We start from the raw sequence: 57,671 nt of genomic DNA, 5'->3' as shown, positions 1-57,671 counted from the left end.
GTTCTTCCTGTCGCCGAAAAGCGCCTACATCTCCGGCCAGGTTGTGCGACTGAGGCCCTGCTCGACCCACGTCCAGGACTGGAGTCGTCCGCTGTCCGGGCGCAGGGCGCTGGTCACCGGGGCTGCGCGCGGGATTGGGGCCGCGATTGCTGAAACCCTGGCCCGCGACGGTGCTGAAGTGGTGTTGGTGGATGTGCCGCAAGCCAAGGCCGATATCGAAGCACTCGCTGCGCGTCTGGGCGGGCAAAGTCTGGCGCTGGATATTTGCGCAACCGATGCCGCTGCCCAGCTCATTCAAGGCCTCAGCGGGCACAACGGCAACGGCATCGACATTGTCGTGCACAACGCCGGCATCACCCGCGACAAAACCCTGGCGAACATGACGCCGGAACTGTGGGAGGCGGTGCTGAGTGTCAACCTCATCGCCCCCCAAGTGCTGACCAAAGCCCTGTTCGACAGTGGCACCCTGCACGACAACGGACGGGTCATTCTGCTGGCGTCCATCAGTGGCATTGCAGGCAACCGTGGGCAAACCAACTACGCCGCCAGCAAGGCTGGGTTGATCGGATTGGCCAAGGCCTGGGCGCCGTCGTTGCATGAGCGCGGCATCAGCATCAACGCCGTGGCGCCGGGCTTCATCGAAACCAAAATGACCGCCGACCTGCCCTTCGCCCTGCGTGAAGCAGGCCGGCGCATGAGTTCGCTGGGCCAGGGTGGTTTACCGCAAGACGTCGCGGAAGCCGTGGCCTGGCTGAGTCAGCCGGGAACGGGTGCGTTCAGTGGTCAGGTCCTGCGGGTATGTGGTCAGAGCCTTATCGGCGCCTGATCTTCGTTGTATGCTTTTTAGTGCTAGAGCAGGGGGATCATCAATGGATCATGAGTGGAGCTATCTGACCACACCGCCGGCATTGCCAGGCCTGTTCATGCAGGCCGCTTTACGGCGCAAAATCACAAGCACGCAGTTGCCTGATCAAGGTCTGCGCTGCTGGGTATCGGTTAATCCCCAGCAGGTGGAAGCCTATCGCAAGGTCTGTGGATTCACTCACTCCAGCCTGCTGCCGCCAACCTACCCCCATGTGCTGGCTTTCTCGCTGCAGATGCAACTGATGACGTCCAGGGACTTCCCTTTCCCGCTGATGGGCTTGATCCACCTGGGCAATCGCATCAGCATTTTGCGCCCGTTGGGGGGTGTCAGTCAGGTCAGGGTCAGCGTACACGTCGTGAACCTGCAGCCCCATGCCAAAGGCGCGACCTTCAACCTGATCACCCAGATTGAAGACGCCCTCGGCCCTCTGTGGGAGGAGGACAGCACCATGCTCTGCCGTAGCGTGCAACTGCCTGGCGAACCGGCGGGCGACTACGAACCTGCACCGTTGCCGCTGTTGGAAGTGGAACGCTGGCAGGCACCGGCCGATATCGGACGGCAGTACGCCAAAGTCTCTGGCGACTACAACCCGATCCACCTGAGTGCCGCCAGCGCCAAAATATTCGGCTTCCCCCGAGCCATCGCCCATGGCCTGTGGCTCGAGGCCCGGACCCTCGCTGCCCTGGATCATCTGCCCGCGTCGAATATCGAGATCGATGTGCAATTTCAGAAACCTGTACGTCTACCGAGCGAAGTGGTGCTATCAGCCAGTGCGCCAGGTTCCAGCGGGCAACTGCGGCTGACAGGGGCGAATAACCTGGTGCACATGCTTGGGAGTTGGCAGCCGGTGGCCTAAGCCACACACAGAGGCTCCAGCCGTTCGAAGCACTTGCTTCCGGCCGTCATCCCCTTGAAGCTACACGCCTTCAGGAGAGCCCCATGAACCTCGACGAACTCACCCAACGCCTGCACCAGATCCGCGACCAGAATGACTGGCGTCCATTCCACAGCCCAAAAAACCTGGCCATGGCTGCCAGTGTGGAAATGGCCGAGCTGGTCGAAATTTTCCAATGGCTCAGCGAAGACCAGTCGCGACAACTGCCGGCTGAGCAACTGGCGCATGCAGGGCAGGAAGTGGGCGACATCGTTTTGTATCTGCTGCTGATGTGCAGCGAGTTGGGGCTGGATATGGATCAAGTGGTGCGCAATAAACTGGCCGACAGCGAACGGCGTTTCAGCAAATGAGCGACCGTCATTTCGATCTGCTGGCGACCCGTTTTGCCGAAAAAATCTATGGCGGCGCCAAAGGTGCCATCCGTCTCGCCGTTCTGCAGGCTGACCTTATCGAGGTGCTGCCTGACCGGCCTCTGCGGGTCCTGGACATCGGCGCCGGGTTGGGCCATATGTCGTTGTGGCTGGCCGAACGCGGGCATCAGGTGACGCTGGCCGAACCGGCCGAACCCATGCTCGACAGCGCACGCCAACGCTTTGCCGATGCAGGGCAAAGCGCGACTTTCATTCAGGCCTCCTGGCAACAATTGCTCGGCCAACTGACCGAACCTTATGATCTGGTGATCTGTCACGCCGTGCTGGAATGGCTCGCAGAACCCCACGCGATCCTGCCAGTCCTGCACCAACTGACCCAGAAAGACGGCTGGCTCTCGCTGGCGTTTTATAACCGCGACGCCTTGATTTATCGCAATCTGCTCAAAGGTCATTTCCGCAAAATGCGCAAAAATGACATGGCGGGAGAAAAGCAAAGCCTGACCCCGCAACAACCCCTTGATCCGCGCGAATTAGCGGCGCAACTTGAACCTCTGTGGCGGGTCGAAACCCAAAGTGGCGTACGGGTTTTCCACGACTATATGCCGCCTGAATTTCAGGCCAGGGTCCAACTCGCGGATTTGCTGGAAATGGAACTGGCCCACCGTCGCCACCCTGCCTTTGCAGGCTTGGGGCGCTATCTGCACTGGATGTGCAAGCCACAGTAAGTTGTTCATCGCCAAGAGGCTCATAGCGGAGACCATCATGACGTGCCGCCTCGCTTTAATCCTGCTCTGCCTGGGCCTCAGCGCCTGTCAGAGCAGCAATCCCTATGTCGCCAGCGCCAACCCTATACCACCGGCACCGGCGCAAGCGGCCAATACGCTGGACCTGAGCGCCTACCCGGCACCGACCCGCGATTATGGGCGTTATCGCAACTGGGCCTGGGTCAACGGCCAGCTTCCGACAGGTTCGGCATGGGCGGATTCGGCGCAACTGGCTGAAGCTATCGGCAATGGCCTGGATCAGCGCGGCTTACGCCCGGCGATGAACAATCAACCGGCAGACGTGCGCGTGAGCGCCGATGTGCGCCTGGAAACACGCCTGCGACAATACCGTGAGGACGCCTACAATCCTTACTACGGGGGTGGAATGGGTTATAGCCATTACGACGGCTATCACGGCGGCGGTTATGGCGCGTATGCAACGGTCCCCATCGTGCGTACGTATCAAGAGCAAGTGATCGTGGTGCGCATCAGCCTGTTCGACGGCCAAAGTGGTCAACCTGTGTGGAGTGCGAGCGCCGAAACGGCCAGTGGCGGCGACCAGTCCGCCCGTGGCAAGGCCTTGCGTCAGGCGGTGCAGCAAGCCCTGAAGGCGTACCCTCCCTCGTAATCGTTACCGGAGAACCATCATGTTTCGCCCCTTGGCTGTACTGTCTCTCGCGTTGCTGCTCGGTGCCTGTGCAACCCCGGTCAACCGCGACTTCGATGCCTCAAGGGACTTTGGCGCCTATCGAACCTGGGGCTGGAAAGAGCCAGGGGTTCAATACCGCCCCGATGATCCTCGGATAAAAAGCGACCTGACTGAACAACGCATTCGCCAGGCAGTGGCTGAGCAACTCGATCAACGCGGGCTGCGCATGGCACAGACAGGGGGCAAAGCTGATGTCCAGGTGCAAACCTACCTGATTGTCGAGAACCGTCAGCAGATGATTAGTACCAACTATGGCGCCGGTCCATGGGGTAATGGCTGGGGCGGATGGGGAGGCATGAGCGAAACCCGTAGCGTCGACTACAAGGTCAGCACCCTGCAAATCGATTTGCTCGACGGCAAAGACGGCAAGCTGGTGTGGCGCGGCAGTACCGAACAGATTGTGGACACCGGCACGAACAACCCGGCCGCCCGCGATACAGCGATCCGGCAGACCGTGGCCAAGGTGCTCATGCTCTATCCGCCACGCTGAGCAGATCCTTCAGACCGGCCCTGTGAGGTCGCCACGACGATGCGGATCAAGCACAGGGGATCGATTCAATCCACCACGCTGAATTCAACCCGCGCGGTGTGCCCGCCTTCATCGAGGACGCTGAGTTGATAGCGTCCCAACCGGCTCAGGGTCGGGTTGAAGCTGCCCTGGTCAGCCGTGTCGGCCATGGGCACACCATCGATAAACCACCAGCGCCGACCACTGCCGCCCAACGCCGAGAGCGTGAGTCGCAGCAGGTCCTTACTGCCGGTCGGCAGGCGCAACTGATCACCCTCGCGCACACCGACCACCGACAAAGGTGCTGCCAGGCTTGAGGCTTGGGGTGGGCACTCGGGATCGCTCGGCGGCAGACGGGCGTCACGGCGCTCCAGGCGGGGCAGCCAGGGCTCCAGCGGCGCAGGCCACAATGCTATGTCCCGAGGCTGTGCGTCGGGGCAATTGGCAGCAACCCGCAGGCCTTTGCCGTTGACCCAGACTTTCTCCAACAACCCCAGGCCGAGCGGTTGATCGGCGGCCTGCAAGGTCGGCGGCGTGGTGGTGTCCAGCGTCCAGGCGAAACGCTGACGTCGGCAGTTCGGATCGCTTTTACTCATGGGCTGGCCCAATGGCCAGCAGATCGCCGCGACACCCACGTTCATCGGCACCGGTTGCACGGGGGCGGCAATGCCGCGTTGGCTGTCGCGGTTGATCAGCATGTCATGCACCTGGAGCATCAAGGGTGCCGCCGACGCCAGGCCGAATTGCCCCGGTACCGGCGTGCCATCCGGGCGACCGATCCAGATGCCGATCAGGAACCTTGGCCCCACGCCAATTGCCCACGCATCGCGAAAGCCGTAACTGGTGCCGGTCTTCCAGGCCAGCACCGGGCGCTGGACCAGGTCGGCGTGGGGGTCGATATCCGGCCGCGCCTGACCGCTGAGAATACGCCGCACGATCCACGCGGAACCGGGCGACAGCATCCGTCGTTCGCGCAATGTGTCTTGCGGTTGCAGGCGCAGGTTGGCGCTTTTCCCGCCGCGAGCAAAGGCACTGTAACCGCTGACCAGATCTTCCAGGCGACTGCCCGCGCCCCCCAGAATCAAGGACAGATTCGGCTCGGCCAACGGTGGCAGGGTCAGCGGCACACCGCCGTTGCGCAACTCGGCGGCAAAGCGTTTCGGGCCGTACGCTTCGAGCAATTGCACCGCTGGCAGGTTCAGCGACATCGCCAACGCACTACTGGCCGAGACCGCGCCACTGAAGCCAGAGGAAAAATTGCCCGGACGATAATCGCCATAGCGACGCGGCACATCCTGCAGCAGTGATTCGGAGTGAATCAGCCCGGCGTCCAGCGCCATGCCATACAGAAAGGGCTTGAGGGTCGAGCCCGGGGAACGCAGCGCGCTAATCATGTCGACGTGGCCGAAGCGCCGGGCATCGTTGATATCAACCGAACCGAGGTAGGCGCGCACCGCCATGGTCTCTTCCTCGACCACCAGAATCGCCGCCGACGTGTGCTCCGGTAAGCGCGCGCGCCAACCGAGCAGCAAATCCTCCAGACGCCGCTGTAAGGTAGCGTCGATAGTGGTACGAATCAGCGGCGGGCTGTCGGCGCGGTTCAAGCGCCGGGCGAGCAGCGGCGCAAGGCTCGGTTCCTGACGCGGCGCCAGGAGCAGCGGTTCTTCCAGTGCCTCATCGACCGCTGATGGTGGCCAGACCTCAAACTCGGCCAGCCGCGTGAGCACTTTGTCCCGCGCTGCCTGCGCTCGCTTGGGGTGGCGGTCAGGGCGCAAACGACTCGGCGCCTGAGGCAAGACCGCAAGCAACGCCGCATCGGCGCGGGTCAGCTGCAAGGGCGATTTGCCCAAATATGCCCAGCTGGCGGCCGCCACGCCCTGCAACGTCCCACCGAAGGGCGCCCGGTTAAGGTACAAGCCGAGGATCTGATCCTTGGACAAGTGCCATTCCAGCTGTGCCGTGCGCCACAACTGGCGCAACTTGCCAGGCAGGGTTCGCGAATGCGGGTCAAGCAACCGCGCCACTTGCATCGACAACGTGCTGCCGCCCGACACCACCCGTGCGCCGCTGAGGTTCTGCCAGGTCGCCCGGACCAACGCCAGCGGGTTCACCCCCGGATGTTGATAGAACCAGCGGTCCTCGTACGTCAGCAAAGCATCAAGGTAATACGGCGACACCTGATCAGTCGTCACCGGGTAGCGCCACACGCCATTGGCATCGGCAAACCGCCACAGCGGCGTACCGTCCTCGGCCAGGACCACTCGTGCCAGATCGTCCTTGGGCAGCGGCAACGGCCAGAGATGGTCGGCCAGCCACAGCAAGGCGATCAGCAGCAACAGGCTGCCAATCGTCCAGCGCGCAAGTTTTCGGGGATTCAAACGCAAGAGCCTCTATTATCTCGGGAACTCGCCGAGACGACCGATAGCCCAAGCGAACACAGGTGTTCTTTTATCAGCCTCATCAGGAATCAGACATGCAGGTAGAAAGCTTTTTCGAATGGCTCGGCCAGGCGCTGGGCGCCGTGATTCGATTTATCGTGAATGGATTGGATGGGCTATTCAATCTGCTGGCTCATGCAGGTGGCAATTTTGTCGAAGGCCTGTCCAGAACGCTGGGGATGGACACGTCGCTGATCAGCATCCTGGCGCTGATCATCGGCCTGATGCTGTTGTACTCCGCCATCCGCGCCTTCATGCGCGCCTCGATCGTGTTCGGCATCTTCTATCTGATTCTGGGCCTGTGGTTATTGAGCTGGATAATTCACTAGCAAACGCCGCCCACCTATAGGCGCTGCCGAAAGCTGCCTTCGGCAGCGCCTACAAAGTGAACGATTACAAGCTACTTCCCCTTCACTACCATCTGCGCTGGCGCGTCACCCAATGCCTGCCAGTTCGGCCGGTACATGGATTCAACCTGCGGCGGTGGCACGCGGTAGGTGCCCGGTGTCACCGCTCGCGCCAGGTACAGCAGGTGCGTCGTGTTAAACGCGTCCAGGTTCAGCGCAGCCACATAACGGTCATCGCGGAACTCCTGATGTTTGAGGCCGGCGTTCTGCATCGACTCACGCCACTCTTTGACCTCACTGCTGGCGTCCGCCAGGCTCGCCGCACTTTGCGCCAGGTTCTGGTTCTCCAGTTCCAGACCGGCTGGTAGCAAGTCCACCACCAGCGCATCGGGCACCCGCTGTTTGGCCTTGACCTCGAGATGGACCAGCACCAGCTCACCACTTTTCAGCGCATTAAGGTTCAGCCCCTGGCCCTTCATGCCCAGGTACTCGCGGCGAATGCTCAGGTTCTCACCCCCAGGCAGCGGCGGCTGCTGTGGATAGCCGGAAATAGTCAGCTGTTGATACAGGGTCGTGCTGCCTGTGTTCTGCAACGATAGCGGCGATGCCAGGGTTGCGCCTTCAAGCTTGAGGCCCGGCTGATGGTTGCTCAACTCAAGCGTTTGCGTGCCGCTGCTCAATTGCGCAGCCCAGTTGGCTTCCGGCTTGCCGAGCACACCACGCCCGGCAAGGAACAGCGAGTTGCGTTCCTGAGTCGACAACCATTGCGTGGCCGCCAGTTGATCCGAGAGCTCAAACAGCCGCTCTTCGCGCTTGTCTGCCGCCAGATTGTTCTCTTCGAGCAATGCGAAAATCAGCGCCTGATCGCGCAGCGGACTGCCATAGTCGGCGAGCCAGTCATTGGCTTTTCGGGTAGCCGCAAGACCGCCGATCAGCGCCTGTTCGGCACGCGGTTTATCACCCATTTTTTCCAGCGCTATCGACAGCTGCACCAGCGGCAAACCCGAGCGCGCATCGGTGCGCCGATCAAACAAACTGCGCAAAGCGCCCAACGGTGCCTGTTGGCTACGCGCCAGCACCAAGCCGGCGTAAGCCTGCACGGCAAAGCGGGTGTGTTCGGCATCCTCGCTGTAATTGACTTCGATCAGATTGCGTTCCTGCACGTAACGCAGCAGCCGTTCATTGGCTTTTTTCAAGGCCTCAGGTGGCACGGAAAATCCCTGTTCGCGGGCCCGCAGGAGGAAATCGGTGACGTACGCGGTCAGCCAGTATTCCTCTTCGCCATCAGCGCCCCATAAACCGAAGCTGCCGTTGTAACGTTGCATACCCAGCAGTCGCTCGATCCCCAGCTCGATCTTGCGCTTGCGATCGGCATCAGGCTCGCCTTCCAGGCCCAGGCGTTTCAGGCTCGCGGCATCGGCATACAGCGATGGGTACAGGCCGCTGGCGGTCTGCTCCAGACAGCCATAAGGGTAGGCTTTCAGCGCCCGAATCTGCTCGCCAAGGTTCAGCGGCGGCCGACTCGACACCGACAGCAACGCTTCGCGCCCAGCCGGTTCGAAGGCTTCAAGCGCGCCCTCGGGCAGGCTCCAGGCTTGATCCTTGAGCACCGCACGGTAGTGTTTGAGCAGCGCCGGGTAGGCCGGCCGCACACCCAAGGTCCACTCGCGACTAAACGCTGGCAAGCTTTCCCCCGGCAAGTCCAGCCCTTGCACGACCACCTTGATTTTCCCTTGGCCAAAACCACCGTCGGCGCGTACCGGAATCTGCAACGTGATGCGCTGGCCCTGGGCCAATTCAACACTCTGACCGGCGCTGGCGGCATTGATCACGCTCAGTTGCCCTTCAGCACTGAGTTGTACCTTCAGCGTTTGTGCTTTGCCGGACAAGTTCGACAGGTCCAGTGCCAGTTGAGTCTGATCGCCTCCCGCGAGAAACCGTGGGGCTGACAGCTCGGCAATCAGCGGCGCGGCGACCACGGTTTTCGCTTCGGCCATGCCATAACGCTCGCCCGTCCAGGCCTGCGCCATGATCCGTAGCTCACCGTTGAAGTCGGGGATATCGACACTGATTTCACCTTCGCCCTGCGCATTCAGGGTCACCGGCGCGCTTTGCAGCGCCACGATGTTCACGCTGGTTTCAGGACGTTTACCGCCCTTGGCCAACGCTGCATCGCCACCGAACGCCAGACTCGCCAAACGGCCCCGCCCTGCTTCGATCAGTTGCCCGTAGATGTCCAGTTGATCAGCGCCATACGCCTTGCGCCCGAACAGGTTGGCGAACGGGTCCGGCGTCGGGTACTCGGTGATATTAAGGATGCCCACGTCCACGGCAGACACCAGCACATGCACCTCTTTGGGCACGCTGCCGTCAGCGTTTTTTGCTTGCAGCTTGACGGTCAATGGCTGCTTTGGCCGCATTTTCTCGGGTGTCGTGACCGTCAGCGCCAGCTTGCGTTGTGATCGGTCCAGCGGCAGATGAAGCACGCCCACCGCACGTTTCGGGGTGATATTGGCTTTGCGTTCGCCCGGTCGAATCACCAGCGCGCTGATGTACAGATCATGCCGCGTCCATTGTTTATCCAGCGCAATATCGAAGCGTTTGCCTTCGGCCGGCACGTCGATTTCCTGCCACCACAACGGTCCGTCGCTGGACTCGACCAACAAGTAACCCTTGCCTGCCGCCGGAGGTGTGACGGTGACGTTGACCGTATCGCCATCGGCGTAAGCCGGTTTGTCCAGCGCCAATTTGACCTGATCCGGACGCACCGCGCCGCCTTCGGCGTTGTCCTGCCAGCGGTAGCCGGCCCAGAAGCGCAGGCTGCTGATCATCCCGGTGGCCGGGTCTTCGACTTCGACGCGGTAAGGACCCCACTCTACCGGGAAGCTGATTTTGACGGTGTCGCCTTGTTTGATGCTCAGGGTTTCTTCGTCGAGGTTCAGGAACTTCTCGTTATAGCGAGAGCTCCAGCCATCGCTCTCCGAGTAGTTCCAGTAGTAGTCGCGGCGCTCACGCACCAGCCGCACCTTGAGGTTATCGGCGGCCAGTTTGTGGCCTTCGCTGTCAGCCACCAGCAGCTCGAATTCGGCCGGACCGTTGCCATCGGTCTGATCACCGTCGAACAGGGCTCGCAGCCCCGGCAGACGGTCTGCTGGCCATACCGGTTGCACCAAACGCCGGGTAATCGGACGTCCGCCAGACTCTTGCAGACTGGCTTGGAGTATCAGTTGCAGCGGCGATTTGGCCTGCGCCCATTTGCTCTCCACCTCGAGGGTCAGCTCGCCATTGGCGTCGAGGGTGCTTTCTTCCAGGTCCAGGTCCTGACTCAGTTCCTCTTCGGTGATCGAGCCAAACTGGTAACCGGGCAAGGCGTTTACTGCGTCACGCAACGGCCGGACATACAGCTGACCCGTCAGGCGATTACCCGATGCCGGGGCGCCGTACAGGTAGCGGCCATTGATGTTGAAATCAGCGTTGTCGGCCGGGCTGAGCGCTGTGTCGCTGCCCTTGATTTCCAGCGCCAGACGCTCCGGCAGGAAGTCCTCGACCTGGAACTCATACACCTGCGGTTTGCCGTCTCCCAAATCGAAGACCAGTTGCCAGCGCCCGGTCGGCGCTTCACCCGCGAGTTGCAATTGATATTGATAGAGCGATGTCGCATCAGCTTCCCAGACGAACTTGCGGCTGACCTGTTCATCCGGTCGACGCACTTCGACGCTAATCGGTTGCGGTTTCACGTCCTTGCCGTCGCTGTCACGCAGCAGGCCGTTGAGCAACACGGTTTCGCCGGGGCGATACAGATCACGCGGGCCGAAGACGAAGAATTGCAGGGGGTGGGCTTTAGGCCCCGTGATATCGAATTCGGCCAGGTCCAGCGCCGCGCTGTTCAGGCGCAGCAGGCTGGTCTGTTCACCTTGATGCGCCAGCAGCACTTCAGCCTTGGCGGGCAACGGTAATTGGGCGTGCCCGGCGTTATCGGTTTTGCCCTGGCCGACCACGCGACCATCGGCGTCATACAGTTCAAGCTCGATACCGCTCAGGGCCTTACCGCCCTCCAGCGCTTGGGTGAACACGTCCAGACGATTCTGATAACGATGCACCGACAGGCCGATGTCACTCAGGGTGAACAAGGTCGCAGGCTGGGAATAGTTGTAAGTGCCCGAGGCACGCATGACCGCCAGATAGACGCCTGGCTGTTGCAACGGCTTGAGACCGGCAATCGGCAGCAACAGGGTTTCCCGTGTATTGCGCGCCGGGTTCAGGTCAAAGCGGCCGCCATAGACCAGATCGGCCATCGGCAACAGGTCTTTGGATTCATAACCCTGCAGGGTGCTGCTACGGCCCCATTGGCTGAGAAACGCAGGCAGGGATTCGGGCTTGATGCGGAAGAATTCAACATCGACCTTGGCGACGTTCAACGCGATCACCGGCAGACCTTCGGCCAACCGGGTCGGCAACAAGCTGCCACGGCTGGCGAAACCGACGGTGGCTTGCAGATCGCTGGTTTCCAGGCGACTGATGTATTCCGCGGCGAGCTTGGCCTTGTTCACCCCGAGCAGACCGGCATCCAGGGTCAGGACCAATTTGCGCTGAGGCTCAAGATGGCGCAGACGCAGCTCCATCAAATTGTCGGAGAGCTCCCAGGCGCCGTCGACCTTGCCGGTTTTGGTGTCCACCAGGTGCAGCTTTTCAGCGAACTTCTGCTCCGGGTCCAGCGGCACGGAAAAGCTCACGGACAGGGTGCTCGCGCCGTCGACCTGGATTTCCGAGACATCGACCACCGTCAGTTCACGGCCCGCATAGCGTTGGCTCAGGGCGGGAAGATCCAGTGCGGGTTTGGGCTTGCTCGACTCAACGACCGCTGCGGCCGGATTGGGTGCGGAGGCCGGCGCAGCCTTGTGTGAAGTGGACGAATCGCAGGCGCTTAGCAGCGTCAGCACACAGGCCAGAAACAATCCTTTGTTAAGCATGGGTCACTCATCGGCAGCGGTAGTGAGAGGGTGAACTATAGAGCAACCGCGTCACCGGAGCCCACCTATAGGTGTTACCGCGATGTTGCGCAGCAAAACAAGGTCCAGTTCAGCCTTCTGCCAGAGTCGGGAACGAGTTTGATTCGCATAAACCTCTCGGATTGCTACACTGCCTGCCTTCCAGGGAGCTTTCATGTCGACACTGCTGAACGATTGGCGCGACCGCCCTACCCATCGCCGGGTCTGGGCGCTGGCGGGACCGATGATTCTGTCCAATATTTCCGTGCCATTGGTGGCATTGGTCGACAGTGCGGTGATCGGCCATCTGCCGCATGCCCATCAACTGGGCGCAGTCGCAGTGGGTGCCAGCCTGTACACCTTCCTCGCCTGGGCCATGGGTTTTCTGCGCATGGGCACCACGGGGTTTGCCGCACAGGCTGCCGGGCGCAGCGATGGAGCAGCGCTGCGGCAAATCCTGTTGCAAGGGTTGCTGCTGGCCGTGCTGCTGGCGCTGGTGCTCGGCGTCTTCGCCTTACCGTTCAGCCAACTGGCGCTGAGCCTGATGCAGCCCTCGGCCGACCTCAAGCAACTGACCCTGGATTTTTTCCACACCCGCCTGTTTGGCCTGCCTGCTGCACTGGCCAGTTACGCGCTGGTCGGCTGGTTTCTCGGCACCCAGAACGCCCGTGCCCCGCTGGCGATTCTGTTGACCACCAACCTGGTGAACATCGCCCTCAATCTGTGGTTCGTGATTGGCCTGGAGTGGGGCGTGGTCGGTTCAGCGCGGGCCTCGGTGCTGGCTGAATGGACCGGCGCCCTGCTCGGCCTGGCGCTGACCCAACAAGCACTGCGTGCCTACCCCGGCAAGGTCGCGTGGGCGGTACTCGCCTTGTGGCAGAGCTGGCGGCCACTGTTGGCGGTCAACCGTGACATCTTCATTCGCAGCCTGGCGCTGCAATCGGTATTTTTCCTGATCACAGTACAAGGAGCCCGATTGGGTGACGCCACGGTGGCCGCCAACGCGTTGCTGCTCAATGGCCTGCTGCTCACCGCTCATGCACTGGACGGGCTGGCCCATGCCGTGGAAGCCTTGTGTGGTCACGCCATTGGCGCCCATGACCGAGCCGCGCTGCGCCGTTCGCTGACGGTTGCCGCCAGTTGGTCACTGCTCGCCAGCGTCGCGTTCGCGGTGGTGTTCATGTTCGCCGGGCATCTGTTTATCCAGATGCAGACCGATATCCCGGCCGTGCGTGAGACCGCTTTTATCTACTTGCCCTATCTGGCTGCTCTGCCGCTGGTTGCGGTCTGGAGCTACCTGCTCGATGGCCTGTTCATCGGCGCGACCCGTGCGCGGGAGATGCGCAATGCCATGGTGCTCAGCGTGGTGCTCGTGGCGCCGATGGCCTGGTTCGCCCAAGGCCTGGGCAATCATGGACTGTGGCTGACGTTCATGGTGTTCATGCTGCTGCGCGGCGCGACGCTGGGCATACTCGCCAGGCGCCTGAACCGCAGCAATAGCTGGTTTTCCAGCACCGGACATTGACCCCCACTCCTTGAGCTGACCGCGCCCGTAAAACTACGACCGTCCGCCCTCCCAATAGGTACGCACGTTGTCGAAACGTGCCTGCTGCCCCACGTCTGCCGGGTTCGAGGGCAACGGGGCTGTCGGAAACCTGGCCCTCAACCCGAGCCATTCATCAAGAATCAGCGGATCATTGAAGCCAAGGCGCAGGCCTTCCTGAAGATGGCGCAGGGTCTTGCGGTAACTGTTGTCTGTCGCACCGCTCCAGAAATACGCATGGCGTTCCAGCAGGCACTGTTGCAGCTTTTTCTCTTGCTGGACGCTGAGTTGGGGTTCGGCCGTCAACGGCGGAACCTCCAGCTTCGGATTGTTCAGGTACAGCCGGTCCTTATAGTCATCGGCTTTGTCTGCCCAAGTGCCGCCGACCCAACTGATCGAGTCTATCGGCCCCAACCAGCGACTCAACTCCTGAACGTCCATCGAGTCGAAAAAATAGGAGGCGGTCTGTGCGTTGTAATAGGTGATCAAGCCTTTGTAGTGATCGCTGAACCGGACGGTGAGCATGCAGCGCAGGTGCGCCAACAATTCATCGGTGGGCGCCGAGCAAAAAATGGTCAGGCCGGGCCATTCTGCTGCCTCCTTCTGGCAGACAACGCTAAAGGGTTCATCGGGGCTCAGGTACACCAGCAGCGGGCCCTGTTTGCGGATCAGGTGCATCTCCGTGTCCGCCAACAGCTCGTGGTAGCGGGTGCGGGCGAAGCGTTTTTTGAACTGACTGGCCAGGCCGGGCACGCTTGGCGTATCGAGCAATAGCCATTTATTGTGAGGCCCGTAAAAGCCGTTGAAATCGGATTCTTTCATGGCGCGCCCTCCCCATCGATTAGCGCCATCGCCCGACAGGCGCAGGGCGTCCTTTGGCAGTGGGCAAAACTTCCGCCCGAAGGCAGCTGACACAGGAGGATCAAAGGGTGACTGGCCTGAAACAGCTCCAGCAGTTCGTTGGCGCGCGCGCGCAGCTCGGCTTCATCGCGGAGCTTGTCGGCTGCAGACTGCGGCGCAGGGTCCACGTTGAACATGATCTGCGCACTGCTCAGCTTCAAACCGTCACGCCCCAGATGAACCGAGCTACCCCCCACGCGGAACAACAGGTCGCTGTCTTTTTCGAACGTCAGCGTTATCCCGCCAGACAATTCGATTTTTTGCCCCTCGCTGACAAACGTTCGCTGATCGAGGCGCATCCGCAGAATCTGCTCACCCTCACGCAGCACCCCATTCGCGTCTGACCCGGCAGGTTCAGAAACAGACTCGGAATGGGCACCCGCTGCGCGGTCAAAGCACTCTGCATCCTGACGTTGCAAGTACGCGGTGATCTCCGGCTGATCAGGGTCGCCGTGGATAAAGCTCACCATCACCTCCATGCCGACCCTCGGTTGGGCGCTCTCGTCATCGCCCTCGCCGACCAGCACCGAAGACACCGGCACCCAACAACTGGCGTATTGCGCGCCCTCGCCTTGACGCCCCCAGTCGAACTGCACATTGACCCGACCCAGCGAGTCGCAGTGAACCTGATCGACAACGGGCCCCACCACCCGCGCGCGCTGCACACCCAGCATGGGTGGCCGAACCGCCGCAGGCGAAGGGCGAAAGCCGACCTCCCACGGCGTCGCCTGGAAATGATTGCTGTACGGCGAGTCGGCGCTGATGACAGCGGCCAGCAGCTCATCGAGTTCCTGCGGCTGATAACCCCGGTGCTGAACCTCGGTCAGCAGCCAGAGATGATTCCACTCTTTTTGCGGATGCCCACTCAACGGCAACAGCAGTCCAGCGCCCAGATAAGGCGACGTACTTTCGCCCTCGGCCTGCTCCAGAGCGCGGCGACTGTCCTGCCCGCCGTCAGCGGCGCTGACGGAAAAGTGAGTAACGGCATGCCGTTCGGTCGCGACCCGGCGGGGCTTTATTTGCGCGGGTTCCGTCTGAAAAGGACAGGTCGGCGCACGTCGAAAGCCGCCCTGGCTATCCCCGAACACCAACATATGGCAGCGCTTTGAATGCTGAAAATGGTAATAGATGCCCTCTTCTTCACACAGACGCTGGACGAACTGCAAATCCGACTCGTGGTGCTGCGCGCAATACATGCGTTCACGGTACGTACCGTTGAGTTCAAAACGGTGTGCATCGGCGCGAATGCCATGCTCCTTGAGCACCCTGGCAATGATTTGCGGGGCTGACAGGCCTTGAAAGATGCGCAGGTTAGAACGCCCGGCAAGGCACGCGAGCCGAGGACCAAGGCTTAAACGGTAGTGGCCGAGATGCGGCCCCCGGCGGCTTTGGTCTGCACCCTGGATCTGCCCGTTGATCCCGGTTTTAGTGTCAACGAAGCTCAACCAGGCCGAGCGGTACATCAGGCTTTGCAGGTTCAGGTCGGAGGACTCGCTGACCACCTCCAGCTCAAACGCAAAAGGCTGGTTGATCGCTTCCGTGCCGGTAAACGACAGCACGTTGAGCCTGTGGGACAGGTTCGGGATATCCAGACGAAAAAAAGGCTCGGTGACTGGATCCAACATCGGCGGCTCCTCTACTTGGGTACGACCGGGGATTCTCGCCGAGAGAACCCTCCGAGTAGAGGGCTGGAACGCAGAACAGGAAAGAGCCTACAAAAAAACACGACAAGGCAGACAGATAGCCAGACACACGAACGGGCCACATTCAGGGCCCGTTCGTGTACAGCTCAGCCGCCGCCGATCAGGCAGTTAGATCAGGAAGACAGGTACGACGACCGCGTCAGACCCAGACGCAACGCGTCCAGGTACTGGGTACGTTCGCGCGGACTGATCTTGGCGCTGGCAACCTTGTCGCGGTAATGCGTCATCAGCTCGTCCGGAGACAAGTGCACGTAGCGCAGCATGTCCTCGATGGTGTCGTGAGTCTCGATGCCCCCGTGGTACACGCTGCCGTCCGGTTTCTGATAGATGTTTACCGAGTCGGTGTCACCGAACAGGTTGTGCATGTCACCGAGAATTTCCTGATAGGCGCCCACCAGGAAAATCCCCAGCAGATAATCTTCGCCTTCATTGAGCGCATGCACCGGCAAGCTGGTCTCGATGCTCTGTTCGTCGACGTACTGCTTGATCTTGCCGTCGGAGTCGCAGGTCAAATCCTGCAGGACCGCACGGCGATTCGGCTCTTCGTCGAGACGGTGCAGCGGCAGAATCGGCAATACCTGGCCAATCGCCCAGGTGTCCGGCAGGCTCTGGAACACCGAGAAGTTGCAGATGTACTTGTCCGCGAGCTTGTCATTGAGTTCGTCCAGCACCTGACGGTGCGAACGCTGACGCGCCTTCAACGAGTTGTGCAGACGGCGACAGACCGCGAAGTAGCACTGCTCGGCCAAGGCTTTCTGCGCCAGCGTGATCTTGCCATCGGCGTACTGCGTGGCGATGTCACTCATGTAGTGCGTGGCGCGCCAGTAGGTTTCGGTGACCATCTCGATGTCGGTCGGCCCGAGCAGGTCTACCAGCCATTGCACGGTTTCCGGCAGGCTTTCCTTGTCAGCGATCTTCGGAATTTCGTCGTTGTGCCTTTCGACGTCAGTCACCTGCACCACCAACATCGCGTGATGCGCCGTCAGCGAGCGGCCGCTTTCGGAGAAGATGTTCGGATGTGGTAGCTCCTGCTCGTCGCAGAACTCCTTGAGCATGCCGACCACAACACCGGCGTAATCGTCCATGTCGTAGTTGATCGAGCTGGCATTGCGCGAGTGAGTACCGTCGTAGTCCACACCCAGGCCGCCGCCCACGTCGATATGGTCGACCGGCAAGCCCAGATTGCGCAGTTCGCCGTAGTAGCGGATCGCCTCTTTGAACCCGTGTTGATAGTCAGCCAGGTTGGCGATCTGCGAACCCATGTGGAAGTGCAACAGGCGCACGCCCTGATCCAGGCCGGCCGCGCGGAAACGCTCGACCACGGACAACAGCTGCGCTGCAGACAAACCGAACTTGGATTTCTCACCGCCGGTATCAGCCCATTTGCTTGATGCCAGCGACGACAGACGCACACGCAGGCCAATCTGTGGCGCGACCTTGAGATCCGCAGCCTCGTCGATGACCAGCGCCACTTCGGATTCTTTCTCGATCACGATGAAGACGTTGTGACCCAGCTTTTGCCCCATCAATGCCAGACGGATGAACTCGCGGTCCTTGTAGCCGTTGCAAACGATGGTCCCGCCTTTGGGCGCCAAGGCCAGCACGGCCATCAGTTCCGGCTTGGAACCGGCTTCCAGACCAATGGAGACGTCCTGCGTGGCGATGATGCTTTCCACCACAGCTTCTTGTTGGTTGACCTTGATCGGGTACAGCGCGGTGTATTTGCTCTGGTAGCCCAGGCGTTCGATGTTGGCGTCGAACGCGCCGGTCAACTGACGAACGCGGTCTTGCAGGATGTCGGGAAAGCGCACCAGCAACGGCAGAGAGAGACCACTTTTGCGCAGCTCGTCGACCTGTTCATACAGATCGATAGGCGCACTGCTCGGACCGTTGGGGCGAACTTCAACGCGGCCGGCGTCGTTGATTGCAAAATAACCGGCTCCCCAATGACGAATCCCATAAACACTGCGGCTGTCCGCAACTGTCCATTGGCTGCCATCGTCTTTGCGTGTGCGTCGTACGGACATCGAAGTCCCCTATAAAGAAGTCAAATAGCGTCAGCCGCAACAGGGCTGGCGCAGTGTAAAGAATGGAAGTGACGATTTGGCACTGTGTCGACAGGCGCCCGTCTGCGTTGAGGAGTAGACCCGTGTCACGGCACAGAGTTTAGAAGTGGAGGCTTAACCGCCGGACTTCTTCGCTTTGATCCCGAGCTTCACCAGCTCCGCCAACAGCAGTTCGACGTGATCGCCCTGAATCTCGATCACCCCGTCCTTGAGCGCACCACCGGTTCCGCAACGCCGTTTGAGCGCAGTCGCCAGCTCTTTGAGCGGGTCTTCGGCCAACGGCACCCCCGTGACAGTCGTCACCGTTTTACCGCCACGACCTTTGCTTTCGCGACGCACACGAGCGATGCCATCTCCATCGGGGATAACGGTTTGTTTGCAGATACAGGCATCCACGGGCTGACGACAGTCGGGGCAATGCCGTCCTGCGTCGGTGGAAAATACCAGACCGCCCAAGGCGGCGAAGGATGCGGCTTTTTTGGCCACCAGCAATCCTCTTGTTTGAGGACAAAGATGGGTCGGTTCCGGCGTAGCGGGTAACCGACCGCGAAGCCCCACTCAGGCAGGGGCAGCGCTACTGAGCCAATAATGGCCCAGTTTGAAAAGGTCGCGCAGTGTAACGGCAAAAAGTGCAGATGCTAAGGGCAAATATGCGCCAATTTCTTGATCTTTTGCGCCTAAGACCCTGTCCGCCCCAAATAACGCTTCAGTGCCGCCAGGGAGTCCGGGCAGTAAGGCTTGTGCAGCGTTTCACTCAAGGCCTCGGCAACCGGAATGAAGCGCGCTTCCAGCACCTCTTCAGGCTGCAACGTCAGCGGCCCGTCCCAGATGGCACTGAACACCGCGCACCACAGGCGATTGCCCGGTTGATCGAAGAAGAAATGCTCATGCACGCTCAGCGATACGCCACTGACGCCCAACTCTTCCTCCAGTTCGCGGGCTGCCGATTCGGCGTAGGTTTCGTCAGCCAGCACCATGCCGCCAGCTGCCACGTCCCAATACCCCGGATAAATAGCCTTGCTCAAGGTGCGCCGATGCACGCACAAATCCCCGGCAGAGTTGAACAGCAATATATAGGTGCCACGTCCAATCAGGCCGCGCTCGCGTAATTGAGCCCGCTCAATAGAACCCAGCTGTGTGTCCTGCTCATCGACCCAGGCGATCTGTTCGGCGTCGGAGGCGGCGCGGTGCGCGGCCTCCTGAGAGGAAAACGACATCGATCAACCCTGCGAAAGCAGTTGGCGCAGGTCGATCACAGCAGCGTTGGCCCGGGAAATATAGTTGGCCATGACCAGCGAGTGGTTAGCCAACACCCCGAAGCCGCTGCCATTGAGAATCATTGGGCTCCAGACAGCTGCCTGAGAAGCTTCCAGCTCACGAATGATCTGACGCACACTGACCGTGGCGTTCTTTTTCGCCAACACGTCGGCAAAGTCTACTTCGATAGCGCGCAGCAGGTGCGACAACGCCCACGCCTGACCCCGGGCTTCGTAGAACACATTGTCGATCTGCATCCACGGCGTCTCGACGATTTCTTCATCGACCTGTGGCACCTGGCCCGGCATGACCGTTTCGGTCTTCAGGCTGCTGTTGAGCTTGACCCGGCCCACACTGGCAGACAGTCGTTGCGACAGCGAACCCAGTCGGGTGGCGACGTCGCCCAACCAGTTGTTCAGGTTATCGGCGCGCGAATAGAACAGCGCACTTTTCTGACTGGGGTCGGACAGGCGATCCTGATAGCGAGTCAGCGATTTGATCCCCTCCCGGTATTCGGATTCACTCGACGGCAACACCCAGCTTCTGTTGTCGAAGTTGAAGCGCGGTTCAGCGCGGGCCAAATCGCCGTCTTCCGCCGACTGGGATTGGGAACGGGCAAAGTCCTTACGCAGGGCGCGGCTCATGTCCCGCACCTGGACCAAAACGCCATATTCCCAGCTCGGCATGTTGTCCAGCCACAGCCCCGGCGGGAAGCGGTCGTTTGAAATATAGCCACCGCTCTTATCGAGCAGCGTCGATGCCACCGTCTTCAGGGTTTCGACGGTGGTGAAGCCGATCACCATCTGCTTGCCCTGACTCTCAGCGGCCAACTGCGCGTTTTGCTGAACCGGAAACAGCGCCGGTTCCTGGCTCCAGTACCAGCCGATCACTAGCGTGACCAGCAAATACAGGCCGACCAGAACACCTAGAGCACGGCTAAAAAAAACACCACCCCAGTAGCCTCGGGGGCGGGTTCCAACCGCTGAGTCATCGACACGGTCCTGTGCGCGGCCCGCGCGGTTCTTCCAGTCCAGCATGGCTATATCCTTTCAATCACGAAATTCAATGGTTCGACCACAACCTTACAGCAAGGTGCCTTGGGTGTGGGAGGGAGGTTGCGTGGAAATGGGTTGAGGGGGTGTAGCCGGGGCATTCGCTTCGTAGCCTAAAGGCTCGACAAGCTATCGTTCACGATCCGATGCGGCTCCAGCACCGATGCCCTCACCCTGAAAATTCAACGCCCTAAGATTTCGCACTTTAAATACTTCAATCAGAACCAATAAGACAATCACCGCAGAACCTAATACCTGTTCCATCCATGACTGAATTAAAAACACCGACGCACCCAAAACCAATAAACCTGTTAGCCGAAAAGGTAACTGGGCATACACAACAAATCGAACCCACTTGCAATTCAAAAAGAAAAGAACACACGATACCCACACGGACAGATTAAATATCATAAAAGCCTCGAGCAGGCGGACCGCCCAATACAGCCAATGACTTACTGGATAGCTGCCCCTCCACATCAATTGCAGAGCCTCAAAATCATAGACATAGGGCATACGATTCAAGCCCAGACAATAGATACAATAAAAAACTATAAAAGCGACATCAACCAGCCCCCACATCATGAAACACTGTTTCTGCGACAAACGAAAAAACCAGACCAAACTCATTCAATAGACCCACGCAAGCTAACAACAGACAATCGCTCATTGATGCGCGCTACCACTTTACAACTTACTACAACGCCTCGCATCATCTGGATGATCGAGATTGGTTTTGATCCCAAGCCGATACTTACAGTAATCAATAAGCTGTTGTTGCTGCTCGTCATCCAACACATCATACCCCCCCAATTCGCGTACGGATTAACGAATTTCACTTGGAGCGTGAGTGATTTTTTCCAAAAAAAAGTGGTTGAATCGGGACCATATTCCTCGACATAATTGTAATAACCCATATTTAGAACAGCCACCAACATTAAAAATCCCGCAACCATTATTTTTTTCATGATCCATCCAAAAACAAAACGGGGCGATTGCAGAAACTGAGTACAACCGCCCTGACTTACAGCAAGGTGCCTTTGGGCTTATTCCCTAAGGTCTTGCACGGATTCCGTGGCTAGGTTTACCTACACACGCGCGCCTTCCCTTTTTTTCGAAACACGCAAGCAATGCACAACGATGATCCAGAACGGTAACCACCAGACCAAATCATTGAAGAGCAACATGATCCCGCTGTGCCATGGCAGGGCTCCACTCAGCGCGGCCTGCAAAAAGCCGATGGGTCCAAGGGTTTTTCCAACAATACCCACTGCCACCAGAGGCCAGTAACGCAAGACATCCTGCGCCGCAATCCAATAACCCAGCGCGTAGATACCGACCATCATGCCGATGCAGCGAATCATTACCTCTGGCGTAACGGGCATCTGCAGCCATTCAAATGTTTGTGTAGGCCATATCGTTAACAGCACGGCATACAACAGGTTGTACAGTGCAGCGATGCGCAACACCCACGTCATCCATGCAGGTATGTCGTTATTCGAATATAGATTTTTCATTTATTAATCCTTGATCGCCATTTCGGAGCGTTGCCGAAGACACAGCACGCCCTCGTATGAAAGCAACGTACCGAAACGGCCGAGACTGACATTTACGTGGCAGCGGAATCGCTGCTTATCAATTGCTTCTTCACTCGCCGTAATAACCAGTCCGGGCAAAGGCCAGCCTAGCCAGCGCAGATATATCCGGTCACTGCGCTGCTGCAACCGCCCCTCCGCATCCACCGACGTAGTCAAATGCGCAGTAATCAGGCCCACTTGCTCGATGATCCTGGAGCGTTCATCGGGCTGCATCAGGCTTGTCAGTGACCTTGCCCCGATACTTCGCACCCAGCGTTCCGAGCACTGGGGCAGCGGTGAAATTTGCACGTGACACTTTGATGACAAGGACTGTCGCGGCATCTTGGTAAGACGCAACAGCAGACGTTGCCACATGGGGCGCGCCCATTTGACCGTTAAATCTCCCTGTACCAAAGCGCCCTGCCCGTCGTGCAACGCTCTGAGGACTGGCGCCATTCGCTGGAAGTCGTCACCCAAAATCAGCTGATAAAGCCCTTTCATGCGGGTGTCTTGCCACATACGTCAGCCAATGCCGATGACAAGGTTGCAAAACGGAACGCGTAACCCTCCTCCCGCAGTCGCCGTGGGCTGACGCGTTGTCCGTCGAGCAGCAGACAGGACTGCTCGCCCAACAACCTGCGCAATGGACCTTCGGGCGTCTTGAAAAAAGCTGGTCGCCTGAGCAAGCGAGCCGCTACAGCAACGAACTCGCGCTGCGAAGGATTTTCCGGGGCGACCACGTTATAGGCCTTGGCACCGTTGCCTGAGGAGGCACCACCACGACACAGCCAAGCCATTACCCCGAGAACGTCATGCAGGTGAACCCAGCTCATGATTTGCCGACCACTGCCCAGCGACCCTCCCAGCCCAAGACGGATGGGCAGAAGCATGGGAGGCAACGCACCGCCACCACCGCCAAATACCAGCCCGAGTCGCAGTAACTTCAAAGGAACGCCCAACTCGACCACTTTGCGAGCCGAGTTTTCCCACGACTGGCAGAGCTCAGTGGTAAAGCCCTCTTTGCCGGGACTCGCTTCGTCCAGGACACTCGCGTCATCCACGTGCTGTTCGCCATAGAAACCCACTGCCGAAGCTGACAACATCACGCGCGGTTTTTTCCTGGCTTTACCCATCCATTCAACCAACGCCTCTGTCGTCCTCACGCGGCTCTCAATCAAACTGGCTTTACGTGCAGCGCTCCAGGGACGACCAAGAATTTTCTCACCTGCCAGATTAACGACGACATCGACACAGCTATCAGGGTCGAGCTGATCCATAGACGTAATGCAACGCACTCGACCCTGGAAGAGCATCGAAGCCTTCAAGGGGTCACGCGCCAACAGAATAGGCGCATGCCCTTGCTCCAGCAGTGCTCTGACCAAGGCCTGTCCGATAAAACCGGTTCCACCACTGATCAGAAACGTCTGCGCGGCAGAGCCAAAATCGAAGGGTTCGGGAGCCTTTGAGCGACTGAGCACACGACTTGCAAAACCGTCACGTATCCCTGATGCAGCCACACCAACAGCCATGACGGTCAGTGCAATGCTCAACCCGCCGCTCGGCGTCCAGTACACACCCGTGCCAAGCTCGGCCCAATCCAGCGAGAGCCACCCCAACAGACCAAACAAGACACCGCCATTTATCGCGAGAATCGTATGCGTGACGCGCTCGCTGGGAGGCAGTCGACGCGTCCGGTCCTCCTCGACGAAGTCCATCAGCGTCAGCACCACCTCGATAAGAACAATGCCCCACAGCAAAAAAAGCCAGGCTCCGCCCCAGACGAACCAGGCCAGCCCAGCGAATACCACCCCGTAAAGACACGAGCGGATCGCGTGCAAACGAAGTTCATAGGCCGCAGACAGTTGTTGCGGTAAAGCACAGCGCAACTCATGGTGATAAATCACATCGAAAGCGCCTATCACGCCTTGAAGTGCCAGCAGGCTTAATATTGTGTCATGAAGAGTCATTATATTTCCCGATACATCAATACATACGTCCGTGGGTTAGCTAAATAGCACGTGCAGGGAAATCTTCGCGCCCACTGGCGGTGCGGGTATATGGGCTATTCCAATAACGTCGGTTCGTCTCTTACTCGTCTCACCCTCAACGGTGGCGATGTAACTTTGATTAATAAGCGGCTCTCCTGTTTGGCTATCGGTGACGCGGAATATCCGGCGATGGTGCTTTTCCTGGGGCGGAGGGGCATTCATCAATCCCATTACCCGATGCTCAAACAACTTCGCACCCACCGACTTATCAATTTGCCCGCGATCAAAGTAATACGCCTCGTCCCTCACCAACAACCATTCACCACTCTCGACCTGTTTCATCACCTCGCTGTCAAACGGGAGCATCAGAACGTTACGAAGCGGCTCCATCCCATCGATATCGGCCCTCCTTTCAAGATGCTGCTTGACGATATCCAGCGCTTCGTCAACTGGATAGGTATGTTTCACCTCCGACAATGACGGGTACAACGCGCTGATTAACTTCACGACTGACTCCCTGCTTGCCATTCGTCATAGCCACTGGTTTTGCCGATTTCGTGTCGACAAACAATGGTCTGATAGGCAAAGTGCACCGTTTCCAATTGAGTGAAATGGGCAGTACTCAAGTTCTGACAGTGGGGCATGGTCGCATTGAAGGCGACGATGACAGCGCCTTTCAATTCAATAGTGTAAAAGTGTTCCTGAACACCATTGCTAGAGGGGCGATACAAGTCTAATCGGCACGTTTTGATCGCTTCACCGCTGGTTGCCGCATTAAAAAGCAAAGGTGAGGACTTATCGACCGCCTTGGTGATGATCAGCGGTTTGTGCATACGACGACCGGTTACTCCACCAGGAATAACGATTCCATGGTCGTATGCCTGAACCAGAATCTGATCTTCATGGCCCAGCTGCCATGCGTTACCAACCGAGTCCTTGCTGAGCGCACCGGCAGTGATAAGGCCTTGCTGAGTTCCGTGAATGGTCATGTAGGCGGGATTTGGCATTCGGATGCTCCATTTTTTTTCGAGAAAAAGTATTCGGATGACTGGCGTGGGGCGAGCACTCAGCGTGCAAGCACAGGGAGCTCGGTATGGGTGGGCAGCCATGGTTTGCCGAGATTGAGGGTGATCATGTAGCGCTCTTCGTTGGGACGTTTGTTGTCTTTGAATCGATGCACCCGCAGCAAAACCTGGTATTTGTCGCCAGCCTGCCAATAGGTTGTTCCGCCCTTGTTCACGTCCTGCAATTGGGCGCGCCATTCGGGTGTATCGGCGAAGGGTGGATCGTCTTTCGGCCAGATGACGACCCAGCCGCTGTGACGCCATTGATCCTGTAAGTCCAGCACGACCTTAAGGGCGTCATCGAGCAGCAGCGGTTCGATTTGGGGGGACATGCGAATGCCATCAATTAGGTTGTCATCAAATCCGACGGTGAAGAAACGAGCCAGAGGGGTCACGAACCCATACTGCGGATCAATAAACCGTAGGCGCGCATCAGTCTTGGGTATGCCAAACCACACATGCCCTGGTATCAGCTGACTAAAGTTCGCCGTAGAGCGCTCTCGCAGGTCCTCGTAAGTGCCTCCCATCTCCAAGGCAATTTCCGGTTCGTCCGCTAGCGCCTGAAAACCCCAGCGCAACAGCGCCACAGCCAAAAGGGCGAGCAGGACAACGCCCAGTCGCCGACGCCGGCCACCGACGCGTGATTGCACGCTCATCGCACGCCCTCACCCGCAGCGATATCCTTGATCGACTGTTCCAGCGCACTACGATTGTTGTCATTCAGCATCTCGTCGAAGCGCGCCGCCGCTCTGAGCACGAAGACCATCCGCTGTTCAACGTCAGACAGGTCCGCCAACGGGTTGCTGCCGAAGCCGATAGTGCGGCCATCTTCGACACGCTGACATTGGCTGGCGAGGGTCAACTCGATGGCTTGGGCCACGCCGGAGGGGAGACCGGTGACATAGGACGCGTGGTTACCGCGCAACAGAGCGATCAGTTGCCGGTCTTCGTAGATTGACGGTTGCAGGATGTTCCGCTGTTCGTGCAACGCAAAATGCTCAACGCTCCTGGCAATATCCCCCTCCTCTATTGCCTCAAAGGCTTGCAGGATTTCCAGGTGAGCGGTTCCGAAAGGAAGTATTTCCTGCCCAACCGGCCACAGCACCGGGAATTTGGGATGACCATAAATGCCCGCGCGTGTTTTCAGGCACGTCTTCAATTCCGAGAACCCGCGCTTTTTATAAAACGCATGCAACGGAAAGATATCGAGGAACAATGTGGTGTTGCCCAGCGCCAGCATTTCGTAGACGTGCTGGAACTGCTGCTGCATCAGGGATAACGGCTCTCCCTCACGGCGAATATCCAGGGAGGGGACGGGGTTGCTGTCCTTCGCTTGCTGGTAATCGCGCAGCGTCCGCTTATCCATATCGCTGATGGTGTACACGCCCGGAATGCCAGAACTTGAGACCGAACTACCGGCCAGCAATCTCTGCCCTGCGTCGTACTCCGCCTGGACGCCGTCGACAGAGCCCGCCGCATGCAATAGCCCGCAGCCGACTTGCTTGGAAGCAAAGGCCGCCAGTCCGGCCCACTGGAAGCGCGGCTCGTGCAGCCACAGCCTGGCGTAGGCGGCGTTGATGGCGCGGTTTCGTTCGATGGGATCGGCAATCAGGATGCCGCCGGGGGCCACAACGTCTTCGGCCTCCCGCTGAAAAACGCGCCAGACACCCTCACAGGTCAGAACCGGCACCTCCGTGACCCTGGTTTTGCATCCGTACAGTTCGACGACGTGACTCGCGCACTCAGCGATGGGCTTGGTGTTTTGATTCAAGACCTGTTTGTCGCATTCGTGATCTTTAAAGCACTGAGTCATTGAGGTGGCCCCTGATTGGATGTCGAAACCCTATCAGGCGCAGGCTTGCCAGAAGCCTTGAGCTAAAAATTCAGAATGTTCTTACAGCGATAGCTCACAAATCATTCAGAGCACCGAGCCAAAAAATCAGAACTTTCTTACCTATCTATCCCGGTGTTTTCGCCACCCTGTTGCGTCCAATTCTCAGCTGTCCGCAGGCTTGCCTGCTCATAGCCTGTTTCGGATGCAATATCTGCAAAAAAACGCCAATTTAACCCTTTTATTCTGTACCACCCACGCAAACGGATGGGTCATAAAAGGACTCAATACTTTAGGGGCTAATTGACTTACGGCACGTTGGAAGATGACGAGAGGTGCTAGCATAGCGCCACCAGCCTACCTACGTTTGCACCTTCACTAGTAGCCAGGATATGACCGAGCCAGAAGATCCGAGTCGTGATCGTCTCAAGCATCATTTTGCCCAGCGGGTAATTCATCAGGCACGTCAAATTCTTGAGGTCTGGCAACGCCTGCAGCAAAGTGAATGGTCAACTGCCGACATGGCGGAGCTCACGGATTCCAATCTGCGCCTGTTGCGTTTCGCCGAGCGCTTTGAGCAGGCTGAGCACGCACAACTGGCACGCAGTATCAGTGGGGCACTCGATGCGGTCGAAGCCAACCGTGGACGCCTGAGCAGCAGCCTGATCACCGAACTCAACCGGTTGATGCAACGCTTGTCACGCACAGGCCTGCGCCACGGTGACCACCTGGACCAAACCTCGTTGCCGCCCCTGCGCAAACCGATCTACGTGATGCTCCAGGACCATGAGCGCGCAGAGCGACTGGCCAAACAACTTGAATTCTTCGGTCTGAGCGCCTTGTCGCTGGACAGTATTGCCGCGTTCCACGCCACCATGGCTGAGCGCTACCCGGCAGCGATCGTGATGGACGTCGACTTCTGCGGCCCCGGTGAAGGCCTGATACTGGCGGCAAAGGTGCAGGACGGACTGGAGCAAAAGCTGCCGCTGTTGTTTTTCAGCCAAAACGAAACTGACACCCCGACCCGACTGGCCGCCGTACGCGCTGGCGGTCAGGAGTTTCTCACCGGCACGCTCGACGCCTCGAGCCTTCTGGAAAAAATCGAAGTCCTCACCTTTGTGGCGCAATACGAGCCCTATAAAGTGCTGATCATCGATGACTCCCGCGCGCAGGCCACTCACACCGAACGCTTGCTTAACAGTGCCGGAATCATCACCCGCACGTTGATCGACCCGATCCAGGCCATGGCCGAACTCGCGGAGTTCCAGCCTGACCTGATCATCCTCGACATGTACATGCCGGGCTGCACCGGTACCGAGCTGGCCAAAGTGATCCGCCATAACGACCGTTATGTCAGCGTACCGATCATCTACCTGTCGGCCGAAGACGATCTGGACAAGCAACTCGACGCCATGAGTGAAGGCGGCGATGACTTCCTGACCAAGCCGATCAAGCCACGTCATTTGATCACCACCGTGCGCAACCGCGCGGCACGAGCGCGCAGCCTCAAGGCGCGGATGGTTCGCGACAGTCTGACCGGCCTGTATAACCACACGCATATCCTGCAACTGCTTGAAGACTGTAGCTTCCGCGCCCGCCGCGAAGGCAAGCCGCTGAGCTTTGCCATGCTCGATATCGATCACTTCAAGCGCGTCAACGACAGCCATGGCCATCCCATGGGCGACCGGGTGATCAAAAGCCTGGCGCTGTTCCTCAAGCAACGTCTGCGCAAGACCGACTATATTGGCCGTTACGGTGGCGAAGAGTTTGCCATCGTGATGCCGGACACCGACCTGCACAACGCGCACCGAGTCCTGGACGAGATCCGCCAGCGCTTTGCCGAGATTCATTACCCGGCGCAACCGGTGGATTTGTCGTGCACCTTCAGTGCAGGCGTTATGGAATTGTACGAAGGCGCCGACAGCTTGATGCTGGCGTCACTGGCAGATGATGCGCTGTACCAGGCCAAAGATGCAGGACGTAATCAGGTGCACGCAGGCCGCCAGAGGCAAAGTGCCACTTTAATTCATGAATCGACCGATTCGGTCATAACACTGTAACCAAAACGCAATAACTTCAAGCGCTTACCCATAGTCGTCGGGTCGAGACCTCATGCGCCTGAAGCTGCTTACCAATCTCAATACGCTACTGCTGGTCACCGTTTGTGTCGCGTTAGGAATAACGCTTTGGTGGTCACAGCGGGCACTGGAACGCCCCTATCAACTCATGGAGCGTTACCTGAGCCTGTCTCAAGCGTTTCAGAATCAAGTCGCGCGCAGCATTGAAGATTACCTCTCCAGCGGCGATGCCCTGCGCCAAAGCGATGCCATTCAGGCCATCGACAAGCTCCAGCATGAACTCGATGCACTGCCGCCACAGATGGCCGACAGCCTGCGTCCCAGCCTCTCCCAACTGCGCGAGTTCAGCAGCAACGACCTGCTGGCGGCGGGCAAGCTGGCGGGTGATCCGCAAGGCCTGCTGTTACAGGCCGAACGCGAACTGGGCGCCGCGATCGAACAGCTCACGCACTATGCTTCCAGCAATACCAACCCTGCGGCGCCCAGCTATCAAGGCCCGCTGCTGAGCGCGTCACAGCACTTGGCACGCCTGAGCCTGGCCCGGGACAAACTGGTCAGCAGCGGCCGCAGTGAACTGGCCGCCGATGTCGAACGCGAAGTCGCCGCCATCAGCACCCAGGCGCAGGCGCTGGATGCCTTGCCATTGCTCGGCGTCACAGCCAGTGCCGAGTCGAGCACTGAAGACTTCTCCGCCATGATGGGCCTGGGCAATAGCGAGAAAGCCGTCGCCGAAGACAGCGGCGTGGGCTACAAACGTGAATTGAGCAGCCTGCTTAACCGTTACCCTGCCGAGCTGAACCGGACCCGGGACCAGATTCAGCGCCGCGCGGAACTCAGCGCCAGCGCTCAACTCAAAATCGACACGCTGCAAAAAGCAATCACTGGCCTGGAACCGGAGGTGCGCGGACAGCACGCACTTATCCAGGGCGATGTGCGGATGATGCAAGGCCTGATGATCGGCCTGATCCTGTTGATCGCGCTGTTGATCGACACCCTGCAACGGCGCCTGTCCCGCGTTCTGACCAATCTTGCGCCCGCGTTGTCGACCTGGGCCGAGGGGGATTTCGCCAAGGACATCCAGCTGGGCGCGACCAACCGCGAACTGCGCGACATCGAAGAATCGCTGAATCGCCTGCGGGCCTACCTCGTGGACCTGGTCGGCACTATCCGCTTGAACGCCGAGCAGGTTGAAGGCAGCAGCCATGCCTTGGCCGAACTCTGCACCGGCCTGCATGGCGGCGCAGAACGCCAGGCCAGTGATACCGCGCTGATTCGCGACTCGTTGGGCGAACTGGAGGCCACCATTCAACAGGTGGCCGGAGACGCCAGCCAGGCCGCAGAGGCCAGCCGCGATGCCGGTCGCGCCGTAGAACAGGGTCAACGGGTGATCGGCCTGAGCCTGACCGGGCTGCACGCCCTGGTGGGCGAAGTGCAACACAACGCTCAGGCCATCGAACACCTGGCCGTGGAGTCGGCCACCATTGGCAGCGTGTTGACCGTGATCCGCTCTATCGCTGACCAGACCAATCTGCTGGCCCTCAACGCCGCCATCGAGGCCGCCCGCGCCGGGGAAATGGGCCGGGGTTTTGCGGTGGTCGCCGAGGAGGTACGCTCCCTGGCTCAGCGCACAGCCGGGGCCACGGGCGAGATTCAGGTACTGATTGCCAGCCTGCAAAAAGCGGCGAGCGAGTCGGTAGAAGGCATGCGCGCCCAGGTCGAACACGCCAAAACCACCGCCAATCAGGCACAAGCCGCCGATGGCGCGCTGGATGAAATCGTCGGCGCAATCCAGACCATCGCCAACACCGCAGAACGCATCGCCGACGTTACCGCCCAACAAAGCGGTGCCGTCAGCGAAATTCGCGATCACAGCGAAGGCATCCACCAATTGGGCGGGGATAACCTCCTGCGCATCGGCGAAGGCCGCAGCCAGAGCCAACACCTGCAACAACTTGGCGGGCGATTGAACACCGCCGTCCAGGCGTTCAGGGTGTAGATCCGCCCTTTGTAGGAGCAAGCGCCTACAAGGTCTGTGTCATGCAAGACCGGGAGCAGTCCGCTATCATGCGCGGACTTTCGACATGCGAGACCGCTATGCGCCGCCTGCTCTGCCTGATGTTATTGATCCTCGCCCTGCCCGCCTCCGGTGCCAGCCTCCTGGACAATCGCCCCAGCACCACACTGGGCGCTGCATCGCTGAACAACAGCGCTGACTTCCTGCCGGTCCGCGAAGCTTTTCGCCTGAGCCTGATAGAAACCACGCCGCAATCGATCAAATTGCGTTTCGTCGCCAGCGAAGGCTATTACCTGTACCGCCATCGCTTTCAGTTCCGCACCGAGCCTGCCGATATCGGCCTGGGCGCCGCGCAACTGCCTCAAGGCGAGCAAAAACACGACGAGTACTTTGGCGACGTAGAGGTCTATCACGGCATTCTCGATGTCGACCTGCCACGCACACCCGGCGACAACCGACCGTTCACTCTGGCCGTCACCTATCAAGGCTGTGCCGACAAAGGTCTGTGCTATCCCCCTGAAACCGAGCGCCTGGACATCGGCGACGTTGCGACCGCGAGTACAGGCCTGTCCGCCACACCGCCAACCAAGGGCGCCTGGGGCTGGAAGGAACTGGCGCTGTTTTTCCTTGCGGGTATCGGCCTGACATTCACCCCGTGCGTGCTGCCGATGCTACCGATCCTGTCCGGTGTGGTCCTGCGCGGACAGGTCGGCGGGCTGCGCGGGTTCAGCTTGTCGCTGGCCTATGTACTCCCGATGGCGATCTGTTTTTCCCTGCTCGGGGCGTTGATGGGCATGTTCGGCGCCGAGCTGAATTTACAGGCGCGCCTGCAATCAGCCTGGGTGCTGGTGCCTTTTTCGCTGTTCTTCATGATTTTCGCTGCTGCCATGTTGGGGCTGTTCGAGCTGCGCCTGCCGCACTTCATCAGCTTTCACCTGCACCGGGTTGCGGGGCGTACTGAAGGCGGATCGTTATGGGGCGCCGCGGTCCTCGGCGTGGTCTCCAGCCTGCTGGTTTCGCCGTGTGTCTCGGCGCCCCTGGCAGGCGCGCTGCTCTATATCAGTGCCAGCGGCGATGCCCTGGGTGGGGCCTTGAAGCTGTTTGCGCTGGGACTCGGCATGGGCACGCCCTTGCTGTTGGTCGCCACGGGCGGCGCGGCATGGCTGCCTAAAAGCGGCGAGTGGCTGATCTCGGTAAAAAATATCATCGGTGTCTTGCTGCTGGCCGTGGCCATCGGCTTGCTCAGCAGGGTCATCCCAGGCGAGATCACCCTGCTCCTGCTGGGCTTGCTGGGGGCTGGCGTTGCCCTGTTTCTTGGCGCACTGGAGTTCACCTACAAGTCCGGTCCGCAGCGCCTTAATCAGTTGCTTGGCCTGTTTTTACTGGTCTACGCCGTGGCCTGCTGGTACGGCGCACTGAGCGGCCAGACCGATCCCTTGCGTCCGCTGGGCCGACCACAAGCGGCATTGATGGCCAATGAAGCCGTGGCACCCACCAGCCAGTGGCAGACCATCCGCACCGCTGCCGAACTCGACCGCGCCCTGAGCGACGCTAAAAATGCCGGTCGACCGCTGCTGCTGGATTGGTACGCCGACTGGTGCATCAGCTGCAAAGTCATCGAACATGACGTGCTGCCCGATCCCCGCGTGACGAGCAAGCTCACCGGTTATCGCCTGATTCGTTTTGACATGACCGACAGCAACGCAGAACAACGCGCCTTGCTCGACCGCTACAAGCTGTTCGGCCCGCCTGCGCTGCTGTTCTTCGGCAAAAACGGCGCGGAGCTTGCGGACCTTCGGGTGATCGGCGAAATCAATGCGACAGCCTTCGCGGCGCGCATCGCCAAGGCAAATGACCAAATTCAATAAACGAGTCATAAACTTCGCGCGAACATCGCTCATCGTGCTGGCTATTGCAGTTAACTGGACAGTCCGCAGGGGTTTACGGCATAGTCGCTGCGCATCGATGCTCGCATACACAATAAGGAACAACAGATGGCGACCTTACTGGTTCTCCACGGACCTAACCTGAACATGCTCGGCACACGTGAACCGGGCCTCTACGGCGCAGTGACCTTGGCGCAGATCAATCAGGATCTGGAAAAACAGGCCCGAGACCGTGGCCATCATCTGATGTACCTGCAAAGCAATGCCGAGTACGAACTGATCGATCGCATTCACGCCGCACGCGATGAAGGCGTGGACTTCATTGTGATCAATCCAGCAGCTTTTACGCACACCAGCGTCGCATTACGTGACGCGCTGCTGGCCGTGAGCATCCCATTCATCGAAGTGCATCTCTCTAACGTGCACAAACGCGAACCTTTCCGCCATCACTCTTACTTCTCGGATGTAGCGGTGGGAGTGATCTGCGGCCTTGGCGCCAGCGGTTACCGACTGGCCCTGGAGGCCGCCCTGGAACAGCTTGAACAACAAGCTATACGCCCCTGACCGACCCTTGGGAGTTGATGATTAATGGATATCCGTAAAGTTAAGAAACTGATCGAACTGCTGGAAGAATCCGGCATCGACGAGCTCGAGATCCGTGAAGGTGAAGAGTCCGTACGCATCAGCCGTCACAGCAAAACCCCTGCTCAGCAGTACTACGCACCTGCTCCAATGGCTGCGCCGGTTGCACCTGTTGCTGCCGCGCCCGTTGCCGTTGTTGCAGAAGCACCTGCCGCACCGAAACTCAACGGCACGATCGCTCGTTCGCCGATGGTCGGTACGTTCTACCGCACGCCTGCTCCGACTTCGCCAGCCTTTGTCGAAATCGGCCAGACCGTGAAGAAGGGCGACATCATTTGCATCGTTGAAGCGATGAAAATGATGAACCACATCGAAGCTGAAACCAGCGGTGTGATCGAGTCCATCCTGGTAGAAAACGGTCAGCCGGTTGAGTACGACCAGCCGCTGTTCACCATCGTTTGAACCACGGAGAGCCTGCGATGTTGGAAAAAGTTCTGATCGCCAACCGCGGCGAAATTGCCCTGCGCATCTTGCGTGCCTGTAAAGAACTGGGCATCAAGACCGTCGCCGTACACTCAACGGCAGACCGCGAGTTGATGCACCTGGGCCTGGCAGACGAAACCGTCTGCATCGGCCCTGGACCTGCCAACCTGTCGTATCTGAACGTTCCGGCCATCATCTCGGCTGCCGAGTTGACCGGCGCCACGGCGATTCACCCGGGTTACGGCTTCCTTGCGGAAAACGCCGACTTCGCCGAACAGGTGGAGAAATCCGGTTTCGCCTTTATTGGCCCTACCGCCGAAACCATCCGCCTGATGGGCGACAAGGTTTCTGCCAAGGACGCCATGAAGCGTGCTGGCGTGCCAACGGTTCCAGGTTCTGACGGTCCACTGCCTGAAGACGAAGAAACCGCGCTGCGCATCGGTCGCGAAGTCGGTTACCCCGTGATCATCAAAGCCGCTGGCGGCGGCGGCGGTCGTGGTATGCGCGAAGTGCACCGCGAAGAAGACCTGATCGAAGCGGCGAAGCAGACCCGTGCCGAAGCGGCAGCCTGGTTCAGCAACCCGATGGTCTATCTGGAAAAATTCCTGACCAACCCACGTCACGTGGAAGTTCAGGTGTTGTCCGATGGCCAGGGTCACGCGATCCACTTGGGCGACCGTGATTGCTCGCTGCAACGTCGGCACCAGAAGGTGCTTGAAGAAGCACCGGCACCGGGTATCGACGAAAAGGCACGCCAGGAAGTTCTAGCGCGCTGCGTCAAGGCCTGCATCGACATCGGTTACCGTGGTGCCGGCACGTTCGAGTTCCTTTACGAAGACGGCCACTTCTACTTCATCGAGATGAACACTCGGGTTCAAGTGGAGCATCCGGTATCGGAAATGGTCACCGGCATCGACATCGTCAAGGAGATGCTCAGCATCGCCGCCGGCAACAAACTCTCGTATACCCAGGATGACGTGGTCATTCGCGGGCATGCACTGGAGTGCCGGATCAATGCCGAAGACCCGAAAACGTTCATTCCGAGCCCTGGACTGGTCAAGCATTTCCATGCGCCGGGCGGTAATGGCGTACGGGTCGACTCGCACCTCTACAGTGGCTACAAAGTACCGCCGAACTACGACTCGTTGATCGGCAAGCTGATCACGTGGGGCGCAACCCGTGACGAAGCCATGGCGCGCATGCGCAATGCGCTGGACGAGATTGTGGTAGACGGGATCAAAACCAACATCCCGCTGCACCGTGACCTGGTTCGTGATGAAGGCTTCTGCAAAGGCGGAGTCAACATCCACTACCTGGAACACAAATTGGCGAACGAATAACGGTCTCCGTTACTCGAGCCACTCGCAGCACCTGAAAAAGACCCTTGCCTCACGGCAAGGGTCTTTTTTTGGCCCTAAATGCGCCTTTTACCCGGCATCTCAATGCCGTGCAGATTCACCCGCCGGTACAACGTCGCCCGCGATATCCCCAGCGACCGGGCGGCGTCACCGGGTTTCCAGCGATGACGGATGAGCGCATCCAGTAAAAGCTGGCGTTGCGGACTGACGCGTTCCTCAACCGAATGGGTCCACGAACGCTCGGCGCCAGGTGCCCCACGGACATCTTCCGGCAGGTCACTCAACTGGACAGTCATGCCTGCGGACACCGCACAGGCGTAACGCAAGACATAGCGCAATTGACGGACATTGCCCGGCCACGCGTAGCTGAGCAGGCATTCCAGTGCCGACGTACTCAAACCCGTCCGCCCGCCGCACAAACGCGCTTCTTCTTCGAACAGTCGATTGAGCAACACCAGACGGTCGCTGCGCTCGCGCAAAGGCGGCAACTGGAATCGCGCACCGCTGAGGCGGAAATACAAATCCTCGCGAAAGCTGCCATCCGCTACCATCGCCGCAAGGTTGCGGTGTGTCGCACAGACCACTTGAATATCCACCGTTTGCCGCCGCGCACCGCCCAAGGGGGCGACCTCGCCTTCGGCCATGACCCGCAGCAGACGGGTCTGCAAACTCAAGGGCATGTCGCCGATCTCATCAAGGAACAGCGTGCCACCGTCAGCCTGCTGCAACAGCCCGCGCATGCCCTTGCTCGACGCCCCCGTGAACGCACCGGCGACGTAGCCGAACAACTCGCTCTCGATCAGGCTTTCCGGAATAGCCGCACAGTTGAGGGCGACAAACGGCCCGCTGCGCCTGGCGCTGATGTCATGCAACTGCCGGGCAAACACCTCTTTGCCTGATCCGGTCTCACCCTGAATCAGGACCGGCAAGTTGCAATCCTTGACCCGGACCGCCAACTGCAAACTCTGGGCAATGCGCGGATCGAGTTGGGCGGCGGGGCTTTCCTCTGTTGGCACAGCTCGAATCGGGTGCTGCCTGCGGGGCGCACTGAGTCGCACATGCAATTCACCGTCATCGCCTCCCCAGCGCAGCAGTTGCGGCGTTTCATCCGTTACCGCCTGCAAGGCATCAGCGCCGAACACCTCGTTGATGTGCTCTGGCAGGCGACCGAAACGCTGACGCAACGCCTGTCGCGCCATGCTGTTGAGGGCCAGCAATCGGCCGTCGTTATCCAGCGCCAACAGGTAATCGGGCTGACTGTCGACATACCCCGGCGCGCTGTGTGCACGTAATAACCAATGCCCCTGAGCGCTGTGCATGAAGAACGCATTTTCTATAACGCGGGCACTCTGCACGACCATCTGTCGGATCAAATGCTGACTGCGCCGATCATCCGGCGATTGCAGCGCCGAAACGTCCAGCACGCCGAGCAGTTCACCTTGGGGATCGAACACCGGCGCGGCGGAGCAGGTCAATCCGATGAAGGCTGCCCGAAAGTGATCACGTTTATGAACCGTCACCGGCGCCTTACCCGTGAGCACGGCGGCGACCCCGCAGGTCCCTTCCTCGCCTTCCGACCAGCAGGTTCCCAGGTATAAACCGGCCTTGCGGCAATCGTTGCGGATGCCCGACTCGACCCGATAGTCGATGGTCTGGCCCTGTGCGTCGGTCAGCAGGACACAATAATCGGCTTCGCGAACCCGTCCGTGCAGCCTCGCGACTTCCTCGCCGGCAATTCGCAGGAACAAGTCGGCACGCTCGCGGCATTCCTTGAGGACAGTGTGAGAAAGGATGCGCGGACCTTGCTGCGAGGCAGGGTCCAAATGGTATTGGTCCATCGAGCGTCGCCAGGAATCGAGAATCAAGTCCGGCACGGGGGCTTGTGGCAGGCGACCGGCATGCCTCAGCACGCGGCTGACGCAGTCCACATGAGCTTTGGAGTGTGCGGCAAACATGGCCTGTCCACCTCTGGGCGTATTGTTGTTATGCGCGTTATTAAGCGCCGTTTGCCTACCCACGACAACCCTTCCTGCTAGCGGGCCGTCGTTGAGACGGAGCGTCTCAGCGTCTCGCTCAAACACCCGGTCATCTGCAACCACGCGTCTCGATCAGCCCCTCCGACAGGCACTCGACGCTGCTGAACGAAGCGCTCTAAACCGGCCCTCTGCGGCCATATCAACCGGGTTGGCACCGGCCTTGCTCTGACACAGACAAACAATAATCAGAGGTGTGCCATGACTGAACCCGCGCTGATCGTGGGGATCATCGCCAACCCGGCGTCGGGTCGCGATGTGCGCCGCCTGACGGCCAATGCCGGCGTTTATTCGAGTACCGAGAAGGCCTCCGTGGTCCAGCGCCTGCTCGGTGCTTTCGGCGCCACCGGCATCCAGCACGTCTTGCTGGCGCCCGACATGACAGGCATCGCCGCCGCTGTGCTCAAAGCCAGCCAGGGACGTAACGCCCGTGAAAGCCACTGGCCACGCCTGACCTTTCTCGACATGCCCCTGCGCCAGACCGTCGAAGACACACGCCTGGCCGCACGAATGATGGCCGAACAAGGGGTCGCACTGATCGCTGTGTTGGGCGGCGACGGGACGCACAAGGCGGTTGCCGCCGAAGTCGGTGACATTCCTCTGCTGACACTCTCGACCGGCACCAACAACGCCTTCCCTGAACTGCGCGAAGCCACCAGTGCCGGGCTGGCCGGAGGGCTCTGCGCAAGCGGACGCGTTCCTCCCGGGATCGGCCTGCGGCGCAACAAGCGTTTGCTGGTTCGTGAGCACGCTCGGGGCATTTGTGAATGGGCGTTGGTCGATGTCGCGGTTTCGTCGCAACCCTTCATCGGTGCCCGTGCGATCTGCCACGCCGAAGACCTGGCGGAGGTCTTCGTGACGTTTGCCGAGCCCCATGCCATTGGCCTTTCGGCACTCTGCGGATTGTGGTGCCCGGTCTCGCGCCAATCACCGCTGGGCGCCTGGGTCCGCCTGGACCCTAACGCCGACAATGCCGTGCTGGTGCCGCTGGCGCCAGGTTTGCTCCAGGGCTGCGCCATCAGTGCCAGCGGCTCGATGCAACCTGGAGTGGCTTATTCACTCAGCCGGGCCAGCGGCACCCTGGCCCTGGACGGCGAACGTGAAATCGAGTTCAGCGCCCACGACCACCCCACCGTCACCCTCGACCCTTACGGCCCGATCAGCATCGATGTCGAAGCCGTTTTGGCCTATGCCGCGCTCCATCGTCTGCTGGCGATAGGCCGCGAGCACCCGCAACACCCCGCAAACCTTCCGTGTTGAGACAACCCAGGAGAACAACAAGATGTCCACTCACCTGTCCCATGAGCAACTGTTGCACGCCTACAAAGTGATGCGCACGATCCGCGTCTTCGAAGAGCGCCTGCACGTCGAATTCGCCACCGGCGAGATCCCCGGCTTCGTCCATTTGTATGCCGGGGAGGAAGCCTCGGCCGCTGGCGTCATGGCCCACCTTACCGACGATGACTGCATCGCTTCCACCCACCGCGGCCACGGCCATTGCATCGCCAAGGGAGTCGATGTGTACGGCATGATGGCCGAGATCTACGGCAAGAAAACCGGGGTCTGCGGCGGCAAGGGAGGTTCGATGCACATCGCCGACCTGGAGAAAGGCATGCTCGGCGCCAACGGCATCGTCGGCGCCGGCGCACCGCTGGCTGCGGGTGCCGCCCTGGCCGCCAAGCTCAAAGGCACACAAGGCGTCGCGGTGGCCTTCTTTGGCGATGGCGGTTCAAACGAGGGGGCGGTTTTCGAAGCCATGAACCTCGCGTCGATCTGGAACCTGCCCTGCCTGTTCATCGCCGAAAACAATGGTTACGCCGAGGCAACGGCGTCCGTGTGGTCGGTCGCCAGCGACCATATCGCCGACCGCGCAGCCGGTTTCGGCATGCCCGGCGTGACGGTAGACGGCTTCGACTTCTTCGCTGTCCACGAAGCGGCGGGCGCCGCTGTCGCTCGGGCCCGGGCCGGTGAAGGGCCGTCGCTGATCGAGATGAAACTCACCCGCTACTACGGACACTTCGAAGGTGATGCACAAACCTACCGCGCGCCCGACGAGATCAAGAACTTTCGCGACACCCGTGACTGCCTTATGCAGTTCCGCGAACGCAGCCTGAATGCCGGGCTGCTGAAAGTCGCTCAACTCGACCAGATCGACCAAGACGTCGAGCACCTGATCGAAGACGCCGTACGCCGAGCCAAGTCAGACCCTAAACCCCAGGCAAGCGACCTGCTGACCGACGTGTACGTGTCCTATCCCTGAGCCGACCTAAAAACAAGAACAACAGGAGAATTATCATGGCGAGAAAAATCAGCTATCAGCAGGCGATCAACGAAGCGCTTGCCCAGGAAATGCGCCGCGACCCCACCGTATTCATCATGGGTGAAGACGTTGCTGGCGGCGCGGGCGCACCCGGCGAGCAGGATGCCTGGGGCGGCGTGCTAGGCGTCACCAAGGGACTTTATCACCAGTTTCCCGGGCGGGTTCTGGACACGCCACTGTCCGAACTGGGGTATGTCGGTGCCGCCATAGGCGCCGCCACCCAAGGCGTGCGGCCGGTGTGCGAGCTGATGTTCGTCGATTTCGCGGGCTGCTGCCTGGATCAAATCCTCAACCAGGCGGCCAAATTTCGCTACATGTTCGGTGGTAAGGCCGTCACCCCCGTGGTGATCCGCACCATGTATGGCGCCGGCTTGCGGGCAGCCGCCCAGCACTCGCAAATGCTCACCTCCCTGTGGACCCATATTCCCGGCCTGAAAGTGGTGTGCCCGTCCTCTCCCTATGACGCCAAGGGCTTGCTGATTCAGGCCATTCGCGACAACGACCCGGTGATTTTCTGCGAGCACAAAATGCTTTACAGCATGCAGGGTGAAGTCCCGGAAGAGCTGTACACCGTGCCGTTTGGCGAAGCCAATTTCTTGCGCGAGGGTGATGACGTGACCCTCGTGACCTACGGTCGCATGGTCCATCTGGCGCTGGAGGCGGCAAACAACCTCGCACGTCAGGGCATTGCCTGTGAAGTTCTGGACTTGCGCACCACCAGCCCGCTGGACCTGGACAGCATCCTCGAAAGTGTAGAAAAAACCGGCCGTCTGGTGGTGATCGACGAAGCTAACCCACGCTGTTCGATGGCCACCGACATCTCGGCACTGGTTGCTCAGAAAGCGTTTTTCGCCCTCAAAGCACCGATTGAAATGGTCACCGCGCCGCACACCCCTGTGCCTTTCTCCGATGCGCTGGAGGACCTCTACATCCCTACCGCCGCAAAAATCGAAGCGGCCGTGCATAAAATTTGCGAAGGGAGGAAGGTTGCATGAGCCAGATTCATACGCTGACCATGCCCAAATGGGGCCTGTCGATGACTGAAGGACGCGTCGACACGTGGCTCAAGGAGGAAGGAGAGCGCATAGAGAAAGGCGATCAGGTGCTCGATGTCGAAACCGACAAAATCTCCAGCAGCGTCGAAACCCCTTTTTCTGGCGTGTTGCGACGCCGGATAGCGCAACAGGATGAAACCCTGTCAGTGGGCGCCCTGCTCGCCATCGTCGTCGAGGGGGATGCCAGCGATGACGAGGTCGACGCGGTGATCGAACGCTTCCAGGCCGAGTTCGTCCCCGGTGGCGATGCCGATGAAGACAGCGGTCCGGCGCCGCAGAAAATTCAGCTCGAAGGCCGCACGCTGCGCTTTTTCGACCGTGGCGAAGGCGCCAGTCCGCTGGTGTTGATTCACGGTTTCGGCGGAGATTTAAACAACTGGCTGTTCAACCACGACGCACTCGCTGCCGGGCGTCGCGTTATCGCGCTCGATCTGCCAGGGCATGGCGAGTCGGGTAAAACCCTGCAACGCGGCGACCTGGACGAGCTGAGCCAGACCGTCCTGAGCTTGCTCGATCATCTGGACATAGAGTCCGCACACTTGGCCGGCCATTCGATGGGGGGCGCCGTCGCACTCAACGCCGCCCGCCTTGCACCGAATCGAGTCCGCTCACTGACCTTGATCGCCAGCGCAGGCCTGGGCTCGCAGATCAATGGCGAGTACTTGCAGGGCTTCGTCGACGCCGCCAACCGCAATGCCTTGAAGCCCCAACTGGTGCAGCTGTTTTCCGACCCGGCGCTGGTGAATCGGCAAATGCTTGAAGACATGCTCAAGTTCAAACGACTGGAGGGGGTCGATGCGGCCCTGCGCCTGCTGACCACCCAATTGTTTGCAGGCGGACAGCAGCACACCGACCTGCGTTCAGTCGTCGCGCAGCAGCCGAGCCTGGTGATCTGGGGCGCCAACGACGCCATCATCCCTGCCGCTCACGCCGAGGGGCTCAGTGCGCAGGTCGAAGTGTTGGCGGGGCAAGGCCACATGGTGCAGATGGAAGCGGCGGAGCAGGTCAACCGCCTGATCCTCGGCTTCCTGCAGGGCCAATAAAATCAGCGGCTCTGGCCTGCCCGACGCTCGCCGGAGCTTCCACACTGTTGTGAGGAGATAACACACGATGAGCACTCCATTGAGAAGCACCGCCAGCATGCGCGCAGCAGTCTGGCATGGACGCCACGATATCCGCGTAGAAGACGTGCCACTGCCCTCCGACCCGCCTGCCGACTGGGTGCAGATTCGCGTGGACTGGTGTGGCATCTGCGGTTCGGACCTGCATGAATACGTCGCCGGACCGGTGTTCATTCCGGTAGACGCTCCGCACCCGATGACCGGCATCCAGGGCCAATGCATTCTGGGCCATGAGTTCTGCGGCGAAATCACCAAGCTCGGCGCCAACGTCCAGGGGTTTGCCGTGGGTGACCTGATCACCGCTGATGCCTGCCAGCATTGCGGCACTTGTTATTACTGCACCCATGGCCTTTACAACATCTGTGAACGACTGGCGTTTACCGGCCTGATGAACAACGGCGCCTTCGCTGAGTGGGTCAATGTGCCTGCCAACCTCCTGTACACATTGCCAGCAGGCTTCCCCAAAGAGGCCGGGGCGCTGATCGAACCTCTGGCGGTGGGCATGCACGCGGTCAAGAAGGCGGGCAGCCTGCACGGGCAAACCGTGGTAGTCGTCGGGGCTGGCACCATCGGCCTGTGCACCATCATGTGCGCCAAAGCGGCCGGTGCTGCACAGGTCATCGCCCTGGAAATGTCATCGGCGCGCAAGGCCAAGGCACTGGAAGTCGGCGCCACCCGGGTCTTCGATCCTTCCGAGTGCGACGCGCTTGCGGAAATTCGTGCGGTCACCCAGGGCTTGGGCGCCGATGTGAGCTTCGAATGCATCGGCAATAAACACACGGCCAAGCTCGCCATCGATGTGATCCGCAAAGCTGGCAAATGCGTGCTGGTGGGTATTTTCGAGGAACCGAGCCAATTCAACTTCTTCGACCTGGTGTCCACCGAAAAGCAGGTCATGGGCTCTTTGGCCTACAACGGCGAGTTCGCCGACGTCATCGCCCTTATCGCCGACGGCAGCCTGGACATAGCACCGCTGGTCACCGGGCGGATTGGCCTGGAGGACATTGTCAGTCGCGGGTTTGAGGAACTGGTCAACAACAAGGAACACAACGTCAAAATCATTGTGTCGCCCAGCCCTGTCTGATCTGTCATGCCAGAAAGAGCCAGTCTTTGGCTCTTCTCCTCAAAGCCGCTTAGCCGCGGCTTTGTTGTTTTTTGCCCTTCGCCTTCGCGCTCAAGTAAACTTGCGCGCTTCTCGCAGCTGCTTGCTGCACATCGTCATTTTTCAAAGGTGCCCGCCATGCCTTGGCTGCAAGTCCGTCTCGCCATCAGCCCAGAACAAGCCGAAACCTACGAAGACGCTTTTCTTGAAGTGGGCGCCGTGTCCGTAACCTTCATGGACGCCGAAGACCAGCCGATTTTCGAGCCGGAACTCAACACCACGCCGCTGTGGTCGCACACCCACTTGCTGGCGCTGTTCGAAGCCGATACCAATGCCGATCAGGTGCTGGCCCACCTGCAATTGCTCACCGGTGCAGAACTGCCGGAACACATGAGCGAAGTCATCGAAGACCAGGACTGGGAACGCAGCTGGATGGACAACTTCCACCCCATGCGTTTTGGTCAACGCCTGTGGATCGTCCCGAGCTGGCACGCGGCACCCGAGCCGGGTGCGGTCAACCTGCTGCTCGATCCGGGCCTGGCCTTCGGCACCGGCACGCACCCCACTACTGCGCTGTGCCTGGAATGGCTCGACGGTCAGGACCTGAAAGACTGCAGCGTGCTGGACTTCGGTTGCGGCTCCGGGATTCTGGCGATTGCGGCGCTGTTGCTGGGCGCCAAACAAGCCGTCGGCACCGACATTGACTACCAGGCGCTTGATGCCTCGCGCGACAACGCAGACCGCAACGCTATCGCCCCCGAGCGTTTCACCCTGTACCTGCCGGAAGACTTGCCGCAAGAAAAAGCCGACGTGTTGGTCGCCAATATCCTGGCCGGCCCCTTGGTGTCGTTGGCTCCCACCCTGGCAAGCCTGGTCAAAACCGGTGGTCGCCTGGCGTTATCAGGCATCCTCGCTGAACAAGGCGAAGAAGTGGCCGCGGCTTACGCCGACACGTTCGACCTGGATCCTATCGCCAATCGTGATGGCTGGGTCCGTATCACAGGTCGTCGCCGTTAACCGCTATTTGAAACCATGGACTAAGATGAGCGCCTGCCTAAACCGGATAGCCGCATGACCGACAGTTTCGTTACTCAGTGTCCGCACTGCCAGACCAGTTTCCGCGTCAGCCATGCCCAATTGAGCGTGGCCCGGGGCGTGGTCCGGTGTGGCTCCTGCCTGCAGGTCTTCAATGCGGCGAAGCAACTGCTCGAACAACGGTCAGGCAAGTCGCCCGCAGAAACGCAAGCGCCTCCTCCCGCCCCACCCGTCATCCCGCCCGAGCCAGTGGTCATACAGGCTGAAGCACCAGTCAAGCCCGCCCAGCCGTGGAAGGCCAGCGCAATTGAGCTCGACAGCCTTGATCTGGACGACCTCGACCTGGACGAAGAACTCGCCCGGCTTGAGCAACGGGAAATCCAGCTGCCTGAAACGTTCGGGCGTGAAGGTCATTCCAGGCATAACGACTCGGCACTGAGCGCACGTCGCGACAGCGCCGAGATAGAAAACGAGCAGTGGGTCGACAGCCTGCTCAACGACGATGCGCAAGAACACCTCCACGTTGAAGCCAGCGCCGCGCCCGAGACCAACGAAACGCCTGAACCGACTTCACACCACCGTACCGAGCCTTCGTTGTCACTCGACAGCGCGGCACTGGACGACGAACCCGAGGCGCAGGGACCACGCCTGAGCGAAAGCCAGAGCGCCCCTCTGCCCAAAGAAAACCCCGAGCGCTTGTCGGCCATCGACGACGAACCGGACACCCTCGAAGAATCGCAAGAGCGTCAGGAGCCAAAGCTCAAACGCGGTCGCAGTGAACCCGGCCTGCTCGATGAGGGGGCGCGAGACAAGCCACTGCTGGATCTCACCGACGACCCGCTGCAACTCGACTGGCAGAAGCCCAAGCCTCGCTGGGGTCGGCGCTTTTTCTGGGGATTGCTGATTGTGCTTGCGAGCGCTGCATTGGCCGGCCAATACATTTGGTATCACTTCGACGAACTGGCGCGCCAGGACCAATACCGTCCATGGTTCCAGCAGGTCTGTCCGCAAATCGGCTGCACAGTGCCGTCAAAAGTCGATATCAAGCTGCTCAAGAGCAGCAATCTGGTGGTGCGCAGCCATCCCGACTTCAAGGGTGCACTGGTGGTTGACGCAATCATCTATAACCGGGCGTCCTTTTCTCAGCCGTTTCCGCTGCTGGAGTTGCGCTTCGCCGATCCCAACGGCCAGTTGATCGCCAGTCGTCGATTCAAACCCAGCGAATACCTGAGCGGCGAGATGGCAGGCAAAGCTGAAATGCCACCCCAAACGCCGATCCACATCGCATTGGACATCCTCGATCCAGGGACCAAAGCTGTGAACTACAGCTTGAGCTTCCGCTCTCCCGAGTAAACGCACGCGGACCGGAGAGCCCGGCCTGCCAGCAGCGCTTCAGCAAGCGCTCCGGTAAAAAAGGCCGATAGCCTCAAGCCTGAGCATGAAGCGACCAGCCTTCCGGGATTGACGGCGTTTTTATGACGTTGTGGCAGAAAACCAAACCGTCAGCGATAAGAAAATAACTGTTCAGATTTTATCCAATTCAGCCTTTATCCAGTCATCGAGAGCGGGTATCATGCCAACCCTTTTTCACACTCTGGGTTCGGTCTGAAAAGTCGCGCAAGCACTTGATGGACAGAATCCGAGCAGGCCCGTGTGGAAACGTTGCGTGCCAGGCCCGCAGTCGTTTCCACACGACATGCATTGATTCGGCCCCACAACAGGCACACCTATGTCGGCGGTACGTATCGGCCCCTATACATTGCAAAACGGCTTGATTCTCGCCCCGATGGCCGGGGTCACAGACCAGCCGTTTCGTCAGCTCTGCCGTCAACTCGGCGCGGGACTGGTGGTTTCGGAAATGGTCACCAGTGACATGAGCCTGTGGAACAGTCGCAAATCGCGCCTGCGCATGATCCACGAAGGCGATCCCGAGCCACGCTCGGTACAGATCGCCGGCGGTGACCCGCAGATGCTCGCGGATGCAGCACGCGCCAATGTCGAAATGGGCGCACAGATTATTGATATCAACATGGGTTGTCCGGCAAAAAAAGTCTGCAACAAGGCTGCCGGCTCCGCGCTATTGAAAGACGAACACCTGGTGAGCGAGATCCTGCGGGCCGTAGTGGCCGCAGTCGATGTGCCGGTCACCTTGAAGATTCGTACCGGCTGGGACCGGGCGAACAAAAATGGTCTGACCGTGGCGAAAATCGCCGAGCAGGCGGGAATAATGGCGCTGGCGGTACATGGCCGCACCCGGGCAGACCTGTACACCGGCGAAGCCGAATACGACACCATTGCCGAAATCAAACAGGCAGTGTCGATCCCGGTCTTCGCCAATGGCGATATCGATTCACCGGCAAAAGCCCGGTACGTGCTACAGGCGACCGGTGCAGACGGGTTGTTGATTGGTCGGGCCGCCCAAGGGCGCCCATGGATTTTTCGCGAGATAGAACACTACCTGCGCACCGGCGAGACATTACCGGCGCTGCAGTTGAGTGAGGTGGAACGCATCCTGCTTGAGCATCTGGCGGCGCTGCACACCTTCTATGGCGATGTGCTGGGCGTGCGTATTGCGCGCAAGCATGTCGGCTGGTATCTCGCAACCTTGCCGGGCGCCAGGGAGTTTCGCGCCCACTTCAATCGTTTGGAAGATACGGAAGCACAGTGCGCCAACGTTCGCGACTTTTTCAGCGAGCGTTACAAAAGCCCGGAAACAAGGGACGAAGAAGAGGTGGCCGCATGACGATGATGACCGAGACTTTAGTGAGTGGAACAACACCCGTGAGCGACAACGTCAATTTGAAACAGCACCTCAACACCCCGAGCGAAGAGGGTCAAACCCTGCGCGGGAGTGTCGAGAAAGCGCTGCACAATTATTTCGCCCACCTGGAAGGCGCTGCCGTCACGGATGTGTACAACCTCGTGCTGTCGGAAGTCGAGGCGCCATTGCTCGAATGCGTGATGAACTACGTCAAGGGCAACCAGACCAAAGCGTCCGAATTACTGGGCCTCAATCGCGGCACCCTGCGCAAGAAGCTCAAGCAGTACGATCTGCTGTAAGCATTTAAAACAGAAGAGGCGACCCACCTCATTGGGTCGCCTTTTTTTGCTGACTCCTTTGCTTTAGATGGGAATTGAAATGACCGACCAGACTACCCGCCTGCCAATCCGCCGCGCGTTGATCAGCGTCTCCGACAAGACCGGGATTCTCGAATTCGCTCGCGAGCTTACCGCTCTGGGCGTCGAGATCCTCTCCACCGGCGGCACCTTCAAGCTGCTCAAGGACAATGGTATTGCTGCGGTAGAAGTCGCTGATTACACCGGCTTCGCAGAAATGATGGATGGCCGGGTCAAGACCCTGCACCCGAAAATCCATGGTGGCATCCTTGGCCGTCGCGGTATCGACGACGCCATCATGAGCGAGCACGGGATCAAGCCGATCGATCTGGTTGCGGTCAACCTCTACCCGTTCGAAGCGACCATCGCCAAGCCAGGTTGTGACCTGCCGACCGCCATCGAGAACATCGATATCGGCGGCCCGACCATGGTTCGCTCGGCAGCCAAGAACCACAAAGACGTGGCCATCGTGGTCAACGCCAGCGACTACAGCAACGTGCTGGAAAGCCTCAAGTCCGGTGGCCTGACGTACGCCCAGCGTTTCGACCTGATGCTCAAGGCGTTCGAGCACACCGCCGCCTACGACGGCATGATCGCCAACTACCTGGGCAGCATCGACCAAGGCGCTGAAACCCTCAGCACTGAAGGCCGTAGCGCGTTCCCGCGTACGTTCAACAGCCAGTTCATCAAGGCTCAGGAAATGCGCTATGGCGAGAACCCGCATCAGAGCGCGGCGTTCTACGTGGAAGCCCACCCTGCCGAAGTAAGCATCGCCACGGCGACTCAGTTGCAAGGCAAGGAACTGTCCTTCAACAACGTAGCCGACACCGATGCCGCGCTGGAATGCGTGAAAAGCTTCGTCAAGCCTGCCTGCGTCATCGTCAAGCACGCAAACCCGTGCGGCGTCGCCGTCAGCCCGGACGACGAAGGCGGCATTCGCCAGGCGTATGAACTGGCCTATGCCACCGACACCGAATCGGCTTTCGGCGGCATCATTGCCTTCAACCGCGAGCTGGATGCTGAAACGGCCAAGGCCATTGTCGATCGTCAGTTCGTCGAAGTGATCATCGCGCCAAGCGTAACGGCCGAAGCAAAAGCCATTATTGCCACCAAGGCCAACGTTCGCCTGCTGACCACCGGGCAATGGGCTGCCGAGCGCATGCCTGCCTGGGACTTCAAACGCGTCAACGGCGGGTTGCTGGTACAGAGCCGCGACATCGGTATGATCGGCAGCGACGACCTGAAAGTCGTGACCCAGCGCGCGCCGACCGAACAGGAAATCCACGACCTGATCTTCGCCTGGAAAGTCGCCAAATACGTGAAATCCAACGCCATCGTCTACGCCAAGAATCGTCAGACCATCGGTGTCGGCGCTGGCCAGATGAGCCGGGTAAACTCTGCACGCATCGCCGCGATCAAAGCTGAACACGCTGGCCTGCAAGTACAGGGCGCGGTCATGGCATCGGATGCGTTTTTCCCGTTCCGTGACGGCATCGACAACGCAGCCAAGGCCGGTATCACTGCCGTCATCCAGCCAGGCGGCTCGATGCGCGACAACGAAGTGATCGCCGCAGCCGATGAAGCTGGCATTGCGATGGTATTCACCGGTATGCGCCATTTCCGCCACTAACTTGGCAGCGGCCGCACTGAAGCAGGTATCTGCTGCGTTGGAGCCGCTTCCGATGATGCTCATTGCCAAAAGGCAACTCCGCTCATCGAAAGCGACTCCGCCTTGCATCTACCCACTTCATTGCGACCTCCTACAGCGAAAAGCGCTTTAGGCTCTAAAACAGAATTCAGCGTCATCGAGGTTTTTGAAATGAATGTTTTGATCATTGGCAGCGGTGGCCGTGAACACGCCCTGGCGTGGAAAGTCGCACAGGACCCGCGTGTCGTGAAAGTATTCGTGGCACCGGGCAATGCCGGGACCGCGACTGAAGCCAAGTGCGAAAACGTCGCCATCGACGTGCTGGCCCTTGAGCAGCTTGCAGATTTTGCACAAAAGAACGTGTCCCTGACCATTGTTGGTCCGGAAGTGCCGCTGGTCGCTGGCGTGGTCGATCTGTTCCGTGCCCGTGGCCTGGACTGCTTCGGTCCGACCGCAGGTGCCGCGCAGCTGGAAGGCTCGAAAGCCTTCACCAAAGATTTCCTCGCGCGTCACAAGATCCCGACAGCGGATTATGAGACCTTCACCGAGGTCGAGCCTGCGTTGGCTTATCTGCAAAAAACCGGCGCGCCGATCGTAATCAAGGCAGACGGCCTGGCGGCGGGCAAAGGCGTCATCGTTGCCATGACCCTGACTGAAGCCGAAGACGCTGTACGCGACATGCTCGCTGGCAACGCATTTGGCGAAGCCGGTTCGCGGGTAGTCATCGAAGAGTTCCTCGATGGCGAAGAGGCCAGCTTTATTGTGATGGTCGACGGCAAGAACGTATTGCCGATGGCCACCAGTCAGGATCACAAGCGCGTCGGCGACGGCGACAGCGGCCCGAATACCGGCGGCATGGGCGCTTACTCCCCAGCCCCGGTGGTGACTGCACAGGTGCACCAACGTGTCATGGACCTGGTCATATGGCCGACTGTCTGGGGCATGGCCGAGGAAGGTAACGTTTACACCGGTTTCCTCTATGCTGGGCTGATGATCGACAAGGCAGGCAATCCGAAGGTCATCGAGTTCAATTGCCGCTTTGGCGATCCGGAAACCCAACCGGTGATGCTGCGTCTGCAATCAAGCCTGGTGCTCCTGATCGAAGCCGCTCTGGCGCAAGCCCTGGACAAAGTTGAAGCTCAGTGGGACCCGCGTCCGAGTCTGGGCGTAGTGCTGGCCGCTGGCGGGTACCCTGGCGATTACGCCAAAGATGCCGTGATCAAGGGTCTGGACGCTGCGGCAGGTTTGCCTGGCAAAGTGTTCCATGCTGGTACAGCACTGAAGGATGGTCAGGTCGTGACGTCCGGCGGGCGTGTCCTGTGTGCCACCGCGCTAGGCGAAAGCGTAGCGAGCGCCCAGGAACAGGCTTACCGACTGGCGGCTGAAATTGATTGGGAAGGTTGTTTCTATCGCAACGACATTGGCTACCGTGCCATTGCTCGCGAGCGTGGTGAAGACCTGGAATAAGGCTAGACGGCCAACCGGGCAGGCACCTATCAGCTGGTGCTTGCCTGTTTATTCCAGCCCCGCGCATAGTTATCTGGCATTCAACTACGAAGGGATTTCGCCGTGCGCTGGCTCAGGATCGCCATAGGCTTCACTGTCAGTCTGCTGACCCTGCTCTGCATGCTCCCGGCTTATGCCGAGCAAAGCGGTGGCTGGTCTACATTGCTGGATGAAAAGGCCGACCTGCAATTAAGCGATGTCCATTCGGCGCGCTACTCGAATCAATTCAGTCCAATCGAACTCGATCAAGTCAGCGCAGGCGACCGCAACAGCGCAGTCTGGCTGCACTATCGCCTGCAACCCGACGATCACGAACAACTGCTGCGCATCTTCGCGCCCGACCTGGCCAGCCTGGACCTGTACGTGCTTGACGGCGATACGCTGATCAGCCACTCACGTGCCGGTAATAACATACCGCGCAACAACAAACTGCCAACCTCCACCGACTTCCTCCTGCCCCTGCCACAAAGCGATGTCCCGCTGGACATCTACCTGCGCTCGGTGTCAGAACAGAAATTACGCCCCAACATCACCCTGCAATCGGCGATAGCCAGCGCTGCGGACGAGCGGCAGCCGTTATTGCTTGGCCTGTTCCTCGGTTGTCTGGCGATGTTGGTCCTGCAGAACATCACGCGTTTCGCCCACACTCGCGCACAAAGCAGCCTGTGGCTGGGGGCCTGTGAGGCGATGCTGGCCTTGAGTGCACTGCTGCTGCTGAATCTGCTGGCTCCATGGCTGCCCAACAGGCACCTGGCGCAGACGCCCGGCGCATACCTGGCATTGATCCTGGCGGCCCTGAGCGGCCTGATGTTCGCTTATCGATTTTTCGCGCCCCGGCGTTCCAGTGGCCTGAACCGCTTCCTGCTGGCTGACATGTTGGTCATCGGCCTGTGTGGCCTGCTGGTGTTGTTCGTCGATACCCTGCCCCTGAATATCATCACCTATGGCGTGGTGGCGCTGGCGAGCCTGAGCATTCTGTTCGTTGCCTCCTACCACTGGCACAAGGGTTACAGCCCTGCCCGGCTATTTGTCCTGGCGATGGTCGTGTTCAATCTGGGTTGCCTGGTGATTCTGCCAGCCTTGCTCCGCCTGACCCTGATCGCACCGCAATGGCTGGTCATTACCCTGCTGGGTGTGTTCTGTATCTCGGGGCTGCTGATGAGCATTGCCCTCAGCGAGCGTCACCGCAGCATCACCGAAGATCACTTCAGCGCCAGCCGCGATCTGGCAGCCAGCACCGCCGAAGTCAATGCCAAGGCCGAGTTTCTGGCGAAGATCAGCCACGAAATCCGCACCCCGATGAATGGCGTACTGGGCATGACCGAGCTGCTGCTGGGCACGCCGCTTTCAGTCAAGCAGCGTGATTACGTGCAGACCATCCACAGCGCTGGCAATGAGCTGCTGACGCTGATCAACGAGATTCTCGACATCACCAAACTCGAGTCCGGGCAAATCGAGCTCGATGATGTGCAGTTCGACCTCAACGCACTGATCGAAGACTGTCTGAATATCTTCCGGGCCAAAGCCGAACAGCAGAACGTCGAACTGATCAGTTTTATTCAGCCACAGGTCCCACGCGTGATCAGCGGTGACCCTACGCGCCTCCGCCAAACGTTACTCAGCCTGCTGGAAAATGCCCTGAAGAAAACCGACCAGGGCGAGGTTCTGCTGGTGGTTGCACTGGATTCGCGCAGCGGCAAACCGCGCCTGCGGATTGCCGTGCAAGACAGCGGCGAGCCGTTGGCGGCCAAGGAGCGCGACGCGCTGCTGCACACCGAATTGCACAGCAAGAATTTCCTCTCCAGCACCAAGCTCGGCGGCAATCTGGGGCTGGCGATTGCCCGGCAATTGATCATGCTGATGCACGGTGAGTTCGGCATCCAGAGCGGCACCAATCAGGGCAGCACACTCTGGCTCACATTGCCGTTGGATCCGGATCGACTGGAACAACCCACCACAGACCTCGACCGTTCGCTCAAGGGCGCCCGTGTGTTGGTGGTAGACGACAATGACACCTGCCGCAAAGTCCTGGTGCAGCAATGCAGCGCCTGGGGCTTGAATGTCAGTGCCGTATCGTCGGGCAAGGAAGCGCTCGCACTGCTGCGGACCAAGGCGCATCTGCGTGATTATTTCGATGCGGTCCTGCTCGACCAGAACATGCCCGGCATGACCGGGATGCAACTGGCGGCCAAGATCAAGGAAGACCCAAGCCTGAACCACGACATCCTGTTGATCATGCTCACGGGCATCAGCAACGCGCCGAGCAAGATCATCGCGCGCAACGCCGGCATCAAACGCATCCTGGCCAAACCGGTGGCGGGCTACACGCTCAAGACGACCCTGGCCGATGAACTCAACCAACGCAACAAGGGTGCGTCCCCGTTCAGTTTGCCGTCCGATGCCAGCAAGCCCATCAGCGTCCCGAGTGATTTCCGCATCCTCGTCGCCGAAGACAACAGCATCTCGACCAAAGTGATTCGCGGCATGCTCGGCAAGCTCAACCTGCAGCCGGATACCGCCAGCAACGGCGAAGAAGCACTGATCGCGATGAAAGCCCAACACTACGACCTGGTGTTGATGGACTGCGAGATGCCGGTCCTTGACGGGTTTTCCGCCACCCGCCAACTGCGCGCCTGGGAGGTCGGAAATCAGCGAGTACGCACGCCGGTAGTCGCCCTGACCGCGCATATCCTGACGGAGCATAAAGAGCGTGCCGTTCAGGCAGGCATGGACGGGCACATGGCCAAACCCGTAGAGCTGTCGCAATTGCGCGAGCTGATTGAGCACTGGGTCGCCAAGCGTGAGCAACGTCAGGCCGAGGCCCAAACCAGCTGATTTCACCCACACGCCAATGAAACTGATATTCCTCCACAAGACAGCGCGCGCCGCCTGATAGACTTCTCTTCGTCATCCACCTGTCGGGCGAGCTCAAACCATGCTCCACGTGTTGTTCAGCGTTTATTTGAAGATGTTGGTGCTCTATAGCCCGTTCTTCGTCCTGTCCTGTTTTATCAGCCTCACCCGTGGTTATTCCAGCAAGGAACGTCGTCGCCTGGCGTGGAAAGTCGCGCTGGCCACGCTCATTTCGAGTGTTCTGCTGTACCTGTTCGGGCGGGCGATTTTTACCGTGTTCGGCATCACCGTGGATGCCTTCCGCATTGGCGCAGGCAGTGTGTTGTTCATCTCGGCACTGGGCATGGCTCAAGGTAAATCCGCAGTCCAGACCGACAACGTTCAGCAAGACGTGACCATCGTGCCGCTGACCATTCCCCTGACGGTCGGCCCCGGCACCATCGGCGCCCTGCTGGTCATGGGCGTCAGCCAGCCGCACTGGGACGATAAGGTCACCGCGATCCTCAGCATCGCCCTTGCCAGCCTCACCGTCGGGATTGTGCTGTACCTTTCCAACCGCATTGAACGCATCCTTGGCGATCAGGGCCTGCAGATCGTCAGTCGCTTGATGGGCTTGTTCGTGTGCGCACTGGCGGCGCAAATCATCTTTACCGGGGTGAAGGGGTACCTGGTGCCCCTGGTGCCGTAGTGGAATCAGCCCGCCGCCGCGCTAAAGTTCTATTTCAGTGATGTAGCGTTTGGCCTGATCGCCTAACTCAGTCCTCACGCGTGCCCGGTGTTCAGCATAGGCAGTGCTGTTGAACGCAAAGCTGCCACCATTGATTCGGACAGTCATCTCTGAGTTGATGCTGTTCCAGAAAAATGGCCCCTCCACCACCGTGCGAGAAGTCATATTCAGCCCACAGACCAGAACCTGTAACTCTCCCGAGGGCAGGTTTTCACAGGGCACAACCTGAAAGCTTTCCGAGCGTCCGGTACTGAACCAACTGTCCAGAAACACCTTTGCATGCTCACTGGTTTTCATGGCGCTGAACGAGGTGTGCGCAAGTTCGACAAGATGAGCTGATCCGACCTTGCTCATCGCGTCGAAAGTAACCCGGTCGAAATCCCGCGAGGACTCAATCTGTATCGGGTTTTCCACAATGAAACCCGTCAATGTGAACCCGAGCTTCAACAGTCCGCGCTGATAACGATTCATCCAGCTTGTCCAGAGCTGTTGCCGGTCAAATTTCTCACTGGCATACAGCTCCGCGTACAGCAGGCAATCCTCGATATCTTGCCGTTCCTGCTCCGACATCCCGGAATAAAACGATGTCAGGCTACTGCCTATCAAAGCAGCACTAGAATTCTTAGCCATCATTGCTCCGTGTCCTCAAGCCGCAGGATCATTGACGTCCTTCGGGCGCCAAGAGCCGTAATGAATGGCTCCCGAAACTGTGCGTAACGGATATCCGACAATTCGACCGAGCAGGAGGCAACCGCGATATTGCCCACGATTCGGTCAGGGTCGAATGTCCGGAGCAATAACTGTGGCTCGATGGGTTCTACGGTTTTGAACGAGATTAACACCGAGGTCATCGCAGGGGCGGCATGAACAAAACTCAGCTGTAACACCACGCTGAACAATTGGGTGGCGGGTGGCACCTTAAGCGCATGTGCTGAAATATCGCCGGCAAAACTGTCATCCACGTCAGCCTGCCACGGTTCGGATTGCAGCGTATTTTCTCCGAGAAGCAACCGTGCGGCAGGGTCCTGGAAACGCTCGGGGCCGGGTGCCAATACTCGTTTAGCGTGAGCGACAAGTGACGTCGGTACACAGCCATCCAGTTCACGTTCGATCCACGACCACGGTTCAAACAGCTCATCTTTCGCTATTGGGTGACTGTCGTATTTACGGTCTGAAACTATCCAGCCGAACGTTGCCATTGCCGTGAGGTATGTTGTACGCCACGCCTCAAACTCAGCGAACTTCGAATATTTCTTCGATGCAGCCAACTGAACATATAACTGCGAATCAAGTACATCCTCTTTAAATGAATGACTGACGGTGTCGTCAAAAAAAACGACACTTCCTGCGTTCACATAAACGTCCTGCATTCCATTGCGCACGGGGCTCTCCTTGATAACGTTACCTGCACCAGAGAGCCGCAGCACCTGCGGCTCTCCGGATTATTAAATGCTGTACTCTGCAACGGCCTCTTTCGCGTTGTTCCCCAGTTTTGCAAGGATGTCGTCCCGCACGTTGGCGTAAACACCCTGATTCAACACCAGATGCGACTCGGCGCGGGAAATACTCACCGACGTATTGCTCCAGTTCCAGAACAGGACGTTCGTGACATCCAGGGTGGACGAGAAGCTGACGGTTCCCATGGTCATGACCACTTCGTCATCGGCCGACTCGGTGCAAGAGACAATGCTGAAGGTACCGCCTTCATGAGAGCGGCTTTTACCCTCAAACAACTTGAGTGGTTCTTCGCTGGCCTGAAGGGCATCAAGTGCCTGCTTCGCCACGCCCAGCAGTAATAGGGAGGTCGGACCAGGAAGTGCGGCGGCGGCAACCGCGGAAGAGAGGACCTTGAGGCCGACCTGATCCATCGTGAACTGCTGTTCGACCGTCGTGTATCTGGAGTAATCCTTGCGCTTCGGGAACCATCCAGATGCCCGGGACATCACCTCCATGAACTTTTCATACCAGCGCTGGCCTTGCATCTCGGGATGTGCACGATTGGCAACCAGCGTCGCGAACAGTACGGAGTTCTTGATATCGTCCTTACTCTGCCTGGACATACCCGCGACAAAGGAAACAATACTGTTAGCGACGACAGCGGCGCTTTCCTTTTTCTCGTCGACTGTCAGGGACCGGGGCATTTCTCCCGGTACAGGGTTATCGACTTCATCCGAAGACAGTGCCACCGCAGGAAGCTCGCAACCCGCAATATAAGCCCGACACGCTTCAATAATCATTGTCGGTTCAATAGCGTCATTCATGTGCACATCCTTTTCTAATTGAGTCATCACCCTTCTTGGGCATCACTCAAACTAGCGCACATCAATGATCGTTTCCAGCCGTCCACTTTGACTCCTCTGCCGGGGATTATTCAAGTGCATACCGTCAAACATCCGGAATACTTGGCCCTGTAAATATTCAACGGTCATTTGTGGACTTTCGCCGTTATAACCTCGGCGTTAGCCCACACAACCAGAGACTTGTCTTACGAACTAAATGCCGGAATTGACGACACTGGCTCAACCGCTCGGCTTCACCCCGTACCACCGAGGCGTATAGACCCAACTGCCGCCATCGGCACGGGGGAAGGTGCAGGTCGTCGACGAGCCAATCAGGACCATGGTGCGCATGTCCACTTGATCCGGGGTCAATTCGCCCAGCGTAATGACCCGCAGTGTTTGCCCTGGACGGCCTATATCACGGCCCAGAGTGACGGGGGTTTCCGGGGTGCGATGTTGGCGGACGATTTCCAGCGCGCGCCCCAATTGCCACGGACGAGAACGGGAAATGGGGTTGTAGAACGCCAGCGCCAGATCGGCCTGAGACGCCAGGTCCAGACGGTTTTCAATCACGTCCCACGGTTTGAGGTTGTCCGACAGCGACATCACGCAGAAGTCATGGCCCAACGGGGCACCCGCCTGAGCGGCAGTGGCCAGCGAGGCGGACACCCCCGGCAGGATTTCCAGTTCAACGGCGTGCCAAGCGGCATTACTCGACTCGTGCAGTGCTTCAAGCACGGCCGAGGCCATGGCGAACACGCCCGGATCACCCGACGACACCACCACCACCGAACGCCCTTGAGCCGCGAGTTCGAAGGCATGTCGGGCGCGCTGCATTTCTTCGCGGTTGTCGGTGCAGTGCTGCACTTGATCGGCCCGGAACGGCCCGGCCATGCGCACGTAGGTTTCGTAACCCAGCACATCGTTGGCCCGCGCCAGTTCAGCTTTGACCGCTGGCACCATCAATTCGGCAGCGCCAGGCCCCAGACCGATAACCGCCAGACGCCCGCGTCCACGACCGATCTGCTGCACATCCAACGGCTCCCCGGCGACAGCAATGGCGATGCCACTGCCCACACTGATGGGTGGCAGTAGCTGTGGCACGGCCTGCTGCGCCAACTCGCTGACATCAGCCTCCGCCGCTGTCGAAGCAAACCGCAGCGGCACGCCCAGCGCCAATGCTGCTTCACGCAGCGCAGGGCTGGCCATTTCACGGTCTGACGCCAGCAAGCAGGCCAGCGCCTGAACGGCAATCCCGGCATCGTGCAGGGCCGCGCGGACAGCATTTGCCAGATCCGGCACGGTCGCGCTGACCGCCACCAACACACTGCGCGGGTAGATCAGCAGCTCATTGGCCGCCGGCTCGCGTTCGGCACAACCGACATGAATCGCCAGCTGTGCGTGCTCATTTTCAGGTAACTGCGCTTGCGCCAGCCAAGGCGCGGCGCCTTCGATACGCACGTGTTGCCCGGACAGCAAGTCGGAGACAAATCGTTTGCCCAACTCCAGATCGCCGAGCGCGTAACCGCTCGGTGGATTGAGCAGGCAGGTGCCAAAACGCAGTTCGCCGCTGGTGGTAATCGCTGCGGCGACACCCAGGCATGTCGCAAT

49 protein-coding genes (1 of these 49 running past the window's edge) are annotated in these 57,671 nt (G+C 59.5%); 27 read left to right on the top strand and 22 right to left on the bottom strand.

Annotated features, from left to right (window positions below):
* From K0F75_RS14450 to K0F75_RS14425, 6 genes are all read left to right on the top strand, one after another.
* Positions 1–826, top strand: the 3' portion of a protein-coding gene (locus tag K0F75_RS14450; protein WP_219062551.1) for a 3-oxoacyl-ACP reductase. Its footprint begins 542 nt before the window's first position; the window shows 826 of its 1,368 coding nt (coding positions 543–1,368); the start codon falls outside the window, past its left edge; it ends in the stop codon at positions 824–826.
* Between the two features lie 43 nt (positions 827–869).
* Positions 870–1,721 carry a MaoC/PaaZ C-terminal domain-containing protein gene (locus tag K0F75_RS14445; RefSeq protein WP_219062550.1) on the top strand — a complete coding sequence of 284 codons (852 nt, stop codon included), beginning with the start codon at positions 870–872 and terminating at the stop codon, positions 1,719–1,721.
* A gap of 83 nt (positions 1,722–1,804) precedes the next feature.
* The gene (locus tag K0F75_RS14440) at positions 1,805–2,110 is read left to right on the top strand and encodes a nucleotide pyrophosphohydrolase (protein WP_219062549.1); all 306 of its coding nucleotides are present in this window, start codon (positions 1,805–1,807) and stop codon (positions 2,108–2,110) included.
* Positions 2,107–2,856 carry a methyltransferase domain-containing protein gene (locus K0F75_RS14435; RefSeq protein ID WP_219062548.1) on the top strand — a complete coding sequence of 250 codons (750 nt, stop codon included), beginning with the start codon at positions 2,107–2,109 and terminating at the stop codon, positions 2,854–2,856. Before K0F75_RS14440 ends, K0F75_RS14435 begins: the two co-directional genes overlap by 4 nt.
* 37 nt (positions 2,857–2,893) lie before the next feature.
* Positions 2,894–3,523, top strand: coding sequence for a DUF4136 domain-containing protein (locus K0F75_RS14430; RefSeq protein ID WP_219062547.1), 630 nt, complete (start codon positions 2,894–2,896; stop codon positions 3,521–3,523).
* A 19-nt stretch (positions 3,524–3,542) separates the two neighbouring features.
* Positions 3,543–4,094 (top strand): DUF4136 domain-containing protein, encoded by a 552-nt coding sequence (locus tag K0F75_RS14425; protein WP_219062546.1) that lies wholly within the window; start codon positions 3,543–3,545, stop codon positions 4,092–4,094.
* 65 nt (positions 4,095–4,159) lie between these two features.
* Here the strand turns inward: K0F75_RS14425 and pbpC are convergent, their stop codons facing one another.
* Positions 4,160–6,490: a peptidoglycan glycosyltransferase PbpC gene (gene pbpC, locus K0F75_RS14420; RefSeq protein ID WP_219062545.1), complete on the bottom strand. Its 2,331-nt coding sequence runs from the start codon at positions 6,488–6,490 to the stop codon at positions 4,160–4,162.
* A 95-nt stretch (positions 6,491–6,585) separates the two neighbouring features.
* On the opposite strand from pbpC, the gene K0F75_RS14415 reads away from it, so the two are divergent.
* Positions 6,586–6,879 carry a hypothetical protein gene (locus tag K0F75_RS14415; protein WP_219062544.1) on the top strand — a complete coding sequence of 98 codons (294 nt, stop codon included), beginning with the start codon at positions 6,586–6,588 and terminating at the stop codon, positions 6,877–6,879.
* 71 nt (positions 6,880–6,950) lie between these two features.
* Here K0F75_RS14415 and K0F75_RS14410 read toward each other — a convergent pair whose 3' ends face one another.
* Complete coding sequence (locus tag K0F75_RS14410) at positions 6,951–11,867, bottom strand: alpha-2-macroglobulin (protein WP_219062543.1); 4,917 nt, start codon at positions 11,865–11,867, stop codon at positions 6,951–6,953.
* Positions 11,868–12,060: 193 nt separating this feature from the next.
* Between K0F75_RS14410 and K0F75_RS14405 the strand changes: the two genes are divergently transcribed.
* On the top strand, positions 12,061–13,410 hold the full coding sequence (locus K0F75_RS14405) for an MATE family efflux transporter (RefSeq protein ID WP_219062542.1): 1,350 nt from the start codon (positions 12,061–12,063) through the stop codon (positions 13,408–13,410).
* Between the two features lie 33 nt (positions 13,411–13,443).
* On the opposite strand, the gene K0F75_RS14400 is transcribed toward K0F75_RS14405, so the two are convergent.
* The 15 genes from K0F75_RS14400 to K0F75_RS14330 form a co-directional block, all read right to left on the bottom strand.
* Entirely contained in the window at positions 13,444–14,250 is an 807-nt protein-coding gene (locus K0F75_RS14400; RefSeq protein ID WP_219062541.1) for a DUF4123 domain-containing protein, read from the bottom strand.
* A complete protein-coding gene (gene vgrG, locus K0F75_RS14395; protein WP_219062540.1) occupies positions 14,247–15,953 on the bottom strand; it encodes a type VI secretion system tip protein VgrG in 1,707 nt (568 codons plus the stop codon). Before vgrG ends, K0F75_RS14400 begins: the two co-directional genes overlap by 4 nt.
* 191 nt (positions 15,954–16,144) lie before the next feature.
* On the bottom strand, positions 16,145–18,058 hold the full coding sequence (gene speA / locus K0F75_RS14390; RefSeq protein WP_219062539.1) for an arginine decarboxylase: 1,914 nt from the start codon (positions 18,056–18,058) through the stop codon (positions 16,145–16,147).
* Between the two features lie 153 nt (positions 18,059–18,211).
* A complete protein-coding gene (locus K0F75_RS14385; protein ID WP_219062538.1) occupies positions 18,212–18,583 on the bottom strand; it encodes a translation initiation factor Sui1 in 372 nt (123 codons plus the stop codon).
* Positions 18,584–18,774: 191 nt separating this feature from the next.
* Positions 18,775–19,314 carry an NUDIX hydrolase gene (locus tag K0F75_RS14380; protein ID WP_219062537.1) on the bottom strand — a complete coding sequence of 180 codons (540 nt, stop codon included), beginning with the start codon at positions 19,312–19,314 and terminating at the stop codon, positions 18,775–18,777.
* 3 nt (positions 19,315–19,317) lie between these two features.
* The gene (locus K0F75_RS14375; protein ID WP_219062536.1) at positions 19,318–20,391 is read right to left on the bottom strand and encodes a DUF2333 family protein; all 1,074 of its coding nucleotides are present in this window, start codon (positions 20,389–20,391) and stop codon (positions 19,318–19,320) included.
* 144 nt (positions 20,392–20,535) lie between these two features.
* Complete coding sequence (locus K0F75_RS14370) at positions 20,536–21,033, bottom strand: hypothetical protein (protein WP_219062535.1); 498 nt, start codon at positions 21,031–21,033, stop codon at positions 20,536–20,538.
* Positions 21,030–21,371: a hypothetical protein gene (locus tag K0F75_RS14365; RefSeq protein ID WP_219062534.1), complete on the bottom strand. Its 342-nt coding sequence runs from the start codon at positions 21,369–21,371 to the stop codon at positions 21,030–21,032. Before K0F75_RS14365 ends, K0F75_RS14370 begins: the two co-directional genes overlap by 4 nt.
* A 120-nt stretch (positions 21,372–21,491) precedes the next feature.
* Positions 21,492–21,920 carry a hypothetical protein gene (locus tag K0F75_RS14360; RefSeq protein ID WP_219062533.1) on the bottom strand — a complete coding sequence of 143 codons (429 nt, stop codon included), beginning with the start codon at positions 21,918–21,920 and terminating at the stop codon, positions 21,492–21,494.
* Positions 21,921–21,923: 3 nt separating this feature from the next.
* On the bottom strand, positions 21,924–22,481 hold the full coding sequence (locus K0F75_RS14355; RefSeq protein WP_219062532.1) for a DUF4166 domain-containing protein: 558 nt from the start codon (positions 22,479–22,481) through the stop codon (positions 21,924–21,926).
* On the bottom strand, positions 22,478–23,947 hold the full coding sequence (locus K0F75_RS14350) for a TIGR01777 family oxidoreductase (protein ID WP_219062531.1): 1,470 nt from the start codon (positions 23,945–23,947) through the stop codon (positions 22,478–22,480). Before K0F75_RS14350 ends, K0F75_RS14355 begins: the two co-directional genes overlap by 4 nt.
* Positions 23,948–23,983: 36 nt before the next feature.
* Positions 23,984–24,475 (bottom strand): hypothetical protein, encoded by a 492-nt coding sequence (locus tag K0F75_RS14345; protein WP_257604382.1) that lies wholly within the window; start codon positions 24,473–24,475, stop codon positions 23,984–23,986.
* Positions 24,472–24,975 (bottom strand): Hcp family type VI secretion system effector, encoded by a 504-nt coding sequence (locus K0F75_RS14340; RefSeq protein ID WP_219062530.1) that lies wholly within the window; start codon positions 24,973–24,975, stop codon positions 24,472–24,474. Before K0F75_RS14340 ends, K0F75_RS14345 begins: the two co-directional genes overlap by 4 nt.
* 59 nt (positions 24,976–25,034) lie before the next feature.
* Positions 25,035–25,688 carry a hypothetical protein gene (locus K0F75_RS14335; RefSeq protein WP_219062529.1) on the bottom strand — a complete coding sequence of 218 codons (654 nt, stop codon included), beginning with the start codon at positions 25,686–25,688 and terminating at the stop codon, positions 25,035–25,037.
* Positions 25,685–26,845, bottom strand: coding sequence for a DUF2515 family protein (locus tag K0F75_RS14330; RefSeq protein WP_219062528.1), 1,161 nt, complete (start codon positions 26,843–26,845; stop codon positions 25,685–25,687). Before K0F75_RS14330 ends, K0F75_RS14335 begins: the two co-directional genes overlap by 4 nt.
* Positions 26,846–27,255: 410 nt before the next feature.
* Between K0F75_RS14330 and K0F75_RS14325 the strand changes: the two genes are divergently transcribed.
* From K0F75_RS14325 to accC, 6 genes are all read left to right on the top strand, one after another.
* Entirely contained in the window at positions 27,256–28,923 is a 1,668-nt protein-coding gene (locus K0F75_RS14325) for a diguanylate cyclase (protein ID WP_219062527.1), read from the top strand.
* A 52-nt stretch (positions 28,924–28,975) separates the two neighbouring features.
* On the top strand, positions 28,976–30,937 hold the full coding sequence (locus K0F75_RS14320) for a methyl-accepting chemotaxis protein (RefSeq protein ID WP_219062526.1): 1,962 nt from the start codon (positions 28,976–28,978) through the stop codon (positions 30,935–30,937).
* A 98-nt stretch (positions 30,938–31,035) separates the two neighbouring features.
* On the top strand, positions 31,036–32,823 hold the full coding sequence (locus K0F75_RS14315) for a protein-disulfide reductase DsbD (RefSeq protein WP_219062525.1): 1,788 nt from the start codon (positions 31,036–31,038) through the stop codon (positions 32,821–32,823).
* A gap of 126 nt (positions 32,824–32,949) precedes the next feature.
* A complete protein-coding gene (aroQ, locus tag K0F75_RS14310) occupies positions 32,950–33,405 on the top strand; it encodes a type II 3-dehydroquinate dehydratase (protein WP_219062524.1) in 456 nt (151 codons plus the stop codon).
* Between the two features lie 24 nt (positions 33,406–33,429).
* Positions 33,430–33,885 carry an acetyl-CoA carboxylase biotin carboxyl carrier protein gene (gene accB, locus K0F75_RS14305; RefSeq protein ID WP_219062523.1) on the top strand — a complete coding sequence of 152 codons (456 nt, stop codon included), beginning with the start codon at positions 33,430–33,432 and terminating at the stop codon, positions 33,883–33,885.
* 17 nt (positions 33,886–33,902) lie between these two features.
* A complete protein-coding gene (gene accC, locus K0F75_RS14300; protein WP_219062522.1) occupies positions 33,903–35,246 on the top strand; it encodes an acetyl-CoA carboxylase biotin carboxylase subunit in 1,344 nt (447 codons plus the stop codon).
* Between the two features lie 74 nt (positions 35,247–35,320).
* Here accC and K0F75_RS14295 read toward each other — a convergent pair whose 3' ends face one another.
* Complete coding sequence (locus K0F75_RS14295) at positions 35,321–37,219, bottom strand: sigma-54-dependent Fis family transcriptional regulator (protein ID WP_219062521.1); 1,899 nt, start codon at positions 37,217–37,219, stop codon at positions 35,321–35,323.
* A gap of 279 nt (positions 37,220–37,498) precedes the next feature.
* On the opposite strand from K0F75_RS14295, the gene K0F75_RS14290 reads away from it, so the two are divergent.
* The 13 genes from K0F75_RS14290 to K0F75_RS14230 all read left to right on the top strand — a co-directional run bounded on the left by K0F75_RS14290 (position 37,499) and on the right by K0F75_RS14230 (position 53,742).
* A complete protein-coding gene (locus K0F75_RS14290; protein ID WP_219062520.1) occupies positions 37,499–38,557 on the top strand; it encodes an ATP-NAD kinase family protein in 1,059 nt (352 codons plus the stop codon).
* A gap of 22 nt (positions 38,558–38,579) precedes the next feature.
* A complete protein-coding gene (locus K0F75_RS14285; protein WP_219062519.1) occupies positions 38,580–39,557 on the top strand; it encodes a thiamine pyrophosphate-dependent dehydrogenase E1 component subunit alpha in 978 nt (325 codons plus the stop codon).
* Positions 39,558–39,592: 35 nt separating this feature from the next.
* Complete coding sequence (locus K0F75_RS14280) at positions 39,593–40,612, top strand: alpha-ketoacid dehydrogenase subunit beta (protein WP_219062518.1); 1,020 nt, start codon at positions 39,593–39,595, stop codon at positions 40,610–40,612.
* Positions 40,609–41,715 carry an acetoin dehydrogenase dihydrolipoyllysine-residue acetyltransferase subunit gene (locus K0F75_RS14275; protein ID WP_219062517.1) on the top strand — a complete coding sequence of 369 codons (1,107 nt, stop codon included), beginning with the start codon at positions 40,609–40,611 and terminating at the stop codon, positions 41,713–41,715. Before K0F75_RS14280 ends, K0F75_RS14275 begins: the two co-directional genes overlap by 4 nt.
* Before the next feature lie 97 nt (positions 41,716–41,812).
* Entirely contained in the window at positions 41,813–42,877 is a 1,065-nt protein-coding gene (locus K0F75_RS14270) for a 2,3-butanediol dehydrogenase (RefSeq protein ID WP_257604387.1), read from the top strand.
* Between the two features lie 156 nt (positions 42,878–43,033).
* The gene (prmA, locus tag K0F75_RS14265; protein WP_219062515.1) at positions 43,034–43,912 is read left to right on the top strand and encodes a 50S ribosomal protein L11 methyltransferase; all 879 of its coding nucleotides are present in this window, start codon (positions 43,034–43,036) and stop codon (positions 43,910–43,912) included.
* A gap of 54 nt (positions 43,913–43,966) precedes the next feature.
* Positions 43,967–45,283 carry a DUF3426 domain-containing protein gene (locus tag K0F75_RS14260; protein WP_219062514.1) on the top strand — a complete coding sequence of 439 codons (1,317 nt, stop codon included), beginning with the start codon at positions 43,967–43,969 and terminating at the stop codon, positions 45,281–45,283.
* A 376-nt stretch (positions 45,284–45,659) separates the two neighbouring features.
* Complete coding sequence (dusB, locus tag K0F75_RS14255; RefSeq protein WP_219062513.1) at positions 45,660–46,673, top strand: tRNA dihydrouridine synthase DusB; 1,014 nt, start codon at positions 45,660–45,662, stop codon at positions 46,671–46,673.
* Positions 46,670–46,990 carry a DNA-binding transcriptional regulator Fis gene (gene fis, locus K0F75_RS14250; protein ID WP_007907419.1) on the top strand — a complete coding sequence of 107 codons (321 nt, stop codon included), beginning with the start codon at positions 46,670–46,672 and terminating at the stop codon, positions 46,988–46,990. Before dusB ends, fis begins: the two co-directional genes overlap by 4 nt.
* Before the next feature lie 79 nt (positions 46,991–47,069).
* Positions 47,070–48,677 carry a bifunctional phosphoribosylaminoimidazolecarboxamide formyltransferase/IMP cyclohydrolase gene (purH, locus tag K0F75_RS14245; protein ID WP_219062512.1) on the top strand — a complete coding sequence of 536 codons (1,608 nt, stop codon included), beginning with the start codon at positions 47,070–47,072 and terminating at the stop codon, positions 48,675–48,677.
* 189 nt (positions 48,678–48,866) lie between these two features.
* Complete coding sequence (purD, locus tag K0F75_RS14240) at positions 48,867–50,162, top strand: phosphoribosylamine--glycine ligase (protein ID WP_219062511.1); 1,296 nt, start codon at positions 48,867–48,869, stop codon at positions 50,160–50,162.
* Between the two features lie 102 nt (positions 50,163–50,264).
* The gene (locus tag K0F75_RS14235; RefSeq protein ID WP_219062510.1) at positions 50,265–53,036 is read left to right on the top strand and encodes a hybrid sensor histidine kinase/response regulator; all 2,772 of its coding nucleotides are present in this window, start codon (positions 50,265–50,267) and stop codon (positions 53,034–53,036) included.
* A gap of 100 nt (positions 53,037–53,136) precedes the next feature.
* Entirely contained in the window at positions 53,137–53,742 is a 606-nt protein-coding gene (locus tag K0F75_RS14230) for a MarC family protein (protein ID WP_219062509.1), read from the top strand.
* A 21-nt stretch (positions 53,743–53,763) separates the two neighbouring features.
* On the opposite strand, the gene K0F75_RS14225 is transcribed toward K0F75_RS14230, so the two are convergent.
* The 4 genes from K0F75_RS14225 to cobJ all read right to left on the bottom strand — a co-directional run.
* Complete coding sequence (locus tag K0F75_RS14225; protein ID WP_219062508.1) at positions 53,764–54,411, bottom strand: hypothetical protein; 648 nt, start codon at positions 54,409–54,411, stop codon at positions 53,764–53,766.
* Positions 54,411–55,163 (bottom strand): hypothetical protein, encoded by a 753-nt coding sequence (locus K0F75_RS14220; RefSeq protein WP_219062507.1) that lies wholly within the window; start codon positions 55,161–55,163, stop codon positions 54,411–54,413. The genes K0F75_RS14225 and K0F75_RS14220 overlap by 1 nt, the downstream gene beginning before the upstream one ends.
* A 63-nt stretch (positions 55,164–55,226) precedes the next feature.
* The gene (locus tag K0F75_RS14215) at positions 55,227–56,042 is read right to left on the bottom strand and encodes a hypothetical protein (RefSeq protein WP_219062506.1); all 816 of its coding nucleotides are present in this window, start codon (positions 56,040–56,042) and stop codon (positions 55,227–55,229) included.
* Positions 56,043–56,300: 258 nt separating this feature from the next.
* Positions 56,301–57,671: precorrin-3B C(17)-methyltransferase (cobJ, locus tag K0F75_RS14210; RefSeq protein ID WP_257604378.1), on the bottom strand; the 1,371-nt coding region annotated here is incomplete at its 5' end.

The sequence above is a fragment of the Pseudomonas sp. UMAB-08 genome (genome assembly GCF_900095225.1).
GTDB lineage: Bacteria > Pseudomonadota > Gammaproteobacteria > Pseudomonadales > Pseudomonadaceae > Aquipseudomonas.
The sequence above is the reverse complement of the archived record's forward strand: the minus strand, read 5'-3'. Positions and strand labels throughout refer to the sequence as shown.

Excerpts from the sequence above, each read along its gene's own strand:
- K0F75_RS14445 (WP_219062550.1), top strand. The coding sequence starts at position 870 with ATGGATCATGAGTGGAGCTATCTGACCACACCGCCGGCATTGCCAGGC.
- K0F75_RS14440 (WP_219062549.1), top strand. The coding sequence starts at position 1,805 with ATGAACCTCGACGAACTCACCCAACGCCTGCACCAGATCCGCGACCAG.
- K0F75_RS14435 (WP_219062548.1), top strand. The coding sequence starts at position 2,107 with ATGAGCGACCGTCATTTCGATCTGCTGGCGACCCGTTTTGCCGAAAAA.
- K0F75_RS14430 (WP_219062547.1), top strand. The coding sequence starts at position 2,894 with ATGACGTGCCGCCTCGCTTTAATCCTGCTCTGCCTGGGCCTCAGCGCC.
- K0F75_RS14425 (WP_219062546.1), top strand. The coding sequence starts at position 3,543 with ATGTTTCGCCCCTTGGCTGTACTGTCTCTCGCGTTGCTGCTCGGTGCC.
- K0F75_RS14415 (WP_219062544.1), top strand. The coding sequence starts at position 6,586 with ATGCAGGTAGAAAGCTTTTTCGAATGGCTCGGCCAGGCGCTGGGCGCC.
- K0F75_RS14410 (WP_219062543.1), bottom strand. The coding sequence starts at position 11,867 with ATGCTTAACAAAGGATTGTTTCTGGCCTGTGTGCTGACGCTGCTAAGC.
- K0F75_RS14405 (WP_219062542.1), top strand. The coding sequence starts at position 12,061 with ATGTCGACACTGCTGAACGATTGGCGCGACCGCCCTACCCATCGCCGG.
- K0F75_RS14400 (WP_219062541.1), bottom strand. The coding sequence starts at position 14,250 with ATGAAAGAATCCGATTTCAACGGCTTTTACGGGCCTCACAATAAATGG.
- vgrG (WP_219062540.1), bottom strand. The coding sequence starts at position 15,953 with ATGTTGGATCCAGTCACCGAGCCTTTTTTTCGTCTGGATATCCCGAAC.
- speA (WP_219062539.1), bottom strand. The coding sequence starts at position 18,058 with ATGTCCGTACGACGCACACGCAAAGACGATGGCAGCCAATGGACAGTT.
- K0F75_RS14380 (WP_219062537.1), bottom strand. The coding sequence starts at position 19,314 with ATGTCGTTTTCCTCTCAGGAGGCCGCGCACCGCGCCGCCTCCGACGCC.
- K0F75_RS14375 (WP_219062536.1), bottom strand. The coding sequence starts at position 20,391 with ATGCTGGACTGGAAGAACCGCGCGGGCCGCGCACAGGACCGTGTCGAT.
- K0F75_RS14370 (WP_219062535.1), bottom strand. The coding sequence starts at position 21,033 with ATGAGTTTGGTCTGGTTTTTTCGTTTGTCGCAGAAACAGTGTTTCATG.
- K0F75_RS14365 (WP_219062534.1), bottom strand. The coding sequence starts at position 21,371 with ATGAAAAAAATAATGGTTGCGGGATTTTTAATGTTGGTGGCTGTTCTA.
- K0F75_RS14360 (WP_219062533.1), bottom strand. The coding sequence starts at position 21,920 with ATGAAAAATCTATATTCGAATAACGACATACCTGCATGGATGACGTGG.
- K0F75_RS14355 (WP_219062532.1), bottom strand. The coding sequence starts at position 22,481 with ATGAAAGGGCTTTATCAGCTGATTTTGGGTGACGACTTCCAGCGAATG.
- K0F75_RS14350 (WP_219062531.1), bottom strand. The coding sequence starts at position 23,947 with ATGACTCTTCATGACACAATATTAAGCCTGCTGGCACTTCAAGGCGTG.
- K0F75_RS14340 (WP_219062530.1), bottom strand. The coding sequence starts at position 24,975 with ATGCCAAATCCCGCCTACATGACCATTCACGGAACTCAGCAAGGCCTT.
- K0F75_RS14335 (WP_219062529.1), bottom strand. The coding sequence starts at position 25,688 with ATGAGCGTGCAATCACGCGTCGGTGGCCGGCGTCGGCGACTGGGCGTT.
- K0F75_RS14330 (WP_219062528.1), bottom strand. The coding sequence starts at position 26,845 with ATGACTCAGTGCTTTAAAGATCACGAATGCGACAAACAGGTCTTGAAT.
- K0F75_RS14325 (WP_219062527.1), top strand. The coding sequence starts at position 27,256 with ATGACCGAGCCAGAAGATCCGAGTCGTGATCGTCTCAAGCATCATTTT.
- K0F75_RS14320 (WP_219062526.1), top strand. The coding sequence starts at position 28,976 with ATGCGCCTGAAGCTGCTTACCAATCTCAATACGCTACTGCTGGTCACC.
- K0F75_RS14315 (WP_219062525.1), top strand. The coding sequence starts at position 31,036 with ATGCGCCGCCTGCTCTGCCTGATGTTATTGATCCTCGCCCTGCCCGCC.
- aroQ (WP_219062524.1), top strand. The coding sequence starts at position 32,950 with ATGGCGACCTTACTGGTTCTCCACGGACCTAACCTGAACATGCTCGGC.
- accB (WP_219062523.1), top strand. The coding sequence starts at position 33,430 with ATGGATATCCGTAAAGTTAAGAAACTGATCGAACTGCTGGAAGAATCC.
- accC (WP_219062522.1), top strand. The coding sequence starts at position 33,903 with ATGTTGGAAAAAGTTCTGATCGCCAACCGCGGCGAAATTGCCCTGCGC.
- K0F75_RS14295 (WP_219062521.1), bottom strand. The coding sequence starts at position 37,219 with ATGTTTGCCGCACACTCCAAAGCTCATGTGGACTGCGTCAGCCGCGTG.
- K0F75_RS14290 (WP_219062520.1), top strand. The coding sequence starts at position 37,499 with ATGACTGAACCCGCGCTGATCGTGGGGATCATCGCCAACCCGGCGTCG.
- K0F75_RS14285 (WP_219062519.1), top strand. The coding sequence starts at position 38,580 with ATGTCCACTCACCTGTCCCATGAGCAACTGTTGCACGCCTACAAAGTG.
- K0F75_RS14280 (WP_219062518.1), top strand. The coding sequence starts at position 39,593 with ATGGCGAGAAAAATCAGCTATCAGCAGGCGATCAACGAAGCGCTTGCC.
- K0F75_RS14275 (WP_219062517.1), top strand. The coding sequence starts at position 40,609 with ATGAGCCAGATTCATACGCTGACCATGCCCAAATGGGGCCTGTCGATG.
- K0F75_RS14270 (WP_257604387.1), top strand. The coding sequence starts at position 41,813 with ATGCGCGCAGCAGTCTGGCATGGACGCCACGATATCCGCGTAGAAGAC.
- prmA (WP_219062515.1), top strand. The coding sequence starts at position 43,034 with ATGCCTTGGCTGCAAGTCCGTCTCGCCATCAGCCCAGAACAAGCCGAA.
- K0F75_RS14260 (WP_219062514.1), top strand. The coding sequence starts at position 43,967 with ATGACCGACAGTTTCGTTACTCAGTGTCCGCACTGCCAGACCAGTTTC.
- dusB (WP_219062513.1), top strand. The coding sequence starts at position 45,660 with ATGTCGGCGGTACGTATCGGCCCCTATACATTGCAAAACGGCTTGATT.
- fis (WP_007907419.1), top strand. The coding sequence starts at position 46,670 with ATGACGATGATGACCGAGACTTTAGTGAGTGGAACAACACCCGTGAGC.
- purH (WP_219062512.1), top strand. The coding sequence starts at position 47,070 with ATGACCGACCAGACTACCCGCCTGCCAATCCGCCGCGCGTTGATCAGC.
- purD (WP_219062511.1), top strand. The coding sequence starts at position 48,867 with ATGAATGTTTTGATCATTGGCAGCGGTGGCCGTGAACACGCCCTGGCG.
- K0F75_RS14230 (WP_219062509.1), top strand. The coding sequence starts at position 53,137 with ATGCTCCACGTGTTGTTCAGCGTTTATTTGAAGATGTTGGTGCTCTAT.
- K0F75_RS14225 (WP_219062508.1), bottom strand. The coding sequence starts at position 54,411 with ATGGCTAAGAATTCTAGTGCTGCTTTGATAGGCAGTAGCCTGACATCG.
- K0F75_RS14215 (WP_219062506.1), bottom strand. The coding sequence starts at position 56,042 with ATGAATGACGCTATTGAACCGACAATGATTATTGAAGCGTGTCGGGCT.